The following is a 57,671-nucleotide window of genomic DNA, read 5'->3' as shown; positions in this document are numbered from 1 at the left end:
GGCCGGAGCTACAAGGTCTACCGGGGCATGGGCTCGCTCGAGGCCATGAAGGAAGGCAGCCGCGACCGCTACATGCAGGACGACATCGAGAGCTCCCTGAAGCTCGTCCCCGAGGGCATCGAGGGCAGGGTGCCCTTCCGCGGGTCCCTTTCGAACAGCATTTACCAGCTCATGGGCGGCCTGAAGGCCGGAATGGGCTACGTGGGCTGCCGGACCATCGAGGAGCTCAGACAGAAGGCCCGCTTCGTCCGGATCACACCCTCGGGCCTCCGCGAAAGCCACGTCCACGACGTGATCATCACGAAGGAAGCGCCTAACTACCGGATCGACTGACCCCGCAAACATGTTTTTCCACGGCCTTGTCATTCATGTAAGTGGCCATCAGGAACCCAGGATGCCATGAAGCACGTCGATTTCGTCCATCTCCACCTCCATACCCAGTACAGCCTCCTGGACGGCACCATCCGTCTCGGCGACCTGTTCAAAAAGGCCAAGGAATTCAAGATGCCCGCCGTGGCTATCACCGATCACGGCAACATGTACGGCGCCGTCGACTTCTACCAACAGGCCTACAAGGCAGGGATCAAGCCCATCATCGGCTGCGAGCTCTACGTGGCCCCCAAGAGCCGCTTCGACAAATCCACGGAAGGGCCGGGGGAGACGGCCCGTCATCTCATCGTGCTGGTCAAGAACCTCCAGGGCTACCGCAACCTGATGAAGCTGACCTCGAAGGGGTTCCTCGAAGGCTTCTACTACCGCCCCCGAATAGACAAGGAGCTTCTGGCCGCCCACAGCGAGGGGCTCATCGCAACGAGCGCGTGCCTGCACGGCGAGATCGCGTACTGGATTCTGAAGGGGGACATGGAGAAGGCAAGGACCTCGGCCCTTGAATACCGGGAGATCTTCGGCGCGGGCAACTTCTACCTGGAGATGATGGAGAACGGCATCCCCGAGCAGGGGGTCGTAAACGAAAAACTGATGGAAATCTCAAGGGAATTGTCCATCCCGCTCGTGGCGACCAACGACTGCCACTACCTCGAGCGCGCCGACCACGAGGCCCACGAGGTCCTGCTGTGCATCCAGACGGGGAAGACCATGGAGGACCCCGGCCGGATGCGATTCGCCACGGACGCCTTCTACCTGAGGTCGCCCGACGAGATGAAGCAGCTCTTCTCGTATTGCCCCGAGGCCATCGCGAACACGATGGTGATCGCCGAGAAGTGCAACCTCTCCCTCGATTTCAAACAGGTTCACCTGCCCCATTTCGAAATCGGCCAGGGGAAGACGCTGGACGAGCACCTCGAGGAAATGGCCAAGTCGGGCCTCGAGAGGCTCATGCCGAGAATCCTGAAGGACCGGGACCCGTCGCTGCGGCAGAAGTACGAAAAGCGCCTGGCCCGTGAGCTCGACATCATCAAGTCCATGGGCTTCGCCGGCTACTTCCTCATCGTCTCGGACTTCATCAACTACGCGAAAAGCCGAAACATTCCGGTGGGTCCCGGTCGCGGGTCCGCGGCGGGCAGCCTGGTGGCCTACGCCATCGGCATCACCGAGATCGACCCGATCCGCTACGGCCTGTTCTTTGAGCGCTTTCTCAACCCGGACCGCAAGAGCATGCCCGACATCGACACCGATTTCTGCATGGAGGGCCGCGACGAGGTCATCCGCTACGTGTCCGAGAAATACGGCAGCGACCGCGTGGCGCAGATCATCACCTTCGGGAAGATGCAGGCCAAGGCCGTGATCCGCGACGTGGGCCGGGCCCTCAACATGCCCTATGGAGAGGTGGACCGCATCGCCAAACTGGTTCCCAACGTCCTCAACATCACCCTCGAGGAGGCCATCAAGCAGGAGCCCCGCCTTCAGGAAGAGCAGAAGAAGAACGAGAAGGTCCGCCGCCTTCTCGCCCTGTCGCGCTCCCTGGAGGGTCTCAATCGCCACTCCTCGACCCACGCGGCCGGTGTGGTCATCTCGGACAAGCCGCTCGTCGAGCGCGTGCCCCTGTGCAAGAGCCCCAACGACGACATCGTGACCCAGTTCTCCATGAACGATCTCTCGGCGGCGGGTCTCACGAAGTTCGACTTCCTCGGACTCAAGACACTCACGGTGATCCGGGACACCCTGAAGTTTATCGAGGAGGGCAGGGGCGTTCACCTGGATATCTCCGACATCCCCCTCGATGACCGCAAGACGTTCCAGCTTCTCTCCAAGGGGGAAACCGACGGCGTCTTCCAGCTGGAGAGCCGCGGCATGAAGGAGATCCTCGTGGGGCTGAAGCCGGACTGCTTCGAGGACATCATCGCGCTCATCGCCCTGTACCGGCCGGGCCCCCTGAAGAGCGGGATGGTGCAGGAATTCATCGCCCGCAAGCAGGGCAAGACGAAGAGCACCTACGAGGTGCCCCAACTCGAACCGATCCTGAAGGAAACCTACGGGGTCATCCTCTACCAGGAACAGGTCATGCAGATCGCCAGCGCGCTGGCGAATTACACCATGGGCGAGGCCGATACCTTCCGAAAGGCCATGAGCAAGAAGAACTCGGCCGAGATGGAGAAGGAGAAGCCGAAATTCCTCGCCGGGGCGATGAAGAACAAGATCCCCGAGGCCAAGGCGAAGAAGATCTTCGACCAGATGGAGACGTTTGCCGGATACGGGTTCAACAAGTCCCACAGCGCTGCCTATGCGATGATCTCCTACCAGACGGCCTATTTGAAGGCCCATTACCCCGTGGAATTCATGGCGGCTCTGCTCACCAGTGAGAAAGGAAACCGCGACAAGGTCATCAAGCACATCAGCGTCTGCAAGGAGATGGGGATCAATGTTCTGCCCCCCGACATCAACCAGTCGGCCCTCGACTTCAGCATCGATGCGGGGAACATCCGCTTCGGGCTGGCCGCCGTGAAAAACGTCGGAGAGAGTGCCATAGAATCCATCATTGAATCGAGGGACAAGGAAGGACCGTTCAAGTCATTTCTTGATTTTTGCTCCCGCGTCGACCCCAGGAAAATCAACAAGCGGGTTGTGGAGAGCCTCATCAAATGCGGCGCCTTCGATTCGTTGCGCTATGGGCGGCGGCAGCTGATCGAGGGCTTCGAGCGTCTCATGGACATCGGCCAGAGGATCCAGGAGCAGAGGCAAAGCGCCCAGGCAGGCCTCTTCGACGGGCCAGACGGCCCGCCGGATGATTCGGCAATGTCCGAAAAGGACCTGTTGCTCGCCGTGGAGGAGTGGGATCACGGCGAGATTCTTCTCTACGAAAAGGAGACCCTCGGATTTTACATCACGGGCCATCCGCTGCTGCGTTACGCGGACAAGCTCAAGCTCATCACCAACGCCGACGCCGAGCGAATCTCCGAGATGCACGACAAAGAAAACGTCACCGTGGCCGGGATTGTCAGCCACAAGCGCGAGGTCCCGACCAAAAAGAAGGATACCATGGCCTACGTGACCATCGAAGACCTCAAAGGTTCCTACACGGGGATCGTTTTCGCTGACGCATACCGCACATACAGGGACTTGCTCGACTCGGACGAGCCGCTTCTCTTCAAGGGAAATCTCGACGTAACCGAGGAGAGCAGCCGCATCATCGTCTCTGAAGTGCACCGGCTCGCGGAGTACAACGGGGTCAGCTTCAGTGCCATCCACGTCACCTTCGATGCCGGCAGGATGGAAGGCGATCACATCGAAAAACTTCGTGAAATCTGCCGCCGGCACCCCGGGAAGCATGACTGTTATCTCCATATCCTGCTTCCGAATCAGAGCGAAACCGTAGTGTATCTTGGCAGCGCATCGAGGATCAACATCTCGGAGCCCCTGAAAGAGGAGGTTGAGCGACTGCTGGGACCCGGCACGACACGTTTTCACTGAGCGGAGACCTTGCCCCCCGGCCGCCGGTCAACTCCAACATCAACAATGACGGTTTTATGGTGCAGCCTTGCCCCGGTATGTAGACAGAGTCTATCGGGAATATTCAAGTATACGTAATTACTCGTGTTTCAACGTAAAAGTCAGCGAAACCGATCTCTATATTCTCGCCGATTCCGATCTCACTGCGCCAGCCTGCGAGGCGGTGCACCTGTATCGCTCCCAGATAGAGGAATACATCCGGATCCATCCTGAATTCGCGGCCTCGCTCGTTCCGCTCGCAAGTGATGCTTTGGCGCCCGCTATCGTCAGGACCATGCTCGATGCCTCCCTGAGGGCCGGCGTCGGTCCCATGGCCTCCGTGGCCGGAGCAATCGCCGAATCCGTTGGCCGGCGGCTGCTGGAGAAAACGGCAAACGTCATCGTCGAGAACGGCGGAGATATTTTTCTGAACGTAAAGGAGGACGTTTCCATCGGGGTCTTCGCCGGCACATCATCGCTGAGCGGGCGAATCGCCTTGAAGATCCGTGCCGGCGAGACGCCCATCGGGATCTGCACATCATCGGGAACGGTGGGGCACTCCCTGAGTTTCGGTGTTGCCGATGCGGTCTGCATCAAATCTAAATCGGCAGCGCTTGCCGACGCCGCGGCAACGGCTGTAGGAAACATCGTCAGGGTTAAAAACGATATGAGAAAAGGGCTTTCAAAGGCTATGTCCATCGAGGGCGTCCTCGGCGTGCTCATCGTGATGGGGGACACCCTGGCTGTCCAGGGTGACATGGAGATCATCAAGACGTGAGGCGGGAAAAGAACCAATCAATAAGTTTACATAACATATCTTATCAGACATATGCGTTTTGCATCCTGGCTCAGTCGCATCCGGCATTTATTTAATGCCGATGTCATTTCTGATTCTTCCCGTTCGGTACGCACAGATCCCAAATACAAGACTTTAACCAGCGCTTGAAGTATGCCCTTCATATACTTTTCGTAAAATCAGATTATGAAATTTTTAGTATTGCATCTCAGACGCATGGATCTTCTATTGCGTGTTTCAATAGTTTCATTTTTATATGTTATTGCAAGCGATAATTGACATAAAAGTTTCATTATTGCCAGAATTTGCTTGATATTACTTTTACAAGTAACTGTTTTATAAGCAGAATAAAAAATTACGGAATGAATAGAAATGGGATGGGATTCTCGAATCGAACTGATCGGTTCTTCAGCCCCTAAAGGCCCTCTTCGGCGAGCTTCTTGACCAGTTCAGCCTGCCTGGGAGTGAGTTTCTTGGGGACATCGACGAAGATGCGAACGTACTGGTCCCCTCGTCCCTCACCTTTCAGATGGGGCACTCCAAAGCCCTTCATGCGGATCTTGGTGTTGCTTTGGGTCCCGGGAGGAACCTTTATCCGTTTCGGAGGCCCGCCAAGAGTGGGAACGTCTATCGTAGTACCGAGGCAGGCCTGCGAGAAGCTGACGGTTTTCTCGACGTAAAGATCATCGCCGTCGCGCGAAAAAATGGGATGCGGAAGAACCTGGATGTTCAGGTAAAGGTCCCCGGCGGGGCCCCCGAAAGGCGACCGAAGCCCTTTGCCGGCAAGACGAAGTTTCTTGCCAGAGGAAATCCCGGCCGGGATCTTCACGTTGACCTCCTCGGTGATATCGCCCTTTCTCAAAGAGAGCTTCTTCTCTGTTCCGAGGACTGATTCTTCCAATGTAATCGAGAGGTTATACTCTATATCCTGATCCTTGGACGGAGCAGGCTCCCTTTGCCCGTAGGCCTGATCCCCAAAGATGTCGCCGAAGGGATCCGTCCGGCGCTGCGTATAGACGCGCCTCTTGCCGCCCTGGCCAGATGAGCCGCCGAACCAGGTGAACTCCCCGCCCAGATTGCCGAAACCGAAGCTGCGAAGGATGTCGTTGATGTCGAAGTTCCGGAAGATATCTTCCTGGGTGAACTTCTGCCGGAAGGCATCCGTTCCGAACTCATCGTACTGCTTACGTTTTTCCGGGTCGCTGAGAACAGCGTAGGCCTCGCTGATCTCCTTGAACTTCTCCTCGGCCCGTTTCTTGTCGGTCGGGTTCCGATCAGGGTGGTATTTCAGGGCAAGCTTTCGGTATGCCTTTTTTACGTCGTCGATGCTGGCGCCTTTATCCAGGCCCAGTACCTTGTAATAATCCTCGGCCATCTCTTGTGCCACACCTTCAGAGTTCGTATGGCGATAAAATAGGGATTGTGTTGCGCCTCGTCAATAATCCCCGATGCTTATCGGCCCGGCTCAGGCGGCACGACCCAGGTCGAAGGCCCTGAGGTTCGCCTCGACGATCTTCTCCGGCAGCATGTCCGCAAGGACCGTCTTCCAGTCTTCGGCGGCAATCTCGGGGATGTACCGGGAAACGGCTCCCAGCATGACCGTGTTGACGGCTCTCCGGTTGCCGGATTTGCCCGCAAGTTCCGGTCCGGGAACGACTTTCACGTTCTGCGAACCGAGCTGGGCGCGAAGGCTCTCGTCGATCCCCTTTGGATAGTCCGCATCGCCCAGATTCACCGACGGCGGGTAGATCTCCTCGTCATTGACGAGCACGAGACCACCGGGCTTCAGGTAATCCAGGTAACGGAGAGTCTCGAGCTTTTCGAAGGAGACGATGATGTCCACGTCCCCCTTACGCGCCAGGGGCGAGTAGACCTTCCTTCCGTAACGGACATGGCTCGTGACGCTGCCGCCGCGCTGGGCCATGCCGTGCACCTCGCTCTTCTTGACGTCATAGCCCTTCCGCATCATGACCTTGCAGATGACGTCGCTCGCCAGCAGGATTCCCTGCCCTCCGACGCCGGCCAGCAGCAGGCTCTTCACCCCGTTTTCCATGTCCCTATCCGTCCTCCCGCATGATTGCTTCCTGTCGGCACAGCTGTGCGCAAAACGTGCAGCCCGTGCAGAGCGCCGCGTCGATCACGGCGATCCCCTTCTGTTTCTTCCGTTCCGGCCTCGGGGGCAGGCCCGCCTTCTCGAAGTCCTTCCACGAGATGGCCGGGCAGCCGCAGCTCAGGCAGACCTTGCAGCCGATGCACTTGTCCGGGTCCGTGACGAAATGCCTTGCCCGGGCTGCCTTCTTGCTCATCAGCAGCACGCAGGGGGACCGGGCGATGAGCAGCGACGGCCCGTCTTTCTGGAGCTCGCGTTTCAGGACCTCCGCCGTGTTCTTGAACTGCAGCGGGTCGATGACCTCGACGCTCTCGACGCCCAGGACCTTCCCGAGGGCCGCGAAATCGAGTTCCTTCGCCTTCTCCCCCTGGAGGGTGTACCCCGTTGCCGGGTGCTCCTGCATTCCCGTCATCGCCGTCGTGCGGTTGTCGGCGATGATGAAGACCGCGTCGCTGCCGTTGTACGCCGCGTTGAGCAGTGCCGTGATGCCGGAGTGGATAAAGGTCGAATCGCCGATGACACCGACGACCTTCCCCTTCCCTTTCGGGCCCAGCGCCCTGCTCATGCCGTGGGCGATCCCGATGCTGGCGCCCATGCAGATGCAGCTGTCCATGCCGGAGAGCGGTTTCATGTAGGACAGCGTGTAGCACCCGATGTCGCCCGACACGAAGGCCTTCGTCTTGTTGAGCGCGTAGAACAGGCCGCGGTGCGGGCAGCCGGGACAGAGGTTCGGGGGCCTCGGAGGAATGGCCTGGGTCGTGACGGCCGGCGCCGAGAGCCTGCCGGTGACGCCTCTCTCGATGACGCCGGGGTCGAACTCGTTCGTGTAGGGGAAAACCGCCTTCCCCGTCACCTCGATCCCCATGGCCCTGACCTGCTCCTCGATGAAGGGGTCCAGCTCCTCGACGACATAGAGTTTCTTGACCTTCGAGGCGAAAGCCCGGATCAGCCTCTCCGGCAGGGGGTTGACCAGGCCGAGCTTCAGGTACGAGTAGTCCGGGAAGACGTCTTTCGCGTAGTTGTAGGGCATGCCCGCCGTGATGATGCCCACGTCGGGGGAACCCATCTCCACGCGGTTGCCGGGGAAGGTCTCGGCCCACTCCCGAAGGGCCTGCGTGCGCTTCTCCACCTCGACGCGCCGCGCGCGGGCGTTGATGGGCACCATGACGTACTTCAGGGGGAGGTGCTTGATTTCCGTGCGGTCCCCGAGTTCCCGCTGCGGTTCGAGACGGACGACGCTCTTGGAGTGCGACACGCGGGTTGTCGTACGCAGGAAGACGGGCGTGTCGAATCGCTCGGAGAGCTCGAAGGCAAGCTTGACGAAGTCCTTTGCCTCCTGGCTGTCGGCCGGCTCCAGCATGGGAACTTTTGCGAATTTCGCGTAGTTGCGGTTGTCCTGCTCGTTCTGTGAACTGTGCAGCGAGGGGTCGTCCGCCGTGACGATCACGAGCGCCCCGTTGGTCCCCGTGTAGCTCACGGTGAACAGGGGGTCGGCCGCCACGTTGACCCCCACGTGCTTCATCACCGCCATGGCACGGGCCCCCGCAAAGGAGGCCCCGATGGCCACTTCGAGCCCTACCTTCTCGTTGGGTGACCACTCGGCGTAAACGCCCTTGTACTGCGCAAAGGCCTCGAGGATCTCCGTGCTCGGCGTTCCGGGGTAGCCCGCACCGAAGGTGGCGCCGCACTCCCATGCTCCCCGTGCGATTGCCTCGTTGCCCGACATCAGTTCCAGCATCGTTCTCTCCGTTTCCTTCTATCCCAGCTGCGCGATCTTGCGCTTGATGAGGGTCGTCGCAGCGGGGTCTTTGGTTTTCTCCAGCGCCTTCCGGTAATAGTCGAGGGCCTTGCCGCGGTCGTTCATCGCCTCGTGGATGCGCGCGATATTGCGGTAGCTGATCCCCTCGTGCACGGCCCCCGGGTTCATCGAGGGGACCCGGCTGAAGGCCTCCAGGGCCTTTTCGTACTCCTTCTTCGCCTCGTGGGCGTAACCGATCCCAAACCAGGCGTAGATCGTCCGGATGTCCTTGCTGCCCGCCCGGTCGATGAACTCCCGGTAGACCTGGATGGACCGGTCATAGTCGCCCGCCTGGTAATAGAGGCTTCCGAGCTCGTAGCGGGCATTCTGCGCGGCATCGGTGGAGGGGAACCTATCGACGACATCCGCCAGCGCCTTGACGATCTCGGGGCCTGCCGTTCCCATGGCGTCGGCCCTCATCGCCTTCATCCGCGCATCGAAATGCAGCCTGGCCGCCTCGCTCTCCTGGGAAGCGGAGTAAAAATAGTAGCCGCCGCCCAAGACGATCGCGAGGACGATCGCGCCCGCAGCGATGTAGAGCTTGCGCCTGTTCTGCGCGGCATAGTCGAGAAGCTTGCCCATGGCCTCCTGAAAGGCATCGGGCTGCTCCAGGTCCTTCTTGTCCAGTTTTGACGCAACCATGATCCCGTTCTCCGGTGTCAATCAGACATGATCGGGCACCCGCCTGCGGCGCCGCCCGAAACGACTCGAACCGGCCGGTTCACCCTCCGGGCTGCCCGGCCTGCATCGCCCTGAATATCTCCCCCACCTGCGCCGGGGCCCGCACGATCTTGCCCTCCCGGTTCAGGAAGGCATGGAGCGTGGAGCCCTCCACGAGCAGCCGCTCCCGTTTCTCGTCCCAGATCTCGTAGGCGAACTTCACGCTGGCGCGCCGGAAGTACTCGATGCGCGTTTCGACGAGGACGATGTCGTCGTAACGCGCCGGGTAGAGATAGTGGCACGCCAGCTCCGTGAGGGGCAGGAAGAACCCCTCCTTCTCCATCTCGCTGTATACGATGCCCGCCTCCCGCATCAGCTCCGTGCGGCCGATCTCGAACCAGCGGATGTAGTTCGTGTGGTAGACGATCCCCATCGCGTCGGTGTCGGCGTAGATGACCCGGATCTTAACGACGCCTGTCTTCAACGAATCGTCTCCAGTCGCCGATGAACCCCCCCATCAGCTGACAGCCGGGGGACACCACGATGCCCGCCCGGCGGGCCGCTTCCTCGCTGTACCCCTCCGCTCCCCGGACGTTTTCGTCCCGCCGGGAGCAAAGGACGGCAAAGGGGCTCGGCTCGTCCGTGTGGGTTCTCTTCGCGATCGGCGTGGGGTGATCGCTCAGCACGAGGACCCGGAAGTCGCCGTGACGGCCGATCCCCTCGAGCACCGTGCCCACCACCTTCTCGTCAAAGTCCTCGATGGCCTTCACTTTGCCCTCGACGTTGCCCTCGTGCCCCATCTCGTCGGGGGCCTCCACGTGGACGAAGACAAAGTCCTTTTCCCCGAGGGCCTCGAGCACCTTCTCGGCCTTCCCGACATAGTTCGTGTCGATGTAGCCCGTAGCCCCCGGCACCCTGAGAATCTCGAGGCCCGCGTAGACCCCGAGGCCGTTGAGGAGATCCACGGCCGAGATCATGCCCCCCCGCAGGCCGTACTTCGCCGACAGGGGCTCCATGGCAGGCTTGCCGCCCTGCCCCCAAAGCCATATGGACGTGGCCTGCCTCTTCCCCAGGGCTGCCCGCTTCCGGTTCACCGTGTGGTCCCGAAGGATCTCCCGGGAGCGCAGCATGAGGCCGATCACGTCCTCGGCGCCCTTCCCCCTTGGGAGCCAGGCCGCCGTCGGCTGACCCGTGATGTCGTGGGGGGGCGTGGTCTCCACCTCGGGCCCCCCGCCCTTCCAGACGAGCAGATGGCGATATCCCACGCCGGGGTGGAATTGCAGCGTCGCCGTCCCCATCCCGCGGTCGATGTCCCGGATGAGTTCCCGTGCCTCGTCGGAGCTGATGTGCCCCGCCGTGAAGTCCACCATGATGGGGTCAGGCCCATCGCCGAGGGTCACGAGGTTGCAGCGGAAGGCCAGGTCCCCCGGCTCCAGCTGCACCCCCATGCTCGCTGCCTCGAGCGGCCCGCGCCCCGTGTAGCAGACCGTGGGGTCATAGCCCAGCACGGAGAGGATGGCCACGTCGCTTCCCGGGTTCATGCCCTTTGGGACCGTGTCGATCAGGCCCAGGGTCCCCTCGCGGGCGATCCGGTCCATGTTCGGGGTCTTCGCGTAGGCCAGAGGGGTCATCCCGCCCAGAGTGTCGACGGCCCAGTCGGCCATCCCGTCGCCGAGGAGCACCACGTATTTCATTTCAGCCTGTCGTCCTCGATGCGGATCCGCACCGTCTTGCCCTTCAGGACGGCCAGTCGGTCGATCTCCTTCAGGGCGATTCGCACGTCCCTCTCCCGGGATTCGTGCGTCGTCATGACCACGGGCACCGACCCCGTCCTGTCGGTCGCCCTGCCCTTCTGGATGACGGCGGCGATGCTGATGTTGTGCTTCCCGAGGATCCCCGAGATCTTCGACAGGACGCCGGGCCGGTCCAGTGCGGAGAACCGGAAGTAGTAGTTGGTCGCGATCTCTTCCATGGGCATCAGGTCGATGTCCTCGATCCCGTCCTCCGAGAGAGAGCGCGACGGGACGCGTCGGGAGATCCCCTTCTGGATGTCACGGGCGATGTCGATCAGGTCGGCCACAACGGCGCTCGCCGTCGGCATCATCCCCGACCCCTGGCCGTACAGGAACACGGACCCCGAGGCGTCGCCCCGGATGTGCAGGGCGTTGTAATTGCCGTTGACATTCGCCAGCAGGTGATCGAAGGGGATCATCGTGGGGTGGATCCTCGCCTCGATGGCATCGCCGCGCTGGATCGCGATGGCCAGCAGCTTGATCCTGTAGCCCAGTTCCCTGGCGAACTCGATGTCCTGCTGGCTCACCCCGGTGATGCCCTCCCGGTAGATGTCCTCCAGGTTCACCCGCTTGCCGTAGGACAGCGCCAGCACGATGCTCAGCTTGTGTGCCGTGTCGATGCCCTCCACGTCGAACGTGGGGTCGGCCTCGGCGAAACCGAGCTGCTGCGCCTCCCGGAGCACCATCTTGTAGTTCTTGCCCTCGTCGCTCATCTTGGTGAGGATGAAGTTCGTGGTCCCGTTGAGGATGCCGAACAGGGAACGGATCCGGTTGGCAGCCAGGCTCTCGCGCAGGGTCTTGATGACGGGGATCGTGCCCCCGACGCTGGCCTCGAAGCCGATGTTGACGCCGCGCTGTTCGGCCGCCTTGAAGATCTCGTCGCCATGGGTGGCCAGCAGGGCCTTGTTGGCCGTCACCACGTGCTTGCCCTGGCGGATGGCCTCGAGGATGAAGCTCTTTGCCGGCTCGTACCCCCCGACCAGCTCGATGACGATCGAAATCTCCGGGTCGTTCAGGATGGCCCGGGCGTCCCGAGTCAGGATCTTCCGGTCCACCGCCACCGGGCGGGGCGTCTTCAGATCGAGGTCGGCGATCCGCCGGATGACGATCCTCGCCCCGAGGCGCTTCTCGATCAGACCGCCGTTTTCCAAGAGAAGCTTGACGGTCCCCGAGCCGATGTTGCCGAAGCCGATCAGGCCGGCCTGGATGGTCTTCATGGCGCTGGCTCCTGTTTGCGCAGCCTGCCGCGCGGGCCGCGGCGCAACGCGTTCAAAGGTTTCGATTATAGTGAAAATCGCTGTCTTGTCAAAAGAAATCCAAAGGTCTCAGCCCGTCCGGGCCAGATCGAGGCGGCTCTCCCACCTCCACAGCAGGACCCTCCGCAGCAGGGCATGCTCCGGCCTCTCGAGCCGGGGGTCCTTCTGCACCAGACGGAAGGCCTCCTCGCGCGCCTCGGCCAGCAGCCGGCCGTCGCGCAGGATGTCGGCGACCCGGAAATCGGGCAGGCCGGACTGCCGCGTCCCCATCATCTCGCCGGGTCCCCGGATCTCGAGGTCCGCCTCCGCGATGCGAAACCCGTCATGGGTCTGCTCCATGACGGCCAGGCGCCTCCGGGCGACGTCCGAACCCCGCGATCCGGTCATCAGGATGCAGTAGGAGGGGATGTCGCTTCGGCCCACCCGCCCCCTGAGCTGGTGGAGCTGGGCGAGGCCGAACCGCTCGGCGTGCTCGATCACCATCAGGGTGGCCTGCGGGATGTCGATGCCCACCTCGATCACGGTGGTGGCCACCAGGATGTCGAGCCCGCGGCCGTTGAAGGCCTGCATGATCTGCTCCTTCTCGGCGCCCTTCATCCGGCCGTGGATCAGCCCGACGCGAAGATCCGGGAACACGTCCCGCTGCAGGTGCTCGGCCATGCGGGTGGCGTCCTTGAGATCCAGGGCCTCCGACTCCGTGACGAGGGGGTAGACGATGAAGACCTGGTTGCCCTTCGCGATCTCCTTCCGGATGATCTCGTAGACGCGCGGCCGTTCCCGCTCGTAGAAGACCTTCGTCCGGACGGGCTTCTTGCCCGGGGGCATCTCGTCGATGACCGAGATGTCCAGATCCCCGTAGACAGTCATGGCGAGCGTCCGCGGGATCGGGGTTGCCGTCATGACCAGCACGTCCGGGTTGGCGCCCTTGGCGCGCAGGGTTGCGCGCTGCACGACGCCGAAGCGGTGCTGTTCGTCGACGACCACGAGGCCCAGCCTCCTGAATTCCACCCCCTCCTGGATGAGGGCATGGGTGCCGACGACGATGTGCACCTCGCCCGCTTCGATTCGCCGCGCCGTCTCCCTCTTCTCCGGGCCGCGCATGCTGCCCAGCAGCAGGGCCGCTTTGAGGCCCAGCGAATCCGCCCACCGGCCGACGGTGCGGTGATGCTGCTCGGCCAGGATCTCCGTCGGGGCCATGAGGGCCGCCTGGTAGCCGTTCTCGCAAGCCGTCAGCATGGCCGCCATGGAGACGACCGTCTTGCCGCTGCCCACGTCGCCCTGCAGCAGGCGGTGCATCGGCGACGGCCGCGCCATGTCCCTGTGGATCTCGGCGATTACGCGGCTCTGCGCAGCCGTGAGCCCGAAGGGCAGGATGGAAAGGAACCGACGCGTCAGTTCCCCCTCCGTCCGGAAGGCGATGCCCTCGTCGAGGACATTTCCCGCGTGCTTCAGGGCCATGGCAAGCTCAAAGAAGAACAACTCGTCGAAAATGAGCCGTCGATGCCCGTCGGAGCGCATGGCGTTGAGGCGGTCCATGTCCTCGTCTGGACCGGGGAAATGCACGGCGCGCACGGCCTCGATCATGTCGATGAGGCCCTGCCTCTCGCAGATCTCCCGCGGGATCGGGCCCGGCATGTAACGGGCGTAGTCCTCGACGGCGTGGAGGAGAATCCGGCGCAGCTGCTTCTGCCCGAGGCCCTCCGTCTCGGAGTAGATCGGGACGATCCTCTTGAAGTGCAGATGGCTCTCCTCCCCCTCCTCGAGGATCTCGAAATCGGGGTGGATCATCTCGGGTTCGAACTGGTACATCCGCAGCTCGCCGGTCAGGATGACCCGGCAACCCGGCTTGAGGAGGTTGCGCAGATAGGCGAAGCTGCCCTTGAACCACTTGGCCTTCAGGGCGGCCGTTTCGTCGCGGATCACCGCCTCGAAAACCTTCCGTTTCCGGTACGGTTGGATCTCGGCCCGGACAACGGTGCCGACAACGGTCTCCTTCCTGCCGGCCTCGGCACGGGCAACAGGCTTGATCACGCGGCGGTCCTCGTACTTCCGCGGCAGGAACAGGAGGAGATCCTCGACGGTCTTCAGCCCCTTCCGGGCTAGCAGCTGTCCGATTCTGGGGCCCACCCCCTTGACGAACTGGGCCGGGCGGGTGAGTTTCTCCATGGCCGCCTCGAGCGAGGCGAGGGCCTCCCGCGGGACTCCCTGCGGCAATGAGGGGTCATGGGCTTCCCCGCCCCCGGCGAGTTCCGCCTTCAGGGCGTCCACGCAGGCGAGGGCCTCCGCGATGCGCCTCTTTCTTTCCTCCGGGGACGCGCCGTCGAAGCCCGAAACGACCCCTTCGAGCGCCGTCAGACGCAGCGCCATCCGGCCGGCCTGCCCGGCATTCTGCACCCTCTGCGGGAGCATGTCCCGCAGGGCGGCGATCTTCCTTCGAAGCGGCTCTTCGAGATCGCGCACGAGGGTCAGATTGCGGAAATCATTCCCGGCGGAAAACCGCAGGGGCGATTCGATCTTTTCCAGGGCCTGTTTCAGGGTTTCCACGTCCCTCTTCCCCTTGCGGCCGCAGCCCGTCCGCGGCTGCCGCCCCAGAATCGGGCCCTCTGCAAACCGGGGCCCGACAGAAATGGAACATTGCGATATGTCTATCAAATTTACCTTCCCCGCACAAGGCTCGAGTTGCCTGTCGGCTCAGGAACGAATTGACAAGCCCGCCGCTTTCGGATATGGTTCCTGCGGCTGTCCAGTGATCGGTTTCCGTCCGACCGCTCAGCCGCTTTCTGAAGCGCAGCCTGGGGGAGCTTATGGGGGGCAACGTGACGTACAAGGACTCCGGGGTCGACATCGACAAGGGGAACCGGTTTGTCGATGTGATCAAGCCGCTCGTCAAGACCACGTTCCGCAAGGAGGTCATGGGCGGCCTCGGGGGTTTCGGGGGGCTGTTCCATCTCGACAAGGTCAAATACAGGGACCCCGTCCTCGTTGCATCCACGGACGGCGTGGGCACGAAGCTCAGCATCGCGCGCATGATGAACCGCTACAACACGATCGGCATCGACCTCGTGGCCATGTCCGTCAACGACGTGGTCGTCCAGGGCGCCGAGCCCCTGTTCTTCCTCGATTACATCGCGTCGGGCGCCATCGACATTGAGATCGGCCGGCAGCTCATCGAGGGCGTCGTCAAGGGGTGCCGGGACGCGGGTTGCGCCCTGCTGGGGGGCGAGACGGCCGAGATGCCGGGCTTCTACGGCGAGGGGGACTACGAGCTGGTCGGCTTCTGCGTCGGCATCGTCGAGGCGGAAAGGCTCATCGACGGCTCCCGGGTCGGCATCGGCGACAAGATCATCGGCCTGGCCTCGAGCGGCATTCACAGCAACGGCCTGTCACTGGCGCGCAAGGTCTTCTTCGACCGCTGCGGCCTCCAGGCCCATGACCCCGTGGAAGGCCTCCTTCTGCCGGTGGGCGAGGAGCTGCTCACGCCGACGAGGATCTACGTCAAGAGCATTCTCAATCTCAACAAGAACTTCAGCCTCAAGGGGCTCGTCCACATCACGGGCGGCGGCTTCTACGACAACATCCCCCGGATCCTCCCGGAGCGCTGCGCGGCCGTGATCCACCGGGGAAGCTGGCCGGAGCTCCCCGTATTCCAGGCCATCCGGAAACACGGCCGCATTGAGGACTCCGAGATGTTCCGCGTCTTCAACATGGGAATCGGGATGATGATCATCGTCGACGGCGAAACGGCGCCGGAGGTCCTCGAGCGGCTGGGTGCCCTGGGGGAGAAGGCATACCTGATCGGTTCGATCGAGAAGCGGCAGCAAGACGCTCAACCCGTCATCATCGCCTGATGCGGAGTGCCGGAGGCCATCCATGCCGAGAATCGTGAACCTGGGCGTCCTCGTGTCGGGGAGCGGATCAAACCTTCAGTCCATCATCGACAACATCGAAAAGGGAACCCTCCCCGCGCGGATCGCGATCGTCGTCAGCAACAACCCCGGGGCCTTTGCTCTCGAACGGGCGCGAAAGCACGGGATTGCGGCCGCCGTGATCGAGCACGCGGGCTTCGCCGACCGGGAGGCATACGACCGCCGCGTCGTCGAAACGCTGCAGGCACACGGCGTGGAGCTGGTTGTGCTGGCCGGGTTTATGCGGGTCCTTTCCCCCCTTTTCCTGCGCGCCTTCCCGATGCGCGTCATGAACATCCACCCGGCTCTTCTGCCCTCGTTCCCCGGCACCCACGGCCAGAAGAAGGCCCTCGACTACGGGGTGAAGTTCTCCGGCTGCACGGTGCACTTCGCCGACGAGGGCGTGGACACGGGGCCCGTCATCATCCAGGCCGTGGTCCCCGTCTACGACGCGGACACCGAGGACACCCTGTCCCGGCGCATTCTCAAGGAAGAGCACCGGATCTACCCGCAGGCCATCCGCCTCTACGCCGAGGGGAAGCTGCGCGTCGAGGGGAGAAAGGTCCGAATCCTGGATCACCCGGAGCCGGAGGACAGTCCCCGGCACAACCCGCCCGTTACCGACTTCTGATGGATCTGTGATCCTCCCAAGGGCCGTGAAACGTTTTCCAGGGCCCGCTCAAGACGGCTTTGCGCAAACGGTTCTCAACGGGCGGCGGAGCCGAATGACCGGGCGCAGAGGCCGATATCGCGGCAGCAAAGTGCAGGGCGTCTGGAACCGTCCCGAAACGTGGGCGGTCGAACGAAACGGCCTCGCGGCGGCCCGCGGACCGTCCCCGGCCCCATGATCGCATTTGACAGGACGGGCCTCTTTCAGGAAAATGGGACATCACCGAAGGGCCTCCGCCGGAGGCCGGGAACGCAAACCATGTACGACGTGATCGTCATCGGCAGCGACCTCAGTTCCCTCATCGCCGCCCTGCTTGCCGCCCGCTACGGCCGAAAGACCCTGCTGGTCTCCGAGTCCGGCCTCGAGGATTGCCTCTCGCGCTCGGGATACGTCTTCAACATCGACCCCTTCCCATGGAGCGGCTTCGGCCTGGGGCAGGTTTTTTCGCGCCTGCTGTCGGAGCTCAACATCCCGCTGCCGGAACCCTCCCGCGCATCGCCGCTGAACCCGGCCCTGCAGGTGATCCTGCCGGAGCACCGCATCGACTTCTTCCTCGACCGCGACGCCCTCCTGCACGATCTCGGCCGGGAGTATCCCGGCGAGGAAAAGCAGCTCCAGGCCCTGTACCAGTCCGTCGCCAAGGTGGGGGAAACCCTCGAGCGCGCGGTCCGCGAAACCCTCGAGACCCGGGACCGATCCCTCAAGGGCCTGATGAAGAGCTGCCTCGACATGCCCTTCGTCATGGGCGAAATCTGGCGGCTCGAGCAGAAGATCCGCGCCGTCGCAAAGAGGCCCTCCCTGGGGGCCGTCTTCGACTCGGAGTTCACCCTGCTGTCGAACCTGCATGTCAACCATGCCAAGCCCCTTTCCTCGGCCTACCTGCTCTCGCTTCCGTGGCGCGGGCTCTACTACCACTTCGGGGGCAAGCACCGCATGCTCGAACAGCTCCGCAAGCGCTACGAGGACCTGCGCGGTGAAACCCTTTCACCCTGTGCGGTCGAGGCCGTCCGTGCGGGCGGCAGGATCGAGGTGGACATCCGGACAAAGGGCAAGCCGGCCGGCCTGCTGGCGCAGAGACTCGTCATCAGCACGAAGTCACCTGCCTTGGAAAAGGTCCTGTCGTCGGATGGAAGGTTCTCGAGGCTCGCCCGCCGGCTCCGAAAGGTGGAAACGCGCCTGTTTCCCTTCACCCTCCACCTGGGGGTCGACAACCGGGGGCTCCCCGACCGCATGGGCGAATACGTCATCCACATCTCCGAGCCCTCCGCAGAGGCGGCGTGCCCCTTCCTGTTCCTCGAAGCGAACGTCGCCGACGACACGGCCCTGGCGCCCCCCGGCAAGCGGACACTTGCGATTACGGCGCTTCTGCCCCGATCCCCCGTCGAGATGGCGAACGGCGAGCTCGCGGCCGCGGCCGACGACGTGCTCCTGTCGCTGGAAGGGTTTCTGCCCTTCCTGCGAGAGAGCATCGAGTTCATGGATCTCGACGGCTCCATCGATGTCTCCAGGCGTTACCAGCAGGTCGTGAACCCCCGGTACCGGTTCACGGGCCTCTCCCTACCCGGCCTGATGACCTTCCCGGTCCGCTCCCACCGTCCGAACGTCCTTTTGACCGGTGGGATGACCTTCGCGGGCCTCGGGTTCGAGGGGGAGGTGCTCTCGGGAATGAAGGCCGGCCAGCTCGCAGCGGGAGATTCAGAGAGATGAAAAAGATGCAGACCGATTTCGAGATCGACACCCTGGGCAAGCCCAAGATCCCCTCGCCGCTCACGGTGGGCTACTTCAAGAGCGATGCCGAAAGGGTCCTGAGCGACATCACCGTCGACACCCGGGACCCAAGGCGGGCCCGGCCCCTGTCATCGGTGTCCCTGGAAGTGGCCGGTCCCCGGGAGATGATCTACTTCGAGCCCCAGAAGGTCAAGGCGGCCGTGGTCTCCTGCGGAGGCCTGTGCCCCGGGATCAACGACGTGCTGCGTGCCCTGGTCATGGAACTCCACTTCCGCTACGGGGTCCGGAACATCATCGGCGTGAGGTACGGCTTCCAGGGCCTGATCCCGCGATACGGCCACGAATTCCTCGAACTGACCCCGGACGTGGTGAAGGACATCCAGGACCTCGGAGGCAGCATCCTCTCCTCCTCCAGGGGCGGCCAAAGCATCACCGAGATGGTGGACTCCCTGGAGCGGATGAACATCAATCTCTTCTTCGTCATCGGCGGCGACGGCACGATGCGGGCCGCCCAGCTGATCACGGAGGAGACGGCCCGCCGGAAACTGAAAATCGGCGTGATCGGCATCCCCAAGACGATCGACAACGACCTCGTTCTCATCCAGAAGAGTTTCGGTTTCGACACGGCCATCTCCGAGGCCGTCAAGACGATCCAGTGCGCCCACGTGGAGGCGAAGGGGGCCCCCATGGGGATCGGCCTCGTGAAGCTGATGGGACGACAGTCCGGTCACATCGCCGCGTCAGCGGCCCTGGCCTCGGGGGATGCGAATTTCGTCCTCATCCCCGAAGTGCCGTTCGACCTCGAGGGGGAGAAGGGGTTCCTCCGCCATCTCGAGAAGCGGATGCTGGCCCGGCATCATGCCGTCATCATCGTGGCCGAGGGCGCAGGGCAGAACCTCTTCGCCCGGAAAGGGCCGGTGCGCCGCGATGCATCGGGCAACATCCGTCTCCATGACATCGGGGTCCTCCTGAGGGACCGGATCGAGGAATACTTCCGCAAGAGGGCCATCGAAATCAACCTCAAGTACATCGACCCGAGCTACATCATCCGCAGCGTGCCCGCCAACGCCAGTGACAGCATCATGTGCGGCGTGCTCGCCCAGTACGCCGTCCACGCGGGGATGGCGGGAAAGACGGGCATGCTCGTGGGTCTCGTCAACGACGCCTACGTGCACCTGCCGCTCCGGGCCGTTGCCGCCCAGCGGAAAATGATCGACCCCAGGGGCAACATCTGGATGCTGGTTCTCGAGTCGACGGGACAGCCCCCCTCGATGAAGAACTAAAAAACGCTTGCATTCCCTCCGCCGTTGGTTTAGATAAGCGGACCGATTCTTTTCGAGAGGTGACGGTTATGGCCAGAGTGTGCGATGTCTGCGGCAAGGGCCCGGTGGTGGGTCACAACGTCAGCCACGCCAACAACAAGACGAAACGCGTCTGGTACCCCAATCTCCAGAAGCTCCAGGTCGTGGACAGCAAGGGGTCCGTGAAGCGGATGAAGGTCTGCACCCGCTGCCTGCGTTCGGGCTCCGTGCGCAAGGCCCTATAGACCGCTGGAAAAACCCGACGCAGCGATCTCCCGAAGCGTCGCCGACAGGAAGTTTTCGTGGTCGGCGACGCTTTCGATTCCCTTCTCCAGGAGATCCCTCACGCCCTGACGCACCGAATCCCCGGCCTCACCCCGGTAGAATTTCCACAGGAACAGGTCGATCCGCCCCTCGAGGCTCACCGACCGCCGCAGGATCTCCTGCCTGTAGGCCGCCAGCCCCTGCAGCAGCGCATCCCTTGCGAGTCCGCCCGATATCGCGTAGGCCCAGGCCAGCGTGTCGACGACTGTGGCGACGCCGTTCTCGAGTGTGGACTCCACGGCCCGCGAAAAGAGGTCCACGATCCCCGGGTTTCGCCTGTAAATCACCAGGTCCACGGCCATCTCGATGACGAGGTGGGAGCGGTAGAGCGCCTCGTCCCTGTCGATGGGCCTGCCGAGCCGCCGGTGCATTCCCAGCATGTCCTCCGCGAGCGCAGCCCCTTTGAGGAAGGCGTAGCCCCCCGATTCGTTTTCGGAACGGTCGTGGCCGCGGTGCGTGATGTGGCCGTGGTGGGACAGGTCGTCGACGAGCAGGTGAAACTGGATGAACCGGGCCCTCTCCCGGCCCGGCGGCATGGGGTGGAGTCTCTCCATCCGGTGGGTCATCTCGGGTGTGATTGCCCGATGAATGGGAAGGATGTCGGGCATGACGTTGTAGACGAGGATGTCGAGGTTGTCCGGCCCCAGGCGGGTCCCGGCGTATTCCCTCAGCAGCCAGGTATGCGTGTTGAGCAGCATGTTACCTTTGGACAGGAGTCACCGCATCCCCTGCGGCGCCCTCCTCACGGACGGATTCATTCCGGAACGCGGGCGCTTCCCTGCGCGTGCTGTCCTTCCGCGCTCCGTTGCAACCCTCGCAGGTGATCGGGAAGGCGCGATGCGGAATGCCACGAACGGCGAAGAGGCCTTGCGCCTTGCCCGATCGGGCCTCTCAGGAAATCCTGCGATATCCGTAACATCGGCACCATCAAAGATCAAGGGAGAATAATTCTTCCCTTGACAGCAAGCCCGACGCTGTTAATATAAACACGACTCTATCCCAGGCGCCCACGACGCAGGCCCTTATCCGGGCCGCGGAAACTAGTCTTTCTATGCTGCCGATCACGCGATGGAAACTGTCTGAAGTCAAAGAGGACACCCGTTCTCTTTTCTCAAAGGAATTCAAGCTGAACCCCATCGTATCCCAGATTCTCATCAACCGCGGCATCAACGATCTCGAGACGGCGCGGCGCTACCTGAACCCGTCACTGCACGACCTGCACAGCCCCTTCCTCATGAAAGACATGAAGGAGGGCGTGGCGCGCCTCATCCGTGCGGTCCAGGGCGGGGAGACGGTGGCGATCTACGGCGACTACGATGTCGACGGCATCACCTCCCTGGCGATCCTGTACCGCTTCCTCCGCGGGATCCACGACGGCGTCATGTACTACATCCCCGACCGGGTCGACGAGGGCTACAGCCTGAACCGAAAGGCCATTGACCGCCTCAAGGCACAGGATGTCCGGCTGATCGTCACGGTCGACTGCGGGGTGTCGGACCGGGAGGAGATCGAATACGCCCGCACGCAGGGCATCGACACGATCGTCCTGGACCATCACGAGGTCCCGGAGACGCTGCCCGCGGCCGTGGCGGTCATCAACCCCAACCGCAGCGACTGCCCCTTCCCGTTCAAGCACCTGGCCGGCGTCGGCATCGTCTTCAACTTCCTGATCGCGCTGCGGGGAGGGCTTCGCAACATCGGATTCTGGTCGCAGCGTCCCTACCCGAATCTCAGGGACTATCTCGACCTCGTCGCCCTGGGGACGATCGGCGATTTGTCACCGCTGGTCGACGAAAACCGTATCTTCGCCCGGATCGGCCTCGAACTGCTCAACGAGGATCGGCGGGTGGGTCTCAAGGCGCTTCGGGACACGGCCGGCCTGGGCAACACGGTGATCGACTCGGGCGTGGCCTCCTTCGCCCTCATTCCCCGCATCAATGCGGCTGGCCGGGTGGGAACCCCGGACGACGCCGTGAGGCTCCTCCTGACGGAAGATACCATCGAGGCCCAGCGGATCGCCGCCCGGCTCGATGCGTGCAACCGGGAGCGGCAGCGCCTGGAGAAGACGATCTTCGACGAGATCATGGCCCGGATCGACTCCATGGGAAACGCGAAGGAGAAGGGGGCCCTCGTGCTGGCGTCGCCGGAGTGGCACCCCGGCGTGATCGGGATCGTCGCCTCCCGCGTCGTCGACCGCTTCTACCGCCCCACGATCCTCATCAGCCTCAAGGACGGCATCGGCAAGGGGTCGGGGCGCAGCATCGCCGAATTCAACCTGTACGAGGGTCTCAAGCTCTGCGACCCCCTGCTCATCTCCTACGGCGGGCACCGCTACGCCGCGGGGATCTCGGTGAAAGAGGGGGACATCGAAAAGCTCGGCGAGGTGCTCGGGGAGATCGTGAAGGGGGGGCTCGTCGTGCAGGAACTGGTCCAGGAAACCCGCATCGATGCCCAGTGCAGCCTGAGCCAGGTCACCCACGATCTCGTGTCCCAGTTCGACCGGCTTGCCCCCTTCGGGATTCAAAACTCCGAGCCCATCATCTGTTCCCGCAACGTCCAGGTCTCCTACCCCACCGTCGTGGGCAACAAGCATCTCAAGATGCGGGTCTACGGCGACGGGGTCTCCTGCAGCTCGATCTGGTTCAACCGGGGCGATTACGCGCAGAACGTCGAGGGTGTGCGCCTCGACATCGCCTTCACCCCCCAGATCAACACCTGGAACGGTTCCTCGAGCATCCAGCTGAAGGTCCGGGACATCGCGGCGGCCTCGTCCGCCTGAGCCGCAGCGCGGAACCCCTGGATCAGCCTCCCTGCGGGGGAATGCGCAGGAGGCCGTCCGTCCCTGCCTCGGAAACCCCGGCCAGCGTGTGCGCGACGTGCACCATTGCCCGCAGCAGATCGGCCATCCGGTCGAACCGGAGCGTCTCGATGGTGTCCATCTCCGTGTGGTAGTTGGGGTTCCGGTAAAATGCCGTGTCCGTGATCATGACGGCCCGATACCCCGTCTTCCAGAAAGACCCGTGATCGGAAAAGCTGATTCCGGGCACAAACGCAGGGGCCGCAAGAGATTCCACGGGAAGAGGGGACGCCCGTTTGAGCGCATTCGCGACCGAGGTGACCAGCTCACGGGAAGGCAGGTTTCCCACCACGCCGATGAAGTTGCCGCGGTTCGAGAACATCGCTCCCATGCCGGGCAGCGGAAAAGCCTGGCTTCCCTCCCGGTCGTCGTAGTAACCCACCATCTCCAGGGAAATCATCCCGTGCACCTGTTCGCCTCGTTTCTGGGCCTCCGTGGCGTAGACGTAGCTTCCCATGCGGGATGTGCCGAACGCGGGCGGCTCCTCGAGGGTGAAGAAGATGAGCTTCAGCGTCCTCTCCGGGCGGAAGTCCTTCAGCGCTCGGCACAACTCGAGAAGCACCGCGACGCTGCTCGCGTTGTCGTCGGCCCCGGGTGTTCCCTCGGTGGTGTCGTAATGCGCGCCGATGATGACGGTCTCCTCCCTGCGTTCGTGGCCGCCGATCGTCACGATGAGGTTCTGATAGGGCCTGCCCTCGTAGTCGAACGTCTGACGATCGACGGGAAGACCCAGTTCCTCCAGTACGGAGAGAATGTACGCCTTCGCCCGTTCGAGCCGATCGTACTCGTAGACGCTGCGGGACCCGATCGTCACGCTGAGGTGATGCACGTGCCCATACAGGCGCGTCTCGGCATCTGCGGTGGAGAAAGGCCCCGCGACAGGCCTCACCGAGTCGGTCATTTTGACGCGGATGACAGGGTAGGCAAGCAGCGAGGCGGCAACGACAAGGACGAGCAGGAATGCATACAGCATGGTTCTGACCATCGACAACCCGTCGGCGTGAAAGGTCTGCTGCACGATTCTTTCACACCGGGCAGGGTAATTCAAGGGATTTGGCCCGGGGGCTTGATATTGAAACTTCCTGTTTCCCGTGTGGGGGCCCTTCTGATATAGTAGCGGCAAACATTTTGATGTCTCAAAGGAGGGTTCCCATGAAAAAGGAAGAACGGCTGAACGCCCTCGAGGTCGCCCTCGCCAATGAGATGAGGGAACGGGAATTCTACCTCAAGAGCGCCGAGCGTTGCCGCAACCCCCTGGGCAAGTCCATGTTCAAGCAGATCGCCGACGACGAGCTGGAACATTACGAGCGGCTCAAGGAGATTCACGGCCGCTGGAAGAAAGAGGAGAAGTGGCCGGAGTCACTGCCCGTCAAGGTCAAGGGGACCCTCGTGAAAGACATCCTCAAGGAGTTCCTTCTGAAGGCGGAAGCGGCCGCCCCCGGCGACAACGACGACCTGAAGGCCGTCCGCACCGCCCTGGACTTCGAGGCCCGGGGAGAGAAATTCTACGCCGAGCTGCGGGACGCCTCGTCCGACCCGAAGGAAAAGGCGTTCTTCGACCTGCTCTCCAAGATGGAGCGACAGCACTACCTGTCGCTCAAGGACACGGAGGACTACTTCTCCGATCCCGAGGGGTGGTTCCGCAAGAAGGAGCACCATGGCATTGACGGGGCCTGATGCCCCACGGATTCAGAAAGGAGGACCCCATGGCCGCATCGCTTACAGTGGGAAAGCGCGTGAGGGATTTCACGCTCAAGGACCAGAACGGTCAGGACTTCACGCTCTCGGCCTGCAGGGGAAAGAAGGTGCTGCTCTCCTTCCATCCCCTTGCCTGGACCTCCATCTGCGCGAGGCAGATGCAGGCCCTCGAGAAAAACGTGAAGGTCTTCGAGAAGGCGGGTGCCGTCGCCGTCGGCCTGAGCGTCGACAGCGTCCCCTGCAAGGCGGCATGGGCGAAATCCCTGAAGATCAGGAAAACGAGGCTGCTGGCCGACTTCTGGCCGCACGGGAAGGTCGCGGCCTCCCTGGGGCTGTTCCGCAAGGAGGGCTTCTCGGAGCGCGCCAACGTCCTTCTGGACGAAAAGGGGAAGGTCGCCTGGATCAAGGTCTACCCGATCAAGGAGCTTCCGAACATCCGGGAAGTGCTGGCTGCCATCAAGAAATGATCCCTTTGAAGACAGGTAGCGCGGAACGGTTTTGCAAGGCTCGTTTAAAGCGCCTTTGCGCGAACGGTTCTTGGCGAACCGGAACGGCCGCGAAGCCACATGTCTGAGCCCAAAGGGCGAGTTTGTGGCGTAGCAGTGGAGGGAGCTTAGAACCGTCGCAAAGCGCTTTTGAGCCGGCAAAATTGTTCCGCGTATCCTGTTCGATCGCCAGCTATTTCCAGCTTCGCTCATCCACGATCGCCTTGTACCCCTCGGCGAGGGTCCCCGGCGGGACCTGCTCGATCCGATCGATCCGGACCGTGCAGATCTCGGCAAACTGCTTCTCGAACGGGGCAATGTCCTCCTTTCCCCGCCCCGCACCCTGCGCCTCGATGCGGACCGTGAGAACGTCCCGGTTCCCCTCCCGGGTCACGACGGCCTGGAACTTTCGGCCCGGGAACCGCTCGGCAAGCTTCCTGAGCTGGCTTGGCGCCACGAACAGGCCCCTCACCTTTACGGCCTCCCCCACCCTGCCGGCCACTCCCGCAAGCCGCGGCGAGGTCCTCCCGCAGCGGCAGCGCCCGGGGATGAGCCTCGAGAGGTCGCCCGTCCCGAAGCGAAAGAGGAAGAAGATGCCGTTCGGGCGCGTGACCACCACCTCGCCCAGCTCCCCGGGCTCGACCTCCAGGCCCGTCTCGGGATCCACGATCTCGACGATCACCTCCTCGCAGAGGTGCCACCCGTTCTTCTCCCGGCACTCGTAGGCGACGTCACCCACCTCGGTTGCCCCGTACATCTGGTACGTGTCGATGCCGTACCTGCCCTCGAACTCGTCCCGCAGGGCCGGAAGAAGCGGTTCCGCGGCGAAGGCCGCCCTGCGGAGCCTGAAGTCCTTCCGGACGTCGTGCCCCTCCTCCTCGGCCCTCCCGATGATCGCCTTCAGGAAGCTCGGTGTGCCGGTGTAGCCTGTCACCTTCAGGTCGCGGATGAGCTGGACCTGCACGGCGGCGCTCGACGCGCCCGACGGGACGACGGTCGCCCCGACCCGGCGCAGACCGCTGTGGAAGGTGAGCCCTGCCGCGACAAGGTGATAGGAGAAGGCGTTGAGGACCACGTCCCCGGGGCCGAAGCCGGCGGCATGGTAGGCCCTCGCCCAGATCGGGTCCGACTCGGAGAGGTGCGGCTCGTAGACCGGCCCGGGCGAGGTGAAGATCCGGTCCACCGCGGCGTCGGGGTTTGCCAGCCCCGCGTAGGGGGGGTCGTCGATCTCCATCTGGACGATCTTCTCGCGGGAGATCACGGGAAGCTTTTTGAGCAGGTCGAAGGCCGCGCGCTTCGTCGGCGTGAGCCCGAGCGACTCGAACTGCCTGCGTATGACCGGCGATTTCTTCATGGCCAGCCGCATCATGGCCGACAGCTCCGCCGCCTGGTCGCTCAGCCTCTGCCTGCTGCTTCTGGTCTCCTTCGCGTCGAAATACCTGCCTCTCTGCCTCACGTCCGATGCCCCCTCTTTCTTGCGGATCCCGCCGTTCCCTGCGCCCTGCCTCTCAGAGCCATCGCTTCCTGCGCTTGTAGGCCTTCACGTCCTTGTAGGACTTCGCCGTGCCGGCCGCCCCCATGCCCAGGTAGAACTCCTTGACGTCCGGGTTCTCCCGCAGCTCCTCGGCGCGGCCCTCCATGACGATCTTCCCGTTCTCCATGACGTAGCCGTATGTCGCGATCTGGAGGGCCATGTTGGCGTTCTGTTCCACAAGGACGATCGTCGTGCCGCTCTCGCGGTTGATGCGCTCGATGATCTGAAAGATCTCCTTCACGATCAGCGGCGCAAGCCCCAGCGACGGCTCGTCCAGCAGGAGCAGACGCGGGTGCGCCATGAGCGCCCGGCCGATGACGAGCATCTGCATCTCGCCTCCGCTGCAGTAGCCTGCGAGCGTCCTCCGGCGCTTCGCCAGAGCCGGGAAATAGTGATAGACCCGATCGAGGTCCTGCCTGTAGGGCTTGCCCCAACGCGTTGCCGTGCCGACCCGGAGGTTCTCCTCGACGGTGAGGTACTTGAAGGGCTGCCGGCCCTCGAGCACCTGGATGATCCCGGCCCTCGTGATCGTCTCGGGGGAGAGATTGTGAATCGGCCGGCCGTCGAAGAGGATGCTCCCCTCGGTGACCTCGCCGTTCTCGGGCTTCAGGAGCCCCGAGACGGCCTTGAGGGTCGTCGTCTTGCCGGCGCCGTTGCTGCCCAGCAGCGAGACGATCTGACCGCGCACCACGGAGAGCGAGACACCCTTGAGGACCTGGATCACGTCGGAGTAGACGACGCTGATGTTGTTGATGACGAGCAGCTTGTCTTCACTCATATGTTCCGATCCCGCATTGTTCCCGGGCCCCTGAACCCTAGTAGGAGAAGGGCCAGAGCTTGAAGCTCGACTTCACGACCCGCCAGACCTCCGCCAGCCCCCGCGGCTCGAACAGGATGAAGAGCACGATGGCGAGGCCGAAGACGAACTCCCGCAACGGGGCAAGCGTCAGCTTGACTCCGGCGACCCCGCCCATGTTCATGATCGTGTCCGTCAGCCAGCGCAGACCCTCGTTGAGCAGCGTGATGAACACGGTGCCGAAGATCGCCCCCGGAATGCTCCCGAGACCGCCGATGATCACCATCGCGATGTATTCCACCGAAAGGCCCAGGTTGAAGGGCTCGACGGAGATGCTGATCATGTAGTATGCCCAGAGGGCGCCTGCCACGCCGGCGTAAAAGGAGCTCACGGCAAAGGACAGCAGCTTGTACGGGAAGATCGGGATCCCCATGCCCTCCGCGGCCCTGTCGTTGTCCCGGATGGCCACGAAGGCCCGGCCGTAGCGTGTCCGCATGAGATTCACGGCCCCGAAGACCATGACGACCGCCACCGTGTAGATCACATAGAAAAAGCGCACGTCCCCGACGACGGGCACCCCGAAGAGCGTGGGGGCGGGCAGCGTCATCCCCATGGTTCCCCCGGTCACGCTCTCCCAGTGAATGAGGACGTACTCGATGATGAACTGCCCCGCCAGGGTCGCGATCGTCAGGTAAAGCCCCTTGAGCCTTCCCGACGGGATCCCGAAGACCATGCCGACGACAGCGGTTACGAGACCCGCGACCGGGACCACGGCCAGGAAGGGGACCCCGTACGTGACGGAGAGGATTCCCGCCGAGTAGGCCCCAACCCCGAAAAAGGCCCCGTGCCCCAGGGAGATAAGCCCCGTGTACCCCACGAGGATGTTGAGGCCGAGGGCGGCGATGGCGGCGATCCCGATGCAATTCACGACGTAGAGCAGGTAAGGCGTGGCGATCCAGGGCACGAGGACAAACAGCGCCGTGAGTCCCGCGGCGGCCCACAGCCGCCCGAAATCGGTCTCGAAGACGGCCAGCTCCTCCCGGTACTGGGTCCTGTAATTCCCGCAAGGGCGGAAGCGAAGGGGTCTTGCGCGCATTGACTCTCCCCGTTACACGCGTTCGATCTCGACCAGCCCGAAGAGGCCGTAGGGCTTCACCAGCAGGATGAAGACGAGCACCACGTAGGGGACGATGTCCCGCAGCGAGGGCGAAATGTACCCCCCCGTGAAGGTCTCGAGCAGGCCGATGATGAGCCCGCCGATGATCGCCCCTCCGATCGAATCGAGCCCCCCGAGGATGACCACGGGGAACACCTTCAGCCCGATGGAAGAGAGCTCGTGGACGTTGATGCCGTTGATGATCCCGAGCACGATCCCGCTGATCCCCGCGACCAGTGCCGCGATGGCCCACGAGAGGGCAAAGACGCGCCGGACGTGCACCCCAAGCGAGAGGGCCGCCGGCTGGTTGTCCGCCACGGAGCGCATGTAGATGCCCTGGGAGGAGAACTTGAAGAACAGGCCGAACATCAGCAGGAAGAGGCTGCCGATGACGATCGCCGCCACGTAGACGGGAGGCACCTGGATGATGCCCCAGTCGATCCCGAGCCCCTCGGGGAGAAACTCGGGGTAGGTGTAGAGGTTGCCGCCCCACACCAGCAGCATCCCCCCCTTGAACATGGAGGCCAGCCCCACGGTGAGCATGATGACCTGGATCAGCGGCTCGCCGATCAGGGGCCGGAGGAAGACCCGCTCGATGACGAACCCCAGGACGAACGCGCCGGCGAGCGTCACGACGAAGGCCAGCGCGATGGGCAGCTGCGCCCAGGTCACGAGGGCCAGGAACAGAAACGCGCCGAACGCCAGGATCTCGCCGTGGGCGAAGTTGAGCACGCTTGAGGACTTGAAGATCATGACGAACCCCATGGCGGACAGCCCGTAGAGAAAGCCGATGCTCACGCCGTTGATCAGCAGCTGCAGAAAGAAATCCATTCGTATCTCCTTGTCCCTCTCAGAACACGTCGTGTATCTTGACCGTCGTTTCGATCTTTCCCACCTGCCCGTCGCGGTATCGGACCTGGCTCTTCACCTCCAGCGACCGGACGTTCCTGTACATGGCCTCGATGAGGTTGAGGTAGAGACCGTAGACGAAGCGGCGGCGGACCTTCCCCGTCCGCGTCAGCTCCTCGTCGTCGGCATCGAGCATCTTGTAGAGCAGCAGGAACTTCTTGATCTTCATGTAATCGGGGAGCCGCTCGTTGACCGCGCGGATTTCGCCGAGGATCAGCTCCTCCACCTGCGGCTGCTGGGAGAGGTCCGTGTAGGTCGTGTAGGGGATCATCCGCTCCTCCGCCCAGTTGCCCACATTGCCCATGTCGATGTTGACGAAGGCCGTGATGTAGGGCCGCCCCTCGCCGAAGATCACCGCTTCCTTGATGTAGGGGCTGAACTTGAGGCGTGTCTCGATGAAGTCGGGGGAGAAGGCGGCGCCGGACTTGTTGCGGATGATCTCCTCCTTGCGGCCGATGATGACGAGATGCCCGTCGGCGTCGAGATACCCCGCGTCGCCCGTGCGCAGCCACCCGTCACGGAAGGCCTCCTCGGTCGCCTTGTAATCCTTGTAATATCCGGCAAAGTTGGAGGGGCTCTTGACGAGCACCTCCTGGTCCTCGGCGATCTTCACCTCCGTCCCCGGGAGGGCCTTGCCCACCGTCTCGGGCTTCACCTCGCCGTCGGGCTGCACCTGGAAGATGCCGCCCGCCTCGGTGAGTCCGTAGCACTGCTTGAGGTTGAGGCCGCAGGCGCGGAAAAAGCGAATCACCTCGGGGCTGATGGGGTGGCCCCCCGTGTAGGCGGATCTGATCCCGAGACAGCCCACGCGGTCCAGCAGAGGCCTGAACACGAGCGACCCGGCGATGCGCTGCAGGCCCCGCAACACGGCCGTGGGGGTCTTCTTCGCCGCCTCGGCGTCCGCGGCCCTCTGGCCGATCCGCTCCGCCGCCTCGAAGAGCTTGCGCTTCACGAAGCCCGCGTCGGCCATCCGCACGCGGATCTTCGAGGCCAGGTCCTCCCAGAACCGCGATGACGAGACGATCACGTCGGGCCCGATCTCCCGGAAGTCGGCCTCGATCGTCTCGGCCGTCTCGGGGAAATTCATCGTCAGGCCTCCCGTGAGCGCGATGCCTGCGCCCCACATCTGATCGACGATCCAGGCGGGCGGGGTAATGGAGAGCCAGTTGGACCCGATGCCGATGGGGGTCGCCTCGATCCACTTGCGCGCCATGGCGGTGAAGTTCCGGTGCGAGAGCATCGCCAGCTTCGGCAGGCCCGTCGTCCCCGAGGTCTGGATCATGACGGCCACGTCCTCGGGCCGCCCGCGCCACAGCTCCGAGGGGAAGAGCTGCGGCTTTTCCCTCTCCAGTTCGTCCCCCCGTTCGAGAAGCTCCCGGAAGCTCACGAGCCAGGGGTTGTCCCGGTAGGTGCGCATCCCCGTGGGGTCCACGTAAACGACGGTCTTCACGAATTCGAGCCTCGAGCGGGTCTCGATGAGCTTGTCGACCTGCTCCTGGTCCTGGACGACCACCACCGCCGGCTGGAACCGCTTGAGCGCCTCTGCCAGCTCATCGGCGATCGACGAGGTGAAGAGATTCACCGTGACGCACCCCACGGCCTGGGCCCCCAGCTCGCTGTAGAGCCACTCGGGGTGATTGTTCATCACGATCGCCACGTTGTCCCTGCGCCGCACGCCGAGCCCCAGGAGCCCCAGGGCCGCCCGCCGCACGTAGCGGAAATACTCCTCCCAGGTAACCGTTTGCCAGATCCCGTAGGCCTTCTCCCGGATCGCGACGTGATTCGGTCCCAGGCGCTTGGCCTGCTCACCCAGAATCTGCGGCAGCGTGTACTTGCCGTAGGTCTCGAGCGTGGCCTCGTCGAGCTTTGCCGGGCCGTTTCCGTCGGTCCGCCCTTTCATCCTCGAGACGGTCATCGGACGCCCCCCGCCCCGTCGCCGTCGCCGAGGTATGCCCGGATGACCTCGGGGTTGCCCTGGATCTCCTCGGGGGTCCCCTCGGCGAGCTTTTCGCCGAAATTGAGCACCATGATCCTCTTCGAGATGCTCATGACAATCGACATGTCGTGCTCAACGAGGATCATGGTCTGCCCCCAGGATTCGTTGAGCTCCAGGAGGAACCGGACCATGTCCTCCTTTTCCTCCAGGTTCATGCCGGCGAAGGGCTCGTCCAGGACGAGAAGCCTCGGCTCGAGCGCGAGCGCCCGCCCCAGCTCCACGCGCTTGCGCATCCCGTAGGGCAGCGACCCCACGAGCTTCTTGCGGATGGCCTGGATCTCGAGGAAGTCGATGATCTCCTCGATGAGCCGCCGCTGCCGGATCTCCTCGCTGCGGGCCTTCCCGGAGAAGAGAAGGGCCGCCGCAAGGCCGTAGCGGCAGTGCAGGTGCCGGGCCAGCAGCAGGTTCGCCAGGACGGTCATCCCGGGGAAGAGCTCGATGTTCTGGAATGTTCTCCCGATCCCGTGCTGGATGTGCCGGTGCGTGTGGAGGTTCGAGATGTCCGTGCCGTTGAAGAGGATCCGGCCCTCCTGGGCCCTGTAATAGCCCGTGATGCAGTTGAGCAGGCTGGTCTTGCCGGCGCCGTTGGGACCGATGACGGAAACGAGTTCGCCCGTCGAGACCTTGAGGTCCACGTTGTGGACGGCCGTGATTCCTCCGAACCGCAACGTCAGGCGCTCGACGGCGAGTTCCGCCTTGCGCGCCTCCGGCGGTCTCGCGGCGAAGATGGAGGGTTGCCCACGGTAGGCCTTCATTGTTTCCGCCCCTACTTGAGGTGCCTGATTTTCTCCTTGCCCGGCGTGTAGAAGTCCGTCAGCGGCTTGAAGGAGCCGTCCTCCCTGACCTGGACGATCCGCCCCCGGAAGGAGGCCTCGTGATTGGTCTTCGTGTACGTGACGGGGGGCACGAGACCGCCGAAGTCCTCGTTCGTGAAGGTTTCCATGGCCTTGTTGATGGTCTCGCGGTCGATCTTCCCGTACTTCTCATGGGCCCGCAGGGCCCCGCGTTCCACGATCATGCCCACGACGACGCCTTCCCAGTATGCGGCATCGAAGCCGGTGACGGTCTTGTAGCGCTTCCAGAGTTCCTTGAGGGTGTCAATGCCGGCGCCCTTGTCACCCGGAAGGCCGCCGGGGAACTGCATCTTCAGCCGGTTCCGGATGAGCCCCTTGCCCATCTTGAAGAAGTCGGGGTCCGTCGAGGTCCAGGTGCCGAAGAACTGCGGGCTGTACTGGATGCGGTCGGCGCTCTTGAAGGCCGTCACGATCGTGGCCGGCAGCATTTGCATGAAGACGTACTCGGCCCCGTTCTTCTTGAGCCGGAGAAGCTCCGTCGTCAGGTCTACGGTCTTGGGCGGGAACGCCTCGATCGACACGATGTCGATCCCGAGGGCCCTCGCGTACTCCTGGCTCGGCTTGTGGATGGAGAGCCCGTAGGCGTTGTTGTAGGTGAGCAGCCCGACCTTGGGGGGCTCCTTTCCCCTGTGGATGGATTTGATGTATTCGAGGATGGCCGCGCAGTCGAGACGGTAGCTGCCGAAGGGCAAATACATGTAGTCCACGGGTTTCTCCAGCAGTTCCCAGCTCGTGGAGTAGTTGATCGTCGGGATCTTGTAGCCCTGCACGAGCGGCTTGGCGGCGAGCCCCTCTCCCGCACCCCAGGTGAGGATCATGTCGACCCTGTCCTGGATGGCGAACTTCTTGACCGCCGCCACGGCCTCGGGCACCTTGTAGCCCGTGTCGACGAGGATCAGCTCGATGGTGCGGCCGCCGACGCCGCCCTTGACCTCGTTGACGTAGCGCAGGTAGTCCTGCGTGCCCTTCGCGTGGTACTGCCCCCATGTGGATGCGGGACCGGTGAGATTAATGGCCGCGCCCACCTTGATCGGCGTCGCCGCACGGGACGAAACGGGCAGCGCCAGGATCACCGCCGCCAGCAACCCCGCCATGACTTTCGAGATCGAACCCTTCATCGTGCTTTCCTCCCTGAAGATGAAAAAGGCCGTGACGTGCACGGCCCGGATCAAAAAAAAGGCCGTGGGCAGCTTTGGTCTGCCCACGGCCCGATGGTTCACTTGCGGTCAGGCGCTATGGGCAGACCCCCCTAAAGAAGCCGAAAAAGCTAAAAAAGGCGAAAGCGCTGCCCATGTCGAAGTGCCTGTACATCGGTTGCCTCTTGATGACAGCTTCTACCCGATCGCGACAGGGCCTGTCAACACTTTTTTTTGCGATTCGTCTCGCGTTGCTCTGCACATGGCATTTCAGGCCCGGTTCTTGCTCGCCTGGATTGTCTGAACGCGCAATCTGTGATAGACATGAACACCCTTGCGCCGGAGCTGATCATGAACCGTTCCATCTTCAGGGAGTATGATGTCAGGGGGCTGGTCGACGAAGACCTTCAGCCCGGCGTCGTGTACGACCTCGGCCGCGCCATCGGCACCTATGCCGGGCAGCGCGGGGTGAAGACAATGACCCTCGGACGGGACTGCCGGCTGAGTTCCCCCGCCCTTTCCGCCGGGATCCGGGCAGGCCTCCTGTCCACCGGGGTCGACGTGACCGACATCGGCACCTGCGCAACGCCGATGCTTTACTTTTCCGTCCGCCACCTGAAGACGGGGGGCGGCGTCATGGTCACGGGCAGCCACAATCCGCCTGAGTTCAACGGGTTCAAGATCTGCGTCGGCCCCGACACGATCTACGGCGGCGAGATCCAGGCCCTGCGGGAGATCATCGAGAGCGGCTCGTTCCTATCGGGCAGCGGAAACGCCTCGAGCCAGGACATCACGAAAGCCTACCTCGACTACATCCACGGCAACGTGCAGGTGCGCCCCGGCCTCCGCGTCGTCCTCGACGCGGGCAACGGTGTGGGCGGGGCGTTCGCCGTGCCCCTCTTCGAGCGCTTCGGCTGCGAGCTGACCTGTCTCTATGCCGACATGGACGGCCGCTTCCCGAACCACCACCCGGACCCGACGGTGCCCGAGAACCTGCGTGACCTCATCGTGCAGGTGAGGCAGCAGAAGGCCGACGTGGGGATCGCCTTCGACGGCGACGCCGACCGGATCGGCGTGGTCACCGACCGGGGGGACATCCTCTGGGGGGACGAGCTGCTGCTGCTCTTCGCCCGATTCATCCTGAAAGAACGCCCCGGGTCCGCCGTCATCGGCGAGGTGAAATGCTCCCAGCGCCTCTACGACGACATCGCCGCCCACGGCGGGCGGCCCATCATGTGGAAGGCGGGCCACTCGCTGATCAAGGGAAAAATGAAGGAGGAGAAGGCCGTGCTCGCCGGCGAGATGAGCGGCCATCTCTTCTTCGCCGACCGCTATTTCGGATACGACGACGCGATCTACGCCGCGGCGCGTCTGCTCGAGATCCTCTCCCGGACGGGGCAGAAGCTCAGCGACCTCCTCGCCGACGTCCCGAAGACGGTCACGACGCCGGAGATCCGCATCGAGTGCCCCGACGAGATCAAGTTCGACGTCGTGCGGGACGTGAAGGAGGCGTTCCGGAAGGACCACCGGATCATCGACACGGACGGTGTCCGGATCCTCTTCCCGGACGGCTGGGGGCTCATCCGGGCCTCCAACACCCAGCCCGTGCTCGTCCTGCGCTTCGAGGCGTCCACGGCGGCAACACTCGAGCAGATCCGCGCCGTCACGGAAAAAGAGCTGCAGCGCGTGATGTCCCGTCGCCGCGCGCGACCCTGAGGGATCACCGGCGGTCTGGATGGTGAAGCGATGAACAGGCTTCCCCGCGGATGGATCACGACCCTGCTTGCCGCAGCCCTGCTGGCAGTCGCCGTGCCTCTGTTCCAGGGGTACGCCTGGGCCAAGGACCCGAAATCCCCGCCCCTGAAGCGGATTCTCGTCGGCCAGACGCCCCTGTGGGTCGAGGTGGCCGACACGCTGGAGAAGCAGGAGCGCGGCCTCATGTTCCGCCGCTCCCTGCCGGAGAACGAGGGGATGCTCTTCGTCTTCAAGCAGCCCATCGAGCTGAGCTTCTGGATGCGCAACACCCTCATCCCGCTCGACATCGCCTTCGTCGGGCCTGACGGCGTCATCCTGAACATTCACCAGGCCCGCCCGCTCGACGAGAGCGTCCTGTACCGCTCGGCGGGTGCCGCGCAGTACGTCATCGAGACCAACTTGGGCTGGTTCGCCCGGCACGGGATCAGACCGGGGGACAAAGTCACCCTGAACCGCTGAAGCGGGATGCCGGCCCGAAACCCGGAAACGAAAAAGAGGCGCAGGGAACTGCGCCTCTTTTCTCTTCGAGCGCCGGGGGATCCGGTTTCCGGGTCGCTACTCCTTTTTCGCCTTCTTCGGCTCTTTCTTGTCGGCGGGCAGCCGGGACCGCCACAGGGAGAAGAAGGCCTGCGCCTGCTCCGTCACGAAGGAGGACCACTCCTTCATGAAGCGCTCCGAGATCTCCGAGAGGGCGCCCATGGCCGATTCGGGCTTGTCGCCCCTCTCCGCCACGGCGGATTTGCAGGCTTCGCCCATTCTCTGCATGCTGTCCACCCAGGCCTGGCAGACCTTCGAATAGCCCTCGAACCAGCTCTTCGAGAAGTTCACGAATTCGTCGCCGCCGGACGGGTCGGGGCCGGAGGGCATCGTGGCGAACATCTTCTGCCATTGCGAGAAGGCGTTCTCCCATGCCTCTTTTGTCGGGACCTGTCCCCCCATGCCGAACATCTTGAAGGGCTGCGTGTACATCTCGAAGAGCTCGTTGTAGGAACCGCCGAAGGCCTCCGTCCATTTCTTGAGCACGTCGTCGGGCTTGTCGGCCGTGGACCCCTCGCCGACTTCCATCCACGCCCGGCTCATCCGGTTGTACATCGCCATCCCCTTGGTCATCATCTCGAGAGAATCCCTGGTCCACTTCGCGTAGAAATCGGTCAAGGGCTTCATCTGATCGGCCATCTCGCTCGCCATAAATCACCTCCCTGTGTGATGGACAGCTCCCGCCCGGGTCGATCTCGATCGCGATGCGGAAAAGGGGCTGATCGTGCCGACTGTAGCGGATTTGAGGGTTTCGTGAGATTTCGAAAGGACGCGCTGAATGTATTCCGTGTCCGTCCAGTCTGGACCGGACCGGCACGGCATCGGATGCCGCCGCACTCTGTGGCAAGAACGCTACACGTTATGCGCCCGCGCGTCAACCAAAAAGTAACCTGCGCAACCTATTGCGCTCAAGCGGACGTCCTCAGGATTGATCAGCGCGGACCGGCGTCGTATCGTTCTCCCTTGGGCTGAAGATCCTTGTAGCGAAGCTCGAGGCTGATGGCCGCTGCATCGGTCGTCACGTCCCAAAGAGTGATCTCCATCTTGGGGTCGTTGACCGTATAACCGACCACGTCACCGTTTCGCGTGACCTCACGAATCATGACATGCCCTATGCGTCCGTAAAACTTCGCCCTTGCCACCCGCTCATGATCGGCCAGGACGTCGTTCAGGCTGAGTTTGCCGATGGACTCGATGTGCGGCCCGTCTCCTTTCACACGAATCCCGTCCCGGTAAAGAAAATACCCGATCATGCGGTTCTCGGTCAGGCCCCCGTATGTCTCGAACCGCAAGGCGTTGAACTTCTCGCTGCCCAAGGCGCTTTTCAGCGTCTCATCGGTCGGCAACAGCCGCGATTTCAGAAGTGTTGCCGATACCGCCGTGACCGCGAGGAGCAGAGATGTCATCACCACGCACGGAAGCAACAGATGCCGCTTGTTCGTAAAGATTTTGAACATACCCGACCTCCTTCAGCCTGCTGCTCTCTTGCCTCGTTCAGAACGCCGTCGACCCGCGGTGGGAGGTCAAAATGCCCAGGCGCCTGGTCATGCTCCCCGGGCGGAGTGACTCGACTTGAAAACAAGGCGCGGTGTCATGCCCATTTTGAGTCTCCGCCGTGATGAATCGACAGGCAGGTTGGGAAAAGACTTTACAAGACTGCTATCCCTCTGTAATAACCGGGGCGGCGAAAGTCAAGGAGGGAATGCATTGAGCCGCTTCTGCGAATCCGGCCTTCCCCTGTCGGTTAATCGAACTCGATCCAGTAATAGAGGGTTGCGCCGGTCTGGGCCCCCGCCTTGCTCTCGACCTCCCACCTGCGGCTCAGGGTGTATCGCAGGGTGACGTAGTAATCCTCGTTGAACAGCGAGCGGCCGTAGCTCACGTAGAGGTTCGGCCGGAGATACTTGCCAATCGTTACGATCGACTGGGTGGTGGTTCCCACCTTTTCCGATTTCATGTCCACCGTGTCCGGACCGAACTGCCGCCTCAGCTGGCTCAGCGTCGATTCTGAGCTGCCCCCTGCAAGAAGGGCCTCGGCCGCTGCGCCGAGCAGCGCCGCATGGGATTCGTCCCCGCTTGCCCGCTGCCCCAGGACGATATAGCTCAGGATGTCGGCGTCGGGCATGGCGGGCTCCGAATAGAGTCTCACGAGGTGGGCGCGCGGGGTCCCCGTTACGATGACTCCCGCCTTCACCTCCCTGAACCGGCCCAGGGACTTCCCGGCCTGGTCGAGCCGCTCCTCGATGGTGCGCAGGGCGAGCACATCGAGCCGCGGCTGGTCCGCCGGCCCGCCCTCGAAGACGAGGCGCCCCCGGTGTATGACCAGACGGGCGCCCCTCGTGCTGAACGTCCCGTCCTTGAGACGAATCTCGCCCAGGGCCTTCATCGCGTCGAGGGATTTCGCCGTGATGAGCACGTCCCCCTCCAGGCGCGCATCCACACCCTCGGCCTTGATGAAGGCGCGGTCCCCCAGAACGACGCGGACTTCCATGTCAACGGGGACTGGACGGCCCTTCTCCATCTCCCGGCCATCGCCGACGATCACCGCGTCTTTGCTGGGCTTGATCACGGTCCCCTTCTCGCCCCCCCGGATGAAAAGCTCCGGGATGAGGATGCTGCCGCGGACCCTCAGGGCCTTCGGCGAGCCCTCGAACGTGAGGGCGGGACTGGCGAGCATCTCCAGCTCGGGCAGCCGCACGGCCTGGAACCGCTGCCCCGAAAGACTGGCATCGATCCGCCGGATCTCCCTGTTTTCGATCTGCACGGTGCCGGACCCCTCCAGGATTCCGGGGCCGGAGCGCGCCCGGAACGAAGTCACGTGAATCGTCCGGTCCTCGAACCGGGCCTCCACGCCCACGTCGCTGATCTGGGCTCCCGTCGCCGGAAGATAGGCGCCGGCCTCTGTGACCCTCAGCATGCCGTGAACCGAGGGGTCGGCCCAGGCACCGCTCGCGGAGAGATGCAGATCGAGACGCCCCCGGCTCTCCTGGACCAGGCCAGGGAACACGGCACTCAGAAGCCCCTTCTCGTGCACGTCCGCACGGACGCCGACCTGCACGGGGCCTCCCCTGTCGACGGCGGCCGGCAGCCTTGCCGGAACGGGCAGTCGGAAATCGGCCGCGAGAGTGCCGTGCCGGGCAAGCCGGAGCTCGAGATCGCCGCTCAAGGTCTTTTCCCGCCACGTCCAGCGCAGCTGCGCCTTCTCGGTCTGCGCGGTGATGCGGCCCTTTTCGCTTTCCATGGAAAAAACCCCACCGCTCAGCTGCACCTCGCCGGACGCATCCAGGTGCAGCCGGGGAAGCACCTTCCCTGCGGCCGTGACAGACAGGGAACCGGTCATGTCTAGGGCATCCGGCAGCAGTGGCCTGACGAGGGCCGCATCGAGGCGATCTGCCGAAAAACGGAAATCGCCCCTGTCAGGCAGTGTCAGCACAGGCGGCTCTGGCGATGTGACCCTGGCATCCATCCGGCCCGAGGGACCCAGGTCCGCGCGCAGGCGCACCGCAAGACCGCGTTCGTTCCAGTCCAGGGTTCCCTCGGCCTCCCTGACCTCGATGGTCCGAGACCCCCGGGTCAGAGTTGCCGCACATGCTGCGACGGATGAGACGGCCGTTTTGTGGTTACCGCGCCAATCCGTCCGGAAACGGCCTTCCGTGCGCCCCGCGATCCGCCACTCCGGAAGGATGAAGGCCAGTCGGGCAAGGTTCAGCTTCCGCCAATCCACCAGGAGATAGCCTTTTCCGGGATCACCGTCGACGTCCATGGAAAACTCGAGGGTTTCACCTGCTTCGCCGTCGATGCGCAACGGCCCGACCCGGGTCTTCCCGGCGGAAATCGTGAGCGGCGCCGGGGCCCTGAGATTCCAAGGTCCCGCCGCATCGCGGCCCTTCAGCAACTCCAGCGACCCCTTCCACGCACCATTCCCGAAGCCCCCCTGCAGCGCCGCCTCCATCCCTCCTTCGCCTGAATCGACCAGGAACCGGATCGTGTGATCCCCCACCGTGCCCGCGCTCGTCAGGGTGGCGGCATCGAGCCGAAGGGGCCCGATGACCGTCTTTTTCAGGAGCACCCGCGCCTCTAGGCTCTGCGTCTCCGTGCCTCCCAACTCCGCATCCGCCTCGACGGCGGCGGCCTCGAACCCGTATATCACGAGCCTGCTGCCGCGAACGGTCGCCGTGCCGGACAGCCGCTCTCCGGCGTAGCGCACCCACCCGTGGCCCGCGAGCCTGCCTCGGCTCCCGGGCACGAGCGCAGAGGGGTCGCTGACCTGCACCCGCCAGGTCAGGCGCTCCCCCAGGGCACCTGCCGCACGCGCCTCGAAGCCCGCCCCCTTCAGCAGGAGACGCTCGAGCGTGAGCATTCCTGTCTTCCATCGGGCATCGACATCGCCGACGAGGGCCCGGTCCTGCAGGCGGCTGCTCAGGAGACGCCCCAGCAGACGGGCTTCGAGGTGTTCCGCATCGTTTATGCGGCCGGCACCCTCTGCATCGAAGTTGACGGTACCCCTCAGCTCGTGGCTGATCGTCGCAGGATTCAGACCCCTCGCCCGGATGGAGCCGCCCCATGACACATGCCTGTCCCATCCTGCCCGGAGTTCGCCCTCCACGGTGCCGCCGAGGACACGGCCCGTCAGCCGGGTCATGCGGATACCGTCGGCGCCGACCGTGAGATCGCCCGAGAGGCGCGCCGACCGCCAGGCTTCGCCGTGGTTCTCTAGGGTGAAGGTCCCGTCGAACCGTTCGGGACTGCCCCTGAGTTCGATCGCTCCCGTGAGGGCAAGCCCGGGGACCCCGCTCGTTTCCCCAACGCGGAACGAGACGCCGGCAAGGATCTCCCGGGTCGAGACGTCCACCTGCCCGTCGGCGGTCACGAGAACCTTGCCCTCGCCATCCTTCCCCTGGAGACGGCGGACGTGCAGGGCCTTCCGTGTCAGGCCCATCCCGCCTTCCGCACGGAGCAGCACCCGGTCTCCCGACGAGACGACGAGGGAGAACGGCCCTGATATCTGCTCGGGCTCATTCCCCGGGGCGAAATCCGCCTTCAGGGTCAATGCGTCGAATGTCCCCGCCCCACGGTCCGGCCGCACCGTCAGGTCGGCCTGGAAGAGGGGGAACAGGAAACCGGCCCGCACGCTGCCTTCCACCTCCGCATCGGGCAGCCGGATCGCGAGGTCCCGGAGGGCCATCACGGAGCCGCGGTCCCAGCTCAGCTCGCCGCGGGCCTCGCGGATGACGGCGGGTTCCCTGCCGGGTTTGCGGTACACGACGTCGCCGACGCGGAGCTCGCGGATGCCGCCGCTGAATGCCGCCAAAAGCCTCGGGGCCCGGGGCCAAGCGAGATCGTAGGGCGGCGCGCCGCCGGGGCCTCTGTCGTCGATCACGACGCCCTGAACGTCCGTCGCATCCAGCCACACCGAGGCCAATGCGAGACGCAGAACCTGCATGCGCAGGCGCACCGATGAGACCCGGGCCTCCCCGGACGGCCAGGCCGCGCGGAGTCCCTCGAGGGTCATCTCGCGGGCCAGTGTCCCCGTGACCCGCTCCGCCTCGACCGTCACCGGCATCATGCGCAAGAGGGTCCTCACCGCAAGGCGCGATCCGGCTTCCGTGTAGACCAGCCAAGCCGTCGAGGCCGCCGCCACGGCGAGGGCCAGCACGGAAAGCCCGATGATGGTTCTCTTGCTCAAAACTGCACCCCGATGGTGAAATGGAACCGGTAATCCGGATCTGACACCCCTACCTGGCGGGCGATGTCCACACGGATGGGCCCCACGGGCGTATAGTAGCGGATCCCCAGCCCCGCGCCCTGGGCAAAATCAAGCGTGTCCAGATCGTTGAAGGCGTTGCCCGCATCGTAGAAGGCGGCGACCCCCCAATTCTCCCCGATGGCCCGTTCCAGCTCGACGCTCCCGACGAGCAGGTGTTTCCCGCCCAGAACGTCCCCCCTGTCATTCCTTGGTCCCAGCGACTGGTGCGCGTAACCCCGCACGCTGTTGTCTCCGCCCGTAAAGAACCGAAACGTGACCGGCACATCCAGGAAGTTGCCGTTCATGGCCGTCGCCCCCGCCTGCCCCCTCGCCTTGACGGAGAACCTCTGCGGCAGTGAAACCACAAGGGTGCCGTTTCCGAGCACCTGTGCGAAGCCGACGTCGGAACCGAACTGCTGCGTCGTTCCCCTCGCCTCGAGCTTGTAGTGAAAGCCTCGGGACGGGCGGGTGAGGCTGTCGTATCGGCTCTCTGAGAACCGGAGGCCCGGTACGAGGAGGAAGTTGCGGGTTGTGTCGCCGCCTGCCGTGGACTCCTCCTGCTTGAGCTGAAGGTACATCGAGCCGAGGCGGGCCCGCCCGAAGCCCCTCGCCCTCTCCACCTCCGCCGAAACGGACTTGCTCGTGTAGCTGACCGTGTCTTCGCGCTGGGCGGACAGGCGGGTGTTGGTATAGCTTCGGAAGTCGGTGCTGCCCGGAATGACGTAACGCACCGCCGCACCCTGGAGGCGCTGACTCAGGTTCAGCTCGCTGTCGAACTTGTGCGCACTGTCCCGCACGTTGAGATCTTCGTACCGAAGGGAAAACCCCGGCCCGAAGTCCGTGGTGTAACCGACCCCCACCCGAACGCCCTTCTGGGGAAGCGGATCGAGCTCCACGTTGACGGGCACCGTGCGGTCCCCGGCCCCCGTCTTGTCGGGCTGGATGACGACGGACCGGAAGCGCTGGGAGGTGCCGAGGTTGAGTTGGGTCTGCAGAAGCTTCTCCGCCGAATAGGCCTCGCCCGGCCTGAAATCGAGAAAGGTCTCGAGAAACGTCCTCGGGTACCGCGGCGCCCCGATGAACCGTACATCGCCGAAGCGGTAGGGTTCTCCCGTTTCCAGGACGAGGTCAATCGCGGCCTTCGAGCCGGCCGTGTCCACGCGGATCCTGTGGACCGGGAAATGTGCATCCAGGTACCCCTTCTCCAGGGCCTTTGCAAGGAGCTCCCCCTTGGCCTTCTCGTAGACATCGTGCCGAAGGACATCGCCCGCCCGCAAGGGGAATTTCGCCACGGCCTCCGCGAGTGCCCTGTCCGTTGCCCCGGTCCCCTGAACCTTCACCGCTACGTCCGACAGGCGAACCGGCTCGCCGGCATCCACGCGAACCGTCAACCGGTAGACCCCTTCGCCGGGCGTCTCCAGCCGCGTGGTGACGTCGGGCTTGTAGAAGCCGAAGGCTTCCAGGGCATCCCTGACCTTCCCGGGCGCCTGCCGCTCGAAACGCTCCAGCCACTGCCTGTCCACTCTTCCTTCCCGGACGAGCGCGGGGGGAACGGCCAGGGCCGCCTCGACGTTGGCCCGCTCCTTGCCCGACAGGCCCTCGACGACGACCGTCACGGACTCTGACGCCGCGAAAGCCGTCCCGCCGGCGGCGAGAATGCTGACGGCCAGATGCAGGATGATCCCGGACAGGATCGCCGCCACGCCTCCCGGGCTCCGGTGAGATCTTTTCGAATTTGCGAAACGTGTGACCATAGATGACCAGGACGGGCGGACACCCTGTCGGGGATTCATTCTCGCCCGTGCCCGCCGCCTCAAAGAAGAGCGACCCTTCGATCCGGAAAGCGCCTTGCCCCTGCTCACCCTGCGATCACTCTTGTCTCTCTCTGTGCGGATCCCGCCTTCGCTGCATATGAAAAAGAGGGGTGCGGACGATCCGTACCCCCCTGTCGCGACTGGTCGGGGCGGCAGGATTTGAACCTGCGACATCATGCTCCCAAAGCATGCGCGCTACCGGACTGCGCCACGCCCCGTTTTTCAATACAGAAGCTTTGAAGCTGAGAAGTTGAGAAGCTTGGATCGGCTTCCAGATCTCCAATGTCTGCAGACTCTCCGAACTTCCTAACTTCCCATCTTCTTAACTTCCAGCTTTCAGAAGCCACTCCCGGAACTTTGCGAATGCCTGCCCCCGGTGGCTGATGCGGTTCTTGACTTCCGGGGGGAGTTCCGCCGCCGTGAGGCCCTGCCCCGGGTCGAGAAAGAGCGGGTCGTACCCGAAACCCATCGTTCCCCTCGGCTCGGAGAGGATCCGGCCCCGCCACGCGCCCTCGAAAGACGCGCTGCGCCCGTCGGGACAAAACAGCACGAGCACGCACCGGAAGACCGCCCCCCGCTTGTCGGCGGGCACCCCCTCGAGTGCCTTCAGGAGCTTTGCATTGTTGGCTTCGTCGTCGGCTCCCGGCCCCGCGTACCGGGCGGAATGGATGCCGGGTTCGCCCCCGAGGACGTCCACCTCGAGACCCGAATCGTCGGCCAGCACGGTCTCCGAGATGTGCCGGGAAACCTCGCGGGCCTTCTTCAGGGCATTTTCCAGGAAGGTCCGCCCGTCCTCCTCCACCTCGGGGATGCCGGCGAAGTCTCTCAGGGAAAGGACCTCGACCGGAAGATCGCGGAGCATGTGCCGCAACTCCCGGACCTTTCCCTCGTTTCTCGTCGCCAATACGATTCGCCGGATCAGAGTGTTTCCCCAAGGATTTCGATCTGTTTCTGCGTCAGCATGGCGATGCCGCCCGCGGCCAGGTTCGTGAGCCCCTCGAGACGCTCCCGCGTGAACGGCGCCCCCTCGGCCGTTCCCTGCACCTCGATGAAGAGTCCCCCGCGGGTCATCACGACATTCATGTCCACTTCCGCCCGGGAGTCCTCCTCGTACTGCAGGTCGAGAAGCATCCGGCCGTCCACGAGACCCACGCTCACGGCGGATACGAAGTCTAGCACGGGCACCCTGTCGACGACACCCTCGGCGCGAAGCCTCCGGAAGGCATCGACCAGGGCCACGAAGGCGCCCGTGATGGCCGCCGTGCGGGTCCCCCCGTCGGCCTGGATCACGTCGCAGTCGATGTACAACGTCCGCTCCCCGATGGCGGTGAGGTCCGTCACGGCCCGCAGCGCCCTGCCGATGAGCCGCTGGATCTCGTGGGTGCGTCCGCCGACTTTCCCCCTCGAGGACTCGCGCGCACTGCGCTCGTGTGTGGAGGACGGGATCATGGCGTACTCGGCGGTGAGCCAGCCCCTGCCCGTGTTCTTGAGAAACGGGGGCACACCCTCCTCGACGGAGACCGCGCAGATCACCCGCGTGTCGCCCATCTCGATGAGAACGGAACCCTTGGGGTGGCGGAGGTAATCCCTCGTGATCACGACGGGGCGGATCTGGTCGGGTCTGCGGCCGTCTTTCCTCATCGGGCCTCCCCGCTCACTGGAAGAATTCCCGGATGCTCTCCGCGATCGCCTTCGCAACGGCGGCCTGGACCGATTCCTCCTGGAGCTTCTTGCGGTCGCCGGGGTTCGTGGAAAACCCGATCTCCAGGACAACGGCGGGGATCGAGAGATTCTGCAAGATGAGAACCGGGGCCTCGCGGAGCCCGCGGTCCATGCGGGGAAAGACCGGGTCGAGCCTCTTCTGCAGGATCTGGGCGAACCGGACACCCTCGTTGAGATGCTTCGTCCGGACCATGTCGCGGACGATGGCGGCCGATTCCCCTCGGGAGGTCCCCCGGGCGGCTTCCTGCCCCCCGAAACCGGGGAAGTAGAGCTCATAGCCCGCGGCCTCCTTCTCGAACCCCGCATTGACGTGAAGACTGATGAACAGGTCCGCCTGGGCCTTGATCGCCGTGCCCACGCGGTCCGCCATCGCCACGTCGGTGTCGCCCATGCGGGTGAACCGCACCGTCAGGTTCTTCGCGTCATCGAGATTTCTCTTCACCAAGGTCGCAATCGCCAGGGTGACGTCCTTCTCGAGGACCCTGCGTGTCAGCTGGACGCCTTCGTCCTTTCCCCCGTGTGCGGGGTCGATCACCGTCACAAACTTCCCCGTCGGGTCCTTGGCCTCGGCGGGGCCGCCCCAGGCCAGCATCGCGGCGAGGGCGCACAGCACGGCTATCGTCGACGATCGCAGTCTCATCATGCTCACCGGATCATGGGATCAACCCCGCAGGGTTTCTGCGGGGAGTCGATTGTATACCGTAAGGGGATAGGCGTGTCAACTGAAACGGCGACGAGGGGGCCGCGTGCGGGCGGCTTTCCCGATCCCTGGCTCACTGGAACTTCTTCCTGTCCGCCCTCTTCTCCTGTTTCTTCTCCGGCTTCGCGTCGGAGACCCGGACCCGTTCCACCGTGATGACGGCCTTCAGGCGCTTGAGGGCGGCCACGACGTCGTTGAAGTGCTTGAGGTCCGTCACGTCGAGGTCGAACTCGCAGATCGCCTGCTCGCCGGGTATGGTCTCCACCGTGGCGTGGCTGATGTTGACGTCGTGGGAGGAAATGGCCGTGCTCAGCTCGGCCAGCAGCCCTTTCTTGTCCTTGCAGGTCACCCGGACGTGCACGGGGTAGGTGTGCTTCTCCGTGATGTTCCAGTGTACGTCGACGATCCGCTCGGGGTCGAAATCGGCGATCATGGGGCAGTTGGCCCGGTGAACGCTCATCCCGCGGCCCCGGGAAATGTAGCCGACGATCTCGTCGCCCGGCAGGGGGTCGCAGCACTTGCCGAACCGAACCATGACGTCGTCGATCCCCGTGATGGACACCCCGGTGGCCTCGGGCTTGCGCAGCTTCTTCCAGATCTTTTCCGGCAGGGACTCTTCCCTCTTCTCGGGCTCCTCCGGGAGGTACCGGTTCACGATCTGCCGCGCCGAGATCTTCCCGTAGCCGATGACGGCCATGAGGTCGTCGACGTCATCGATGGAGTACTCCTCGCAGATCTTCTTGAGCTCATCGGCCTTGAGGATCTGGCTGAGGCTCAGCTTGTGCTTGCGGAACTCCTTCTCCAGGATGTCGCGCCCGAGGGCGATGCTCTTGTTGCGTTCCTCGGTCTTGATCCAGGCCTTGATCTTCGAGACGGCCCGGGACGTCACGGCGTGCTTGAGCCAGTCCTTGCTGGGGTGACGCCCCGCCTGGGTGATGATCTCGACGGTGTCGCCGTTCTGCAGCTGGTAGGACAGGGGCACGATGTTGCGGTTCACCCGGGCCCCCACGCACTGGTTGCCCACGTCGGTGTGAATGCTGTAGGCGAAATCGATCGGGGTGGCCCCCTTGGGGAAGGCCCGCACGTCGCCCTGCGGCGTGAACACGTAGACCTCGTCGGGGAAGAGGGCGAGCTTGAGGTTCTTCATGAATTCCCGGGGGTCCTTGAGGTCCTGCTGCACCTCGAAGAGGTCCCGGAGCTTCTGGATCTGCTCCTGGTCGCTTCCCTTGAGCGACCCTCGATCCTTGTAGCGCCAGTGGGCGGCGATGCCCCCTTCGGCCCACTCGTGCATGTCGCGGGTGCGGATCTGGATCTCCACGCGCTCGCCGTAGGGGCCGATGACCGTCGTGTGCAGCGAGCGGTAGTTGTTCGCCTTGGGCATGGCGATGTAGTCCTTGAAGCGTCCCGGCACCGGCTTCCAGAGCGCGTGGACGACGCTCAGGGCCTCGTAGCACTCCTTCTCCTTGTTGGAGTCCAGGATGATGCGGAAGGCGAGCAGGTCATAGACTTCGTCGAAGTCGATCCGCTGGGTCTCCATCTTGCGGTAGATGCTGAAGTAGTGCTTCGCCCGGCCCTCCACCTCGCCCTTGAGCCCGAAGTTTTCCATCTCCCGCTGGATGATGCCCTTGACCTCCTGCGTGTAGCGGTCTCGCTCCTCCTTGCGCTTGTCGATCCGCTGCACCAGGTCGTTGTAGGCCTCGGGGTAGAGGTACTTGAAGGCGAGGTCCTCGAGCTCCATGCGGATCCAGTTGATCCCGAGGCGGTTGGCCAGGGGGGCGTAGAGCTCGAGGGTCTCTGTCGCGATGGCGCTGCGCCTCGGCTCGGGCTGGAATTCGAGCGTGCGCATGTTGTGGACCCGGTCGGCCAGCTTCACGAGGATGATCCGGATGTCGGCCGACATGGCGAGGATCATCTTGCGGAAGTTCTCCGCCTGTCTCTCCTCGCGGCTCGCGAAGGTGATCTTGGAGAGCTTGGTCAGCCCGTCGACGAGAGCGGCCACCTCCTTGCCGAAGGCTTCCTCGATCTGGGGCAGGGTCGCCAGGGTGTCCTCGACGGTGTCGTGCAGGATCCCCGTGACGATCGAGGCCGCGTCGAGCTTCATGTCGGCCAGGATGTTGGCGACCTCCATGGGGTGCGTCAGGTAGGGCTCGCCGGACAGGCGCATCTGTCCCGCATGGACCGTGGCCGAGAAGATGTAGGCCTTCTCGATCAACTCCAGGTCCGCCTGCGACGCGTATTTCCCGACCTTATCGAGGATGTCCGTTATTCGGATCATTGAGGGCTTTCAGCTCCCCCCGGACGATGTCCCGGATCACGGCCGCCGCCTCCGCGACGGGGATCAGCCGGGTCTCGCCCGTCTTGCGCATCCGCATCTCCACGCTTCCGGAGGCTGCGCTCTTGGGCCCGATGGTCACCCGGATGGGGATCCCGATGAGATCGGCATCGTTGAACTTCACGCCGGCGCGCTCGTCCCGGTCGTCGAGGAGGACCTCGACGACCGCCGCCTCGAGCTCGCGGTAGAGCGTCTCGGCTGTTGCGGCGATCGCTTTGTCGTTGACGTTCACGGGCACGATGATCACGTGGAACGGCGCGATGGTCATGGGCCACAGGATGCCCTTGTCGTCGTGATGCTGCTCGATGGCGGCCGCCACGGTCCGGCCCACGCCGATCCCGTAGCAGCCCATGACCATGTATTTCTCCTTGCCGTCGCGGTCGAGGAAGGTGGCCTTCATGGCCTTGCTGTACTTCGTGCCCAGCTTGAAGACGTGCCCCACCTCGATGCCGCGGGCGAACCGGATCGGTTTCCCGCAGCGGGGGCAGCTGTCGGACTCCTTGATGATCCTCAGGTCCGCGAAGGCCGTCACGGTGAAGTCTCGCCCGAGATTGGCGTTCTTCACGTGGTAGTCCTCGCGGTTGGCCCCCATGACCACGTTGACGCGGTTCATGAGCGAGTAGTCGGCGTAGACGGGGGCCTTGATCCCGATGGCGCCGGCAAACCCCTTGGGGGAGCCCGTCACCTCGAGCACGATGTCGTCGGTGGCCAGCTCCACCGAGTCCGCCCCGAGATGGTTTCTCAGCTTGGCCTCGTTGACCTCCTCGTCGCCGCGGATGAGCACGGCCACGGGCTTGCCGTCGGCCACGAAGACGAGGGTCTTCACGATGTCCTGCGGGCTCACCTGCAGAAATGCGGAGACCTCCTCGATCGTCCGGACATTCGGGGTGTGGATCGTCTCGAGGGGCTTGAACAGCGCCGGGTCCAGCGGCTTCTGCTCCGGGCGGGCGATCTCCGCCTTCTCGAGGTTCGCCGCGTAGTTGCAGCCCGAGCAGAAGGCCAGGGCGTCCTCGCCCGTGTCGGCCAGCACCATGAACTCGTGGGAGTAGGCCCCCCCGATGTTGCCCGAGTCGGCCTCGACGGGCCGGAACCTGAGCCCGATCCGGGAGAAGATCCGCGTGTAGGCCTTGAACATCCTCTCGTAGCTCGCATCGGCACCCTTCTCGTCCGCGTCGAAGCTGTAGGCGTCCTTCATGTCGAACTCGCGGCACCGCATGACGCCGAAGCGGGGCCGGACCTCGTCGCGGAACTTGGTTTGGATCTGGTAGAGGTTCTGGGGGAGCTGCCGGTAGGTCTTGATCTCGTTGCGCACCAGGTCCGTGATGACCTCCTCGTGGGTGGGCCCGATGCAGTAGTCCCGCAGGTGGCGGTCCTTGAACCGCAGGAGTTCCTTGCCGTAGAATCCCCATCGCCCCGACTCCTGCCAGAGCTCGGCGGGCTGGACGGCCGGCAGGTAGACCTCCTGGGCCCCCGCGGCGTCCATCTCCTCGCGGATGATCTGCTCCACCTTCTTCACCGTGCGGTACCCCAGGGGAAGGACGGAGTAGATCCCGGAGGTGAGCTTCCGGATCATCCCCGCCCGGATCATGAGCTGGTGGCTGACGACTTCCGCATCCGATGGAACCTCCCTGACCGTGGGCAAAAACATCTGGGAATACCGCATGATCACGTCCCCCTTTCCAATCTCATCCGTTCGATCTCCTGGAGAAGAACCTCGACGAGTTCCTCCTCGCTGACTTTTCTGACCGGCTTGCCGCGCTTGAACAGGATGCCGAGCCCGCGGCCCCCGGCGATGCCGATGTCCGCCTCCGCGGCCTCGCCCGGACCGTTGACGACGCAGCCCATGATGGCGATCTTGAGATAGTCCTTCATCCCTGCCAGCCTCCTCTCCACCTCCTCGACGAGGCGCGACAGGTCGATCTCGCAGCGGCCGCAGGTCGGGCAGGCGATGATGTCGGGCCCCACCCTCCGGATCCCCAGGGCCCTGAGGATCCCGTAGGCGATGGTCATCTCCACGGCCGGGTCCCCCGTGACGGAGACGCGGATCGTGTCGCCGATCCCATCCTGCAGGAGGGTCCCGATACCGATGGAGGACTTGATGCTCGAGGCCAGCACACTGCCGGCCTCGGTGACCCCCAGGTGCAGGGGGCAGTCGGTCAGCTCAGACACCCGACGGTAGGCCCGGATCATCGTGGGCACGTCGGAGGATTTCAGGGAAAGCTTGAAGTCACGGAATCCCAGGTCCTCGATGAACGCGATGCTGCCCATCGCGCTCTCGACGAGGGCCTCCGCGCTGGGCCCCCCGTGCTTGGCCAGCAGTTCCTTCTCCACCGAACCCGAGTTGACGCCGATGCGCAGAGAGGCCCCCCGGGCCTTCGCCGCCTCGACGATGTCGCGGATCTTTTCGCGCCCCAGGTTCCCCGGGTTGACGCGCACGGCGTCGGCCCCGTTCTCCAGGGCGGCGATGGCCAGTTTCCGGCTGAAATGGATGTCGGCGATCAGCGGGATCCCGATGGCCTTCCGGACGGCCCGGATCGCCCGTGCCGCTTCCTCGTCGAGCACGGCCACCCGGACGATCTCGCAGCCCGCCTTTTCGAGCCGGGCGATCTGCGCGACGGTGGCTTCCACATCCCGGGTGTCCGTGGACGTCATGGACTGGACGGCCACGGGGGCATCACCCCCGACAGGGACGCCCCCCACCCGGATCTGGCGGGTTCTTTTCCTGGCTATCACGGCGTGTTCACTCATGATTTCGTCGTGTTGAATCGATACCCGGCAACTTCTCCATATCATGAAAAACAAAAAAAGGGCAGGGTCATGTGTGCCCGGTAGCGTATCATATCTTGTGTCAGAGACAGGAAAGGGGTACCCCCAAGATTGCGACATCCCATAAGGAGGTACCCCATGAGGACAGTTGGTTTGCCGATCAAGAGTTTGTCACAAGCGCACCGGATAATCAAGGAGATGAACCTGTCGCCGGAGTGGGATGCGGATTACCGCTCTGCGGCCCGTCAGGCCCTGGTCGGGATCTTGGAAGACCAGATGAACGACCGGCTGGACCGCTATCTCGACGAGGTGGGCCGCTCGCTGGCGGACCGGCGCAACGGCAGCTACTGCCGTCACCTGCTCACCGAGCTGGGGGATATCGAGCTGCGGGTGCCCCGGAGCCGCAAGACCAGCATGATCGGGGTGGTCCGGGCCTACGCCCGCCGCATCGGCTGCGTGGAGCGGATGATCCTGGCGTGCTTTGTCCTCGGGATCTCCACCCGCAAGATCGCCCACGCCCTGATGCCGGTTCTGGGCGAGCCCGTCAGCGCCACGACGGTGAGCCGGGTGGCCCGGAGGCTCGATGCGGCCGTGAGCGCCTTCCACAGACGGCCGCTGCGCCGAGCCTACCGGTTCCTGCTGTTCGACGGGGTGGTGCTCAAGCGCAGAACCGGAGCCGGGGCCTCCACGCGCGTCGTCCTGGTGGTCCTGGGGGTGACGGCCCAGGGCCGCAAGGAGATCATCGACTTCCGGATCGCCCACGCCGAGTCACAGAGCGCCTGGGAGGTCTTCCTCACGGATCTGTATCGACGGGGACTCACGGGCGAGGGGCTCGAGATGATCATCACCGACGGGGGCCGGGGCCTGCTGGCCGCCCTGCCCTTTGTCTATCCGCAGGTGCCCCTGCAGCGCTGCTGGGTGCATAAAACCCGCAACGTCCTCAACTACGCCCGCAAGAGCGACCAGGCCGCCATGAAGAAGGACCTGCACGCCATCAGCCATGCCGCCTCTCTGCGCGAGGCCCAAGCCGTCCTGCAGCGCTTCTGCCGCATCTGGCGCCCGCTCTATCCCAAGGCCGTCAAGAGCCTCATGAGCCACGAGGAAGAACTCCTGGCGTTCTTCCGGCTGCCCCATCCCAAGCTCTGGCCCACGATCCGGACCACCAACCTCATCGAACGCAGATTCCGCGAGGTCCGCAGGAGAACCCGCCCCATGGGCGTCTTCTCCGATCGAACCAGCATGGAGAGAATCCTCTATGCCATCTTTACCCATGAGAACCTGAAAGAAAAAACCATGACCCCTTTCCTCGTCATGACACATAACACTTGACGTTACCGTGTGCCCCGCCCTGTGACGAACCGGAGGGTAAGAAGGTGAGACGTCGAGAGGTCTGGAAAAGCAGGAGGTCGGCCGCCTGCCGCGGGCTGTTCCGACCTTCTTGCCTTCTCACCCTCTCATCCTCTTTGCACTGATGCCGTCTCAGTATCCCCGCCAGCAGTACAGGCAGAGGTCCTTTTCCGGCAGGCCGATGGCGTCGATCATCCCGTCGATGGTCAGGTACTTGAGCGAGGTGACGTTGAGATCCTTGCGGATCCATTCGACCATCTCCCGGTATGCCTTTGTCTTCGGGTCCAGGTAGGGGGCGATGTTCTCCGCGTCCCTGCCGCGCAGGGAGCGGATCGCACGCCGCGCGGCCAGCTCCCCCTTCGTGCGTGTCGAGCTGCCGTAGATGCAGGGGAACATCAGAGGCGGACAGGCCACCCGGAGGTGGATCTCCCGGGCGCCGTTGTCCCACAGCTTCTTGATCGTGAAGTTTTTCAGCTGGGTCCCGCGGACAATGGAATCGTCGCAGACGACCATGCGGCTGTCACGGATCACGTCGCGCACCGCGATGATCTTCATGGTGGCGACGAGGTCCCGAATCTCCTGGGAGGGCGGGGTGTAGCTCCTGCCGTAGCCGGGCGTGTACTTCACGAGGGGCCGCTTGTAGGGGATGCCCGATTCCTGGGCGTACCCGATGGCGTGCCCGATCCCCGAATCGGGGATGCCCGTGACGAAATCCGCCTTCACCCGGTCCTTTCGTGCCAGGGCCCGTCCGCAGCGCTCGCGGGCGATCTCGACCGACTTGCCCTCGTAGGTCGACGACGGCTCCCCGGTGTAGATCCAGAGGAAGGCGCAGACCTTCTTCTCGGGCATCGCCGGCCGCAGCGGCCTGATCCCGGAGCGGCTGAGTCTCAAAATCTCCCCCGGCCCCGGATACATCACCACGTCGTAGCCGAGGTTCTGCAGGGAGCTGGCTTCCGTGGCGACGACGTACTCGCCCCGCTTCCCCGTGCCGCCGACGACGAGGGGAAACCGCCCGTAGAGATCCCGGACCGCGTAGATCCCGTCCTCCTTCAGGATCAGCATGCAGAGGGACCCCTCGATGAGTTTCTGCATGTTCACGATGCCGTCGATCAGGTTCTCGCCCCGGTTGACGAGGCGCGCCACCAGTTCCACGGGGTTCACGCCGCCTCCCGCCATCTCGCTGAACGAGACGCCCTGCCGCAGGAGTTCCTCGGCCAGGGCGTCCTTGTTGGTGATCAGGCCGCTGGCGGCGATGGCATAGGTGCCGAACCGGGAACGGACGATCAGGGGCTGCGGCGCCACGTTGTTGATGGAGCCGATCCCCATGGTGCCGCTCATCTCCCGGTAGTCGCCGATGAACTTCGACTTGAACTGCGCCTGGCTGATGCTGTGGATCGTCTGGTAGAATCCCCGTTCACCGAAAATGGCCATGCCTCCGTTTTCGGTCCCCAGGTGCGAGTGGTAATCGGTCCCGTAGAACAGGACCTTCGCGCAGTTCTGGTTGGAAACGACGCCGAACAAACCTCCCATGTTCCTCCCCTTCCTCGCTGCCCCTGCTGCGCCGGGGTGCCCGCGGCCTACCCGAGCGCGGCGACGGCCCGGGCGATCCGCTTCGTGCCCTCGACGATGAGGTCCATGGACGTGGCGTAGGAGAGCCGGACGTAGTCGTCGTTTCCGAACGCCTGCCCGGGCACCACCGCGACATTGGCCGCCTCCAGCAGGAACTCGCTGAACGTGTTCGAGTCGGTGATCGTCTTGCCACCGGCCTTCTTCCCGTAGAGGCCGGCCACCCGTGGGAACACGTAGAATGCGCCCGGCGGCGTTGCGCAGGAGATTCCCGGCACCGCGTTGAGCGCCGCGACGATCGTGTCCCGCCGCCTCTTGAATTCCGCCACCATCCTCGGGATGAAGGACTGGTCGCCCAGCAGGGCCTCGATCGCGGCCTTCTGCACGATCGAGGTGGGGTTCGACGTGCTCTGACTCTGGATCTCCGTCATGGCCTCGATCACGTTGTCGGGCCCCGCGGCATACCCCATCCTCCAGCCCGTCATGGCGTGCGACTTGGACAGGCCGTTGACGACGATCGTCCTTTCCTTCATCTCCTCGCTGACGTTGGCCATGTTGGCAAACACAAAGCCGTCGTAGACCACCTTCTCGTAGATGTCGTCGCTCACGACGATGATGTCCGTGCCCCGGAGCACCTCCGCGAGGGCCTTCAGCTCATCGAGGGTGTAGGCCGCACCCGTCGGGTTCGAGGGGCTGTTGAGGATCAGGGCCTTCGTCCGAGCGGTGATGGCCTTCCGCAGTTTTTCCGGCGTCAGCTTGAAGCCTTCCGCCTCCGTGGTGTCGACGATGACGGGCGTGGCGTCGGCCAGCAGCACGATGTCCGGGTAGGAGACCCAGTAGGGCGCCGGGATGATCACCTCGTCACCCTGTCCGAAGAGGACCTGGGCCATGTTGTACAGGGTGTGCTTCGCCCCCGTGGACACGACGATCTGGGATCGCTTGTAGGCGAGGCCGTTGTCCCGTCGGAGCTTCTCGATGACGGCGTCCTTGAGCTCGTCGATGCCGCCGACCGGGGTGTACTTCGTGAACCCTTCCTGGATGGCGCGGATGGCCGCGGCCTTGATGTTGTCGGGCGTGTCGAAATCGGGCTCTCCCGCGCCGAAGCCGATGATGTCGCGTCCCTCCTTCTGGAGGGCCTTGGCCTTCATGGTCACCGCCAGCGTCGGCGACGGCCGCAGCACTTTCGTCAGGGGTCCGAGCTGCATGGGGCTTACCTCCTTGCCGATGGGGTGGGGTATTTCTCCTGAAGCCTCTGGAGGACGACTTCGGGGACGAGCCCGCGTACGGACCCTCCGTGCCCGGCGGCCTCCTTGATCAGGTTCGAACTCGTGTAGAACCACTTGTAGCCCGTCATCAGGAATACGGTCTCGATGTCGCGGTTGAGGCGGCGGTTGATGAGGGCCATCTGGAACTCGTACTCGAAATCCGAGACGGCTCTCAGGCCGCGGAGGATGACCTGCGCGCCGGCGTCCCGCACGTAGTTCACGAGGAGCCCCGAGAAACTGTCCACGCGGATGCGCGGGTCGTCCCCGACGACCTGGCGGATCAGGTCCATGCGCTCCTGGACGCTGAAGAGGCCCGACTTGTTCGGGTTGTAGGCCACGAGGATGATGAGCCGGTCGAAAAACCGGAGACCGCGCTTGATGATGTCGAGATGCCCGTTGGTGATCGGGTCGAATGACCCGGGGTAGACCGCCAGCTTGTCCATGCTCCCCTCCCCAGCGAAATTCGGGTGGCCCCGGCTCAGGGCCGGCCCGGTTCAGGGCCCTCCCCCGGCGGGTCCTGCAAAGGCCTGAGAAAACTCAGCGCCGTATCGCCGTAACGGCGGCTGTCGTCGATTCGGTAGCCCTCGCGCCGTGCGGGGAGTTCGTCGCGGACCGAGTGCTGGACGACGAGAACCCCTCCCTCGGCCAGCAGGCCGTGGGACCGCACCAGCCGGAGGGTCGCGTCGATCACGTTCGCCCCGTACGGCGGATCAGCGAAGATGACGTCGTAGCGCTCCGCGCGGCGGCCGAGTTGCCTCAGCGCCCGGTCAACGGGGCACTCGATCACCTCGATGTCCTGCGTTCCGTCCCCGGAGGCGGGCATGTTGAGAAAGCCGCACCGGCCGATGTTCGTCCGGATGGCCTGCGCACAGGCGCGGTTGCTCTCCACGAAGAGCACCCTCGAGGCCCCCCGGCTCGCGGCTTCCAGCCCGACGCTGCCCGCGCCCGCGAACAGGTCGAGAAACCGCCGGCCCTCGACGGACAGGATGTTGAACAGGGATTCCTTCACCCGGTCCGTCGTCGGCCGGAGGAGGTTCGCCTTCGGCGCGACCAGGACCCTTCCCTTCGCCTTCCCCGCAATGATGCGCATACGAAACCAGGCATCAGGCACTCGGCATGAGGCATCAGGGCCCAAATGAATTCCGTTCCTTTTCCCAATGCCTGGCGCCTGTTGCCTCGTGCCTGCTATTGCAGATACTCCCTCACGTAGATCTCGGCGATCTGGATCGCGTTGAGGGCCGCCCCTTTGCGCAGGTTGTCCGAGACGACCCAGAGATTGATCCCGTTCGGGATCGACTCGTCCTCGCGGATCCGGCCCACGTAGGTGGCATCCTTGCCCGCCGCGTGGATGGGCAGCGGGTACTCCCTCCTGGCCGGGTCATCGACGACGACGACGCCGGGGGCCTTCCGGAGCAGCTCGCGCACCTCGGCCGCAGTGATCTTACGCTCCGTCTCGATGTTGACCGACTCCGAGTGGGCGCGCATGACGGGCACGCGCACCGTCGTCGCCGTGACGGCGATGGACTCGTCGCCGAAGATCTTCTTGGTCTCCCAGACCATCTTCATCTCTTCCTTCGTGTATCCGTTCTCGAGGAAGATGTCGATCTGGGGCAGGCAGTTGAACGCGATCTGGTACGGGTAGACCTTCGCCACGGGCTCCTTGAAGCTCAGCAGGGCGCGTGTCTGGTCGATGAGCTCGTCCATCGCCTTCTTTCCCGTGCCCGACACGGACTGGTAGGTCGACACGACGATGCGCTTGATACGCGCAGCGTCGTGGATGGGCTTCAGGGCCACCACCATCTGGATCGTAGAGCAGTTGGGGTTGGCGATGATCCGGCGGTTCCTGTAGTCGGCGATCTTTCCGGGGTTCACCTCGGGGACGACAAGGGGGATGTCCGGCTCGTAGCGGAACGCCGCCGTGTTGTCGATGACCACGCAGCCGGCCTTTGCCGCGCAGGGTGCGAATTTCTGGCTGACGCTCCCCCCGGCGGAAAAGAGCGCGATCTCGATGCCCTCGAAGGAATCCTCCGTCAGCACCTGCACGGGGTAGGACTTGCCGCGGAACTCGAGCTCCTTTCCAATCGAGCGCTCCGAGGCCAGGAGTCTCAACTCGCCCACGGGAAAGTCGCGCTCCTCGAGAATACTGATCATTTCATTTCCGACGGCGCCGGTGGCGCCGACGACGGCGACACGGTAGGTTCTCATGGAAACCGACCCCTCCTGTATTGATGGTCCCGGGGCACTGCCGTGCCCGGGCGCGGTATCTGCTCAGGGCAACGACCCCGATTTCGTCTCCGTCTTGATCTCTCCCGCCCCCGTCGGCTGGTCGCCCTTTGCCGGACCGAAGAGGCGCCGGACCATCCGCAGGACCCACCAGATGGGCCCCGAGGCGGCGTAGCTGACGGCGAAGGTGAAGATCATGACCTGCGGCTCCGCCAGGACGATGATCATCAGGATGACGGCGAGCACGACGG

General features: G+C 64.0%; 48 protein-coding genes and 1 tRNA gene (2 of these 49 running past the window's edge). 15 read left to right on the top strand and 34 right to left on the bottom strand.

The window, feature by feature from the left end; genetic code table 11:
• The 3 genes from guaB to HPY67_01245 form a co-directional block, all read left to right on the top strand.
• On the top strand, nt 1-333 hold the final stretch of the coding sequence (gene guaB, locus HPY67_01255) for an IMP dehydrogenase (protein NPV03353.1). The gene continues 1,128 nt to the left of window position 1, outside the view; the window shows 333 of its 1,461 coding nt (coding positions 1,129-1,461); its start codon lies off the left edge, out of view; its stop codon occupies nt 331-333.
• Between the two features lie 66 nt (nt 334-399).
• Nucleotides 400-3,867, top strand: coding sequence for a DNA polymerase III subunit alpha (locus HPY67_01250; GenBank protein NPV03352.1), 3,468 nt, complete (start codon nt 400-402; stop codon nt 3,865-3,867).
• Nucleotides 3,868-3,934: 67 nt separating this feature from the next.
• Nucleotides 3,935-4,663, top strand: a complete 729-nt coding sequence (locus HPY67_01245) for a UPF0280 family protein (GenBank protein ID NPV03351.1) — start codon at nt 3,935-3,937, stop codon at nt 4,661-4,663.
• Between the two features lie 433 nt (nt 4,664-5,096).
• Here HPY67_01245 and HPY67_01240 read toward each other — a convergent pair whose 3' ends face one another.
• The 8 genes from HPY67_01240 to recG all read right to left on the bottom strand — a co-directional run bounded on the left by HPY67_01240 (nt 5,097) and on the right by recG (nt 14,842).
• A complete protein-coding gene (locus HPY67_01240) occupies nt 5,097-6,056 on the bottom strand; it encodes a DnaJ domain-containing protein (GenBank protein ID NPV03350.1) in 960 nt (319 codons plus the stop codon).
• Nucleotides 6,057-6,146: 90 nt separating this feature from the next.
• Nucleotides 6,147-6,734, bottom strand: a complete 588-nt coding sequence (locus HPY67_01235; protein ID NPV03349.1) for an indolepyruvate oxidoreductase subunit beta — start codon at nt 6,732-6,734, stop codon at nt 6,147-6,149.
• A gap of 4 nt (nt 6,735-6,738) precedes the next feature.
• Nucleotides 6,739-8,529, bottom strand: a complete 1,791-nt coding sequence (gene iorA, locus HPY67_01230; GenBank protein ID NPV03348.1) for an indolepyruvate ferredoxin oxidoreductase subunit alpha — start codon at nt 8,527-8,529, stop codon at nt 6,739-6,741.
• An 18-nt stretch (nt 8,530-8,547) separates the two neighbouring features.
• Nucleotides 8,548-9,231 (bottom strand): tetratricopeptide repeat protein, encoded by a 684-nt coding sequence (locus tag HPY67_01225; protein NPV03347.1) that lies wholly within the window; start codon nt 9,229-9,231, stop codon nt 8,548-8,550.
• A gap of 79 nt (nt 9,232-9,310) precedes the next feature.
• Complete coding sequence (locus tag HPY67_01220; GenBank protein NPV03346.1) at nt 9,311-9,682, bottom strand: acyl-CoA thioesterase; 372 nt, start codon at nt 9,680-9,682, stop codon at nt 9,311-9,313.
• Nucleotides 9,683-9,713: 31 nt separating this feature from the next.
• Nucleotides 9,714-10,943 (bottom strand): cofactor-independent phosphoglycerate mutase, encoded by a 1,230-nt coding sequence (locus HPY67_01215; protein ID NPV03345.1) that lies wholly within the window; start codon nt 10,941-10,943, stop codon nt 9,714-9,716.
• Entirely contained in the window at nt 10,940-12,259 is a 1,320-nt protein-coding gene (locus HPY67_01210; GenBank protein NPV03344.1) for a homoserine dehydrogenase, read from the bottom strand. Before HPY67_01210 ends, HPY67_01215 begins: the two co-directional genes overlap by 4 nt.
• 108 nt (nt 12,260-12,367) lie before the next feature.
• On the bottom strand, nt 12,368-14,842 hold the full coding sequence (recG, locus tag HPY67_01205; GenBank protein NPV03343.1) for an ATP-dependent DNA helicase RecG: 2,475 nt from the start codon (nt 14,840-14,842) through the stop codon (nt 12,368-12,370).
• A gap of 260 nt (nt 14,843-15,102) precedes the next feature.
• Between recG and HPY67_01200 the strand changes: the two genes are divergently transcribed.
• From HPY67_01200 to HPY67_01180, 5 genes are all read left to right on the top strand, one after another.
• Complete coding sequence (locus HPY67_01200) at nt 15,103-16,146, top strand: phosphoribosylformylglycinamidine cyclo-ligase (protein NPV03342.1); 1,044 nt, start codon at nt 15,103-15,105, stop codon at nt 16,144-16,146.
• A 22-nt stretch (nt 16,147-16,168) separates the two neighbouring features.
• Nucleotides 16,169-16,834, top strand: a complete 666-nt coding sequence (locus HPY67_01195; GenBank protein NPV03341.1) for a phosphoribosylglycinamide formyltransferase — start codon at nt 16,169-16,171, stop codon at nt 16,832-16,834.
• Between the two features lie 297 nt (nt 16,835-17,131).
• Entirely contained in the window at nt 17,132-18,580 is a 1,449-nt protein-coding gene (locus HPY67_01190; protein ID NPV03340.1) for an NAD(P)/FAD-dependent oxidoreductase, read from the top strand.
• A 5-nt stretch (nt 18,581-18,585) separates the two neighbouring features.
• Nucleotides 18,586-19,884 carry an ATP-dependent 6-phosphofructokinase gene (locus HPY67_01185; GenBank protein ID NPV03339.1) on the top strand — a complete coding sequence of 433 codons (1,299 nt, stop codon included), beginning with the start codon at nt 18,586-18,588 and terminating at the stop codon, nt 19,882-19,884.
• Nucleotides 19,885-19,952: 68 nt separating this feature from the next.
• Nucleotides 19,953-20,147, top strand: coding sequence for a 50S ribosomal protein L28 (locus HPY67_01180; protein ID NPV03338.1), 195 nt, complete (start codon nt 19,953-19,955; stop codon nt 20,145-20,147).
• Here the strand turns inward: HPY67_01180 and HPY67_01175 are convergent.
• A complete protein-coding gene (locus HPY67_01175; protein ID NPV03337.1) occupies nt 20,142-20,924 on the bottom strand; it encodes a hypothetical protein in 783 nt (260 codons plus the stop codon). The two genes, HPY67_01180 and HPY67_01175, sit on opposite strands and share 6 nt — an antisense overlap.
• Before the next feature lie 353 nt (nt 20,925-21,277).
• Between HPY67_01175 and recJ the strand changes: the two genes are divergently transcribed.
• On the top strand, nt 21,278-23,005 hold the full coding sequence (gene recJ / locus HPY67_01170; GenBank protein ID NPV03336.1) for a single-stranded-DNA-specific exonuclease RecJ: 1,728 nt from the start codon (nt 21,278-21,280) through the stop codon (nt 23,003-23,005).
• 22 nt (nt 23,006-23,027) lie between these two features.
• Here recJ and HPY67_01165 read toward each other — a convergent pair whose 3' ends face one another.
• Nucleotides 23,028-24,068 carry a M20/M25/M40 family metallo-hydrolase gene (locus tag HPY67_01165; protein ID NPV03335.1) on the bottom strand — a complete coding sequence of 347 codons (1,041 nt, stop codon included), beginning with the start codon at nt 24,066-24,068 and terminating at the stop codon, nt 23,028-23,030.
• Nucleotides 24,069-24,235: 167 nt separating this feature from the next.
• Here HPY67_01165 and HPY67_01160 point away from each other — a divergent pair, with 167 nt between their 5' ends.
• Together HPY67_01160 and HPY67_01155 are read left to right on the top strand one after the other, a co-directional pair.
• A complete protein-coding gene (locus HPY67_01160; protein ID NPV03334.1) occupies nt 24,236-24,760 on the top strand; it encodes a ferritin family protein in 525 nt (174 codons plus the stop codon).
• 29 nt (nt 24,761-24,789) lie between these two features.
• A complete protein-coding gene (locus HPY67_01155; GenBank protein ID NPV03333.1) occupies nt 24,790-25,248 on the top strand; it encodes a redoxin domain-containing protein in 459 nt (152 codons plus the stop codon).
• Nucleotides 25,249-25,459: 211 nt separating this feature from the next.
• On the opposite strand, the gene HPY67_01150 is transcribed toward HPY67_01155, so the two are convergent.
• The 7 genes from HPY67_01150 to HPY67_01120 are packed head-to-tail and all read right to left on the bottom strand — an operon-like array spanning nt 25,460 to nt 33,629.
• A complete protein-coding gene (locus HPY67_01150) occupies nt 25,460-26,722 on the bottom strand; it encodes an AMP-binding protein (GenBank protein ID NPV03332.1) in 1,263 nt (420 codons plus the stop codon).
• A gap of 52 nt (nt 26,723-26,774) precedes the next feature.
• A complete protein-coding gene (locus HPY67_01145; protein NPV03331.1) occupies nt 26,775-27,578 on the bottom strand; it encodes an ABC transporter ATP-binding protein in 804 nt (267 codons plus the stop codon).
• A 37-nt stretch (nt 27,579-27,615) separates the two neighbouring features.
• On the bottom strand, nt 27,616-28,692 hold the full coding sequence (locus tag HPY67_01140) for a branched-chain amino acid ABC transporter permease (GenBank protein ID NPV03330.1): 1,077 nt from the start codon (nt 28,690-28,692) through the stop codon (nt 27,616-27,618).
• A gap of 12 nt (nt 28,693-28,704) precedes the next feature.
• Nucleotides 28,705-29,583, bottom strand: a complete 879-nt coding sequence (locus tag HPY67_01135; GenBank protein ID NPV03329.1) for a branched-chain amino acid ABC transporter permease — start codon at nt 29,581-29,583, stop codon at nt 28,705-28,707.
• A 19-nt stretch (nt 29,584-29,602) separates the two neighbouring features.
• The gene (locus tag HPY67_01130; protein ID NPV03328.1) at nt 29,603-31,576 is read right to left on the bottom strand and encodes an AMP-binding protein; all 1,974 of its coding nucleotides are present in this window, start codon (nt 31,574-31,576) and stop codon (nt 29,603-29,605) included.
• Nucleotides 31,573-32,412, bottom strand: a complete 840-nt coding sequence (locus HPY67_01125) for an ABC transporter ATP-binding protein (protein ID NPV03327.1) — start codon at nt 32,410-32,412, stop codon at nt 31,573-31,575. Before HPY67_01125 ends, HPY67_01130 begins: the two co-directional genes overlap by 4 nt.
• An 11-nt stretch (nt 32,413-32,423) precedes the next feature.
• Nucleotides 32,424-33,629 (bottom strand): ABC transporter substrate-binding protein, encoded by a 1,206-nt coding sequence (locus HPY67_01120; protein NPV03326.1) that lies wholly within the window; start codon nt 33,627-33,629, stop codon nt 32,424-32,426.
• Here HPY67_01120 and HPY67_01115 point away from each other — a divergent pair.
• The 3 genes from HPY67_01115 to HPY67_01105 are packed head-to-tail and all read left to right on the top strand — an operon-like array spanning nt 33,604 to nt 35,861.
• Nucleotides 33,604-33,951 (top strand): hypothetical protein, encoded by a 348-nt coding sequence (locus HPY67_01115; protein ID NPV03325.1) that lies wholly within the window; start codon nt 33,604-33,606, stop codon nt 33,949-33,951. The genes HPY67_01120 and HPY67_01115 overlap by 26 nt on opposite strands.
• A 47-nt stretch (nt 33,952-33,998) precedes the next feature.
• Nucleotides 33,999-35,363, top strand: coding sequence for a phosphomannomutase/phosphoglucomutase (locus HPY67_01110; protein ID NPV03324.1), 1,365 nt, complete (start codon nt 33,999-34,001; stop codon nt 35,361-35,363).
• A 30-nt stretch (nt 35,364-35,393) separates the two neighbouring features.
• A complete protein-coding gene (locus HPY67_01105) occupies nt 35,394-35,861 on the top strand; it encodes a DUF192 domain-containing protein (protein ID NPV03323.1) in 468 nt (155 codons plus the stop codon).
• 96 nt (nt 35,862-35,957) lie between these two features.
• Here the strand turns inward: HPY67_01105 and HPY67_01100 are convergent, their stop codons facing one another.
• From HPY67_01100 to ispG, 11 genes are all read right to left on the bottom strand, one after another.
• Entirely contained in the window at nt 35,958-36,590 is a 633-nt protein-coding gene (locus HPY67_01100) for a hypothetical protein (protein NPV03322.1), read from the bottom strand.
• Nucleotides 36,591-36,871: 281 nt separating this feature from the next.
• Complete coding sequence (locus HPY67_01095) at nt 36,872-37,396, bottom strand: hypothetical protein (GenBank protein NPV03321.1); 525 nt, start codon at nt 37,394-37,396, stop codon at nt 36,872-36,874.
• A gap of 287 nt (nt 37,397-37,683) precedes the next feature.
• Nucleotides 37,684-41,625 (bottom strand): hypothetical protein, encoded by a 3,942-nt coding sequence (locus tag HPY67_01090; protein NPV03320.1) that lies wholly within the window; start codon nt 41,623-41,625, stop codon nt 37,684-37,686.
• Nucleotides 41,622-43,388, bottom strand: a complete 1,767-nt coding sequence (locus HPY67_01085; protein ID NPV03319.1) for an outer membrane protein assembly factor — start codon at nt 43,386-43,388, stop codon at nt 41,622-41,624. The genes HPY67_01090 and HPY67_01085 overlap by 4 nt, the downstream gene beginning before the upstream one ends.
• Nucleotides 43,389-43,640: 252 nt before the next feature.
• Nucleotides 43,641-43,717, bottom strand: a tRNA-Pro gene (locus tag HPY67_01080).
• Between the two features lie 104 nt (nt 43,718-43,821).
• Nucleotides 43,822-44,418 carry an XTP/dITP diphosphatase gene (locus tag HPY67_01075; GenBank protein ID NPV03318.1) on the bottom strand — a complete coding sequence of 199 codons (597 nt, stop codon included), beginning with the start codon at nt 44,416-44,418 and terminating at the stop codon, nt 43,822-43,824.
• Nucleotides 44,418-45,140, bottom strand: coding sequence for a ribonuclease PH (gene rph, locus HPY67_01070; GenBank protein ID NPV03317.1), 723 nt, complete (start codon nt 45,138-45,140; stop codon nt 44,418-44,420). The genes HPY67_01075 and rph overlap by 1 nt, the downstream gene beginning before the upstream one ends.
• A gap of 13 nt (nt 45,141-45,153) precedes the next feature.
• Nucleotides 45,154-45,864 (bottom strand): N-acetylmuramoyl-L-alanine amidase, encoded by a 711-nt coding sequence (locus HPY67_01065; GenBank protein ID NPV03316.1) that lies wholly within the window; start codon nt 45,862-45,864, stop codon nt 45,154-45,156.
• Nucleotides 45,865-45,994: 130 nt separating this feature from the next.
• Nucleotides 45,995-48,196, bottom strand: a complete 2,202-nt coding sequence (locus tag HPY67_01060) for a bifunctional (p)ppGpp synthetase/guanosine-3',5'-bis(diphosphate) 3'-pyrophosphohydrolase (protein ID NPV03315.1) — start codon at nt 48,194-48,196, stop codon at nt 45,995-45,997.
• Entirely contained in the window at nt 48,168-49,916 is a 1,749-nt protein-coding gene (locus HPY67_01055; GenBank protein ID NPV03314.1) for a proline--tRNA ligase, read from the bottom strand. Before HPY67_01055 ends, HPY67_01060 begins: the two co-directional genes overlap by 29 nt.
• A gap of 2 nt (nt 49,917-49,918) precedes the next feature.
• Nucleotides 49,919-51,001 (bottom strand): flavodoxin-dependent (E)-4-hydroxy-3-methylbut-2-enyl-diphosphate synthase, encoded by a 1,083-nt coding sequence (gene ispG / locus HPY67_01050; protein ID NPV03313.1) that lies wholly within the window; start codon nt 50,999-51,001, stop codon nt 49,919-49,921.
• Between the two features lie 216 nt (nt 51,002-51,217).
• Between ispG and HPY67_01045 the strand changes: the two genes are divergently transcribed.
• Nucleotides 51,218-52,348, top strand: a complete 1,131-nt coding sequence (locus HPY67_01045) for an IS256 family transposase (GenBank protein ID NPV03312.1) — start codon at nt 51,218-51,220, stop codon at nt 52,346-52,348.
• Between the two features lie 150 nt (nt 52,349-52,498).
• Here HPY67_01045 and HPY67_01040 read toward each other — a convergent pair whose 3' ends face one another.
• The 6 genes from HPY67_01040 to pssA all read right to left on the bottom strand — a co-directional run.
• The gene (locus HPY67_01040; GenBank protein ID NPV03311.1) at nt 52,499-53,896 is read right to left on the bottom strand and encodes an amidophosphoribosyltransferase; all 1,398 of its coding nucleotides are present in this window, start codon (nt 53,894-53,896) and stop codon (nt 52,499-52,501) included.
• Between the two features lie 47 nt (nt 53,897-53,943).
• Complete coding sequence (locus HPY67_01035; protein NPV03310.1) at nt 53,944-55,137, bottom strand: pyridoxal phosphate-dependent aminotransferase; 1,194 nt, start codon at nt 55,135-55,137, stop codon at nt 53,944-53,946.
• Nucleotides 55,138-55,142: 5 nt separating this feature from the next.
• Entirely contained in the window at nt 55,143-55,640 is a 498-nt protein-coding gene (coaD, locus tag HPY67_01030; protein NPV03309.1) for a pantetheine-phosphate adenylyltransferase, read from the bottom strand.
• Between the two features lie 35 nt (nt 55,641-55,675).
• Entirely contained in the window at nt 55,676-56,287 is a 612-nt protein-coding gene (gene rsmD / locus HPY67_01025) for a 16S rRNA (guanine(966)-N(2))-methyltransferase RsmD (GenBank protein NPV03308.1), read from the bottom strand.
• A gap of 95 nt (nt 56,288-56,382) precedes the next feature.
• Entirely contained in the window at nt 56,383-57,402 is a 1,020-nt protein-coding gene (locus HPY67_01020) for an aspartate-semialdehyde dehydrogenase (protein NPV03307.1), read from the bottom strand.
• Nucleotides 57,403-57,465: 63 nt separating this feature from the next.
• On the bottom strand, nt 57,466-57,671 hold the 3' end of the coding sequence (gene pssA / locus HPY67_01015) for a CDP-diacylglycerol--serine O-phosphatidyltransferase (GenBank protein NPV03306.1). 634 nt of this gene lie beyond the right edge of the window; 206 of the gene's 840 nt are visible here — the last part of the coding sequence; the start codon falls outside the window, past its right edge — the gene reads right to left on this strand; it ends in the stop codon at nt 57,466-57,468.

Source organism: Syntrophaceae bacterium (genome assembly GCA_013177795.1).
Lineage (GTDB): Bacteria > Desulfobacterota > Syntrophia > Syntrophales > UBA2192 > UBA2192.
This window is presented reverse-complemented; position numbering and strand designations above follow the sequence as displayed.

Coding starts and splice junctions, on each gene's coding strand:
- HPY67_01215 (NPV03345.1), bottom strand. CDS start 10,943: ATGAAATACGTGGTGCTCCTCGGCGACGGGATGGCCGACTGGGCCGTC.
- HPY67_01065 (NPV03316.1), bottom strand. CDS start 45,864: ATGATGAGACTGCGATCGTCGACGATAGCCGTGCTGTGCGCCCTCGCC.
- HPY67_01035 (NPV03310.1), bottom strand. CDS start 55,137: ATGCAGCTCGGACCCCTGACGAAAGTGCTGCGGCCGTCGCCGACGCTG.
- HPY67_01110 (NPV03324.1), top strand. CDS start 33,999: ATGAACCGTTCCATCTTCAGGGAGTATGATGTCAGGGGGCTGGTCGAC.
- recJ (NPV03336.1), top strand. CDS start 21,278: ATGCTGCCGATCACGCGATGGAAACTGTCTGAAGTCAAAGAGGACACC.
- HPY67_01155 (NPV03333.1), top strand. CDS start 24,790: ATGGCCGCATCGCTTACAGTGGGAAAGCGCGTGAGGGATTTCACGCTC.
- HPY67_01095 (NPV03321.1), bottom strand. CDS start 37,396: ATGTTCAAAATCTTTACGAACAAGCGGCATCTGTTGCTTCCGTGCGTG.
- HPY67_01235 (NPV03349.1), bottom strand. CDS start 6,734: ATGGAAAACGGGGTGAAGAGCCTGCTGCTGGCCGGCGTCGGAGGGCAG.
- HPY67_01195 (NPV03341.1), top strand. CDS start 16,169: ATGCCGAGAATCGTGAACCTGGGCGTCCTCGTGTCGGGGAGCGGATCA.
- HPY67_01210 (NPV03344.1), bottom strand. CDS start 12,259: ATGAAGACCATCCAGGCCGGCCTGATCGGCTTCGGCAACATCGGCTCG.
- HPY67_01160 (NPV03334.1), top strand. CDS start 24,236: ATGAAAAAGGAAGAACGGCTGAACGCCCTCGAGGTCGCCCTCGCCAAT.
- HPY67_01180 (NPV03338.1), top strand. CDS start 19,953: ATGGCCAGAGTGTGCGATGTCTGCGGCAAGGGCCCGGTGGTGGGTCAC.
- HPY67_01040 (NPV03311.1), bottom strand. CDS start 53,896: ATGGGAGGTTTGTTCGGCGTCGTTTCCAACCAGAACTGCGCGAAGGTC.
- HPY67_01130 (NPV03328.1), bottom strand. CDS start 31,576: ATGACCGTCTCGAGGATGAAAGGGCGGACCGACGGAAACGGCCCGGCA.
- rph (NPV03317.1), bottom strand. CDS start 45,140: ATGAGGAAAGACGGCCGCAGACCCGACCAGATCCGCCCCGTCGTGATC.
- HPY67_01135 (NPV03329.1), bottom strand. CDS start 29,583: ATGGATTTCTTTCTGCAGCTGCTGATCAACGGCGTGAGCATCGGCTTT.
- HPY67_01190 (NPV03340.1), top strand. CDS start 17,132: ATGTACGACGTGATCGTCATCGGCAGCGACCTCAGTTCCCTCATCGCC.
- HPY67_01045 (NPV03312.1), top strand. CDS start 51,218: ATGAACCTGTCGCCGGAGTGGGATGCGGATTACCGCTCTGCGGCCCGT.
- rsmD (NPV03308.1), bottom strand. CDS start 56,287: ATGCGCATCATTGCGGGGAAGGCGAAGGGAAGGGTCCTGGTCGCGCCG.
- HPY67_01120 (NPV03326.1), bottom strand. CDS start 33,629: ATGAAGGGTTCGATCTCGAAAGTCATGGCGGGGTTGCTGGCGGCGGTG.
- HPY67_01165 (NPV03335.1), bottom strand. CDS start 24,068: ATGGTCAGAACCATGCTGTATGCATTCCTGCTCGTCCTTGTCGTTGCC.
- coaD (NPV03309.1), bottom strand. CDS start 55,640: ATGGACAAGCTGGCGGTCTACCCCGGGTCATTCGACCCGATCACCAAC.
- HPY67_01020 (NPV03307.1), bottom strand. CDS start 57,402: ATGAGAACCTACCGTGTCGCCGTCGTCGGCGCCACCGGCGCCGTCGGA.
- ispG (NPV03313.1), bottom strand. CDS start 51,001: ATGAGTGAACACGCCGTGATAGCCAGGAAAAGAACCCGCCAGATCCGG.
- HPY67_01185 (NPV03339.1), top strand. CDS start 18,586: ATGCAGACCGATTTCGAGATCGACACCCTGGGCAAGCCCAAGATCCCC.
- HPY67_01055 (NPV03314.1), bottom strand. CDS start 49,916: ATGCGGTATTCCCAGATGTTTTTGCCCACGGTCAGGGAGGTTCCATCG.
- HPY67_01220 (NPV03346.1), bottom strand. CDS start 9,682: ATGGGGATCGTCTACCACACGAACTACATCCGCTGGTTCGAGATCGGC.
- HPY67_01125 (NPV03327.1), bottom strand. CDS start 32,412: ATGAAGGCCTACCGTGGGCAACCCTCCATCTTCGCCGCGAGACCGCCG.
- HPY67_01100 (NPV03322.1), bottom strand. CDS start 36,590: ATGGCGAGCGAGATGGCCGATCAGATGAAGCCCTTGACCGATTTCTAC.
- HPY67_01105 (NPV03323.1), top strand. CDS start 35,394: ATGAACAGGCTTCCCCGCGGATGGATCACGACCCTGCTTGCCGCAGCC.
- HPY67_01250 (NPV03352.1), top strand. CDS start 400: ATGAAGCACGTCGATTTCGTCCATCTCCACCTCCATACCCAGTACAGC.
- HPY67_01060 (NPV03315.1), bottom strand. CDS start 48,196: ATGATCCGAATAACGGACATCCTCGATAAGGTCGGGAAATACGCGTCG.
- HPY67_01140 (NPV03330.1), bottom strand. CDS start 28,692: ATGCGCGCAAGACCCCTTCGCTTCCGCCCTTGCGGGAATTACAGGACC.
- iorA (NPV03348.1), bottom strand. CDS start 8,529: ATGCTGGAACTGATGTCGGGCAACGAGGCAATCGCACGGGGAGCATGG.
- HPY67_01175 (NPV03337.1), bottom strand. CDS start 20,924: ATGCTGCTCAACACGCATACCTGGCTGCTGAGGGAATACGCCGGGACC.
- HPY67_01225 (NPV03347.1), bottom strand. CDS start 9,231: ATGGTTGCGTCAAAACTGGACAAGAAGGACCTGGAGCAGCCCGATGCC.
- HPY67_01200 (NPV03342.1), top strand. CDS start 15,103: ATGGGGGGCAACGTGACGTACAAGGACTCCGGGGTCGACATCGACAAG.
- HPY67_01240 (NPV03350.1), bottom strand. CDS start 6,056: ATGGCCGAGGATTATTACAAGGTACTGGGCCTGGATAAAGGCGCCAGC.
- HPY67_01115 (NPV03325.1), top strand. CDS start 33,604: ATGACTTTCGAGATCGAACCCTTCATCGTGCTTTCCTCCCTGAAGATG.
- HPY67_01145 (NPV03331.1), bottom strand. CDS start 27,578: ATGAGTGAAGACAAGCTGCTCGTCATCAACAACATCAGCGTCGTCTAC.